This window comes from Roseateles asaccharophilus (genome assembly GCF_004362405.1).
In the GTDB taxonomy this organism is placed as follows: domain Bacteria; phylum Pseudomonadota; class Gammaproteobacteria; order Burkholderiales; family Burkholderiaceae_C; genus Kinneretia; species Kinneretia asaccharophila.
Genome location: NZ_SNXE01000008.1, coordinates 113,502 through 161,021, shown reverse-complemented (window position 1 = coordinate 161,021; position 47,520 = coordinate 113,502). Strand labels below are relative to the sequence as shown.

26 protein-coding genes (1 of these 26 cut by a window edge) are annotated in these 47,520 nt (G+C 67.0%); 12 read left to right on the top strand and 14 right to left on the bottom strand.

Annotation, left to right across the window (positions count from 1 at the left end; genetic code table 11):
* The 6 genes from DFR39_RS16160 to DFR39_RS16135 all read right to left on the bottom strand — a co-directional run.
* Nucleotides 1–7,113: two-partner secretion domain-containing protein (locus tag DFR39_RS16160; RefSeq protein ID WP_133604931.1), on the bottom strand; the 7,113-nt coding region annotated here is incomplete at its 3' end.
* A gap of 100 nt (nucleotides 7,114–7,213) precedes the next feature.
* Nucleotides 7,214–18,037 carry a YDG domain-containing protein gene (locus DFR39_RS16155; protein WP_133604812.1) on the bottom strand — a complete coding sequence of 3,608 codons (10,824 nt, stop codon included), beginning with the start codon at nucleotides 18,035–18,037 and terminating at the stop codon, nucleotides 7,214–7,216.
* 526 nt (nucleotides 18,038–18,563) lie between these two features.
* Nucleotides 18,564–20,084, bottom strand: a complete 1,521-nt coding sequence (gene malQ, locus DFR39_RS16150; RefSeq protein WP_133604810.1) for a 4-alpha-glucanotransferase — start codon at nucleotides 20,082–20,084, stop codon at nucleotides 18,564–18,566.
* A gap of 30 nt (nucleotides 20,085–20,114) precedes the next feature.
* Entirely contained in the window at nucleotides 20,115–22,226 is a 2,112-nt protein-coding gene (gene glgX / locus DFR39_RS16145; protein WP_133604807.1) for a glycogen debranching protein GlgX, read from the bottom strand.
* 1 nt (nucleotide 22,227) lies between these two features.
* Complete coding sequence (gene glgB, locus DFR39_RS16140) at nucleotides 22,228–24,099, bottom strand: 1,4-alpha-glucan branching protein GlgB (RefSeq protein ID WP_133604805.1); 1,872 nt, start codon at nucleotides 24,097–24,099, stop codon at nucleotides 22,228–22,230.
* Nucleotides 24,099–26,591, bottom strand: coding sequence for a glycogen/starch/alpha-glucan phosphorylase (locus tag DFR39_RS16135; protein ID WP_170223036.1), 2,493 nt, complete (start codon nucleotides 26,589–26,591; stop codon nucleotides 24,099–24,101). The genes glgB and DFR39_RS16135 overlap by 1 nt, the downstream gene beginning before the upstream one ends.
* A gap of 348 nt (nucleotides 26,592–26,939) precedes the next feature.
* Between DFR39_RS16135 and DFR39_RS16130 the strand changes: the two genes are divergently transcribed.
* The 6 genes from DFR39_RS16130 (at nucleotide 26,940) to DFR39_RS16105 (ending at nucleotide 33,981) form a co-directional block, all read left to right on the top strand.
* Complete coding sequence (locus DFR39_RS16130) at nucleotides 26,940–28,058, top strand: ABC transporter ATP-binding protein (protein WP_133604803.1); 1,119 nt, start codon at nucleotides 26,940–26,942, stop codon at nucleotides 28,056–28,058.
* The gene (malE, locus tag DFR39_RS16125) at nucleotides 28,055–29,245 is read left to right on the top strand and encodes a maltose/maltodextrin ABC transporter substrate-binding protein MalE (protein WP_133604801.1); all 1,191 of its coding nucleotides are present in this window, start codon (nucleotides 28,055–28,057) and stop codon (nucleotides 29,243–29,245) included. Before DFR39_RS16130 ends, malE begins: the two co-directional genes overlap by 4 nt.
* Nucleotides 29,242–30,855 (top strand): maltose ABC transporter permease MalF, encoded by a 1,614-nt coding sequence (gene malF / locus DFR39_RS16120; protein ID WP_133604799.1) that lies wholly within the window; start codon nucleotides 29,242–29,244, stop codon nucleotides 30,853–30,855. The genes malE and malF overlap by 4 nt, the downstream gene beginning before the upstream one ends.
* Before the next feature lies 1 nt (nucleotide 30,856).
* Entirely contained in the window at nucleotides 30,857–31,747 is an 891-nt protein-coding gene (gene malG / locus DFR39_RS16115; RefSeq protein ID WP_133604797.1) for a maltose ABC transporter permease MalG, read from the top strand.
* Nucleotides 31,747–32,652 carry an aldo/keto reductase gene (locus tag DFR39_RS16110; protein WP_133604795.1) on the top strand — a complete coding sequence of 302 codons (906 nt, stop codon included), beginning with the start codon at nucleotides 31,747–31,749 and terminating at the stop codon, nucleotides 32,650–32,652. Before malG ends, DFR39_RS16110 begins: the two co-directional genes overlap by 1 nt.
* A 78-nt stretch (nucleotides 32,653–32,730) precedes the next feature.
* Nucleotides 32,731–33,981, top strand: a complete 1,251-nt coding sequence (locus tag DFR39_RS16105) for a sterol desaturase family protein (protein ID WP_133604793.1) — start codon at nucleotides 32,731–32,733, stop codon at nucleotides 33,979–33,981.
* Between the two features lie 29 nt (nucleotides 33,982–34,010).
* Here DFR39_RS16105 and DFR39_RS16100 read toward each other — a convergent pair whose 3' ends face one another.
* The 4 genes from DFR39_RS16100 to DFR39_RS16085 form a co-directional block, all read right to left on the bottom strand.
* Nucleotides 34,011–34,319, bottom strand: coding sequence for a hypothetical protein (locus DFR39_RS16100; protein ID WP_133604791.1), 309 nt, complete (start codon nucleotides 34,317–34,319; stop codon nucleotides 34,011–34,013).
* Nucleotides 34,320–34,425: 106 nt separating this feature from the next.
* Nucleotides 34,426–35,280, bottom strand: a complete 855-nt coding sequence (locus DFR39_RS16095; protein WP_133604789.1) for a 2OG-Fe(II) oxygenase — start codon at nucleotides 35,278–35,280, stop codon at nucleotides 34,426–34,428.
* Nucleotides 35,281–35,312: 32 nt separating this feature from the next.
* The gene (gene yaaA / locus DFR39_RS16090; RefSeq protein ID WP_133604787.1) at nucleotides 35,313–36,098 is read right to left on the bottom strand and encodes a peroxide stress protein YaaA; all 786 of its coding nucleotides are present in this window, start codon (nucleotides 36,096–36,098) and stop codon (nucleotides 35,313–35,315) included.
* Nucleotides 36,099–36,366: 268 nt separating this feature from the next.
* Nucleotides 36,367–37,071: a Bax inhibitor-1/YccA family protein gene (locus DFR39_RS16085; RefSeq protein ID WP_133604786.1), complete on the bottom strand. Its 705-nt coding sequence runs from the start codon at nucleotides 37,069–37,071 to the stop codon at nucleotides 36,367–36,369.
* Nucleotides 37,072–37,203: 132 nt separating this feature from the next.
* Between DFR39_RS16085 and nhaR the strand changes: the two genes are divergently transcribed.
* Entirely contained in the window at nucleotides 37,204–38,100 is an 897-nt protein-coding gene (nhaR, locus tag DFR39_RS16080) for a transcriptional activator NhaR (protein ID WP_133604784.1), read from the top strand.
* 54 nt (nucleotides 38,101–38,154) lie between these two features.
* Here the strand turns inward: nhaR and DFR39_RS16075 are convergent, their stop codons facing one another.
* The 4 genes from DFR39_RS16075 to DFR39_RS16060 form a co-directional block, all read right to left on the bottom strand.
* Entirely contained in the window at nucleotides 38,155–39,525 is a 1,371-nt protein-coding gene (locus DFR39_RS16075) for a TolC family outer membrane protein (RefSeq protein WP_133604782.1), read from the bottom strand.
* 73 nt (nucleotides 39,526–39,598) lie between these two features.
* On the bottom strand, nucleotides 39,599–39,928 hold the full coding sequence (locus DFR39_RS16070) for a rhodanese-like domain-containing protein (RefSeq protein ID WP_133604780.1): 330 nt from the start codon (nucleotides 39,926–39,928) through the stop codon (nucleotides 39,599–39,601).
* Complete coding sequence (locus tag DFR39_RS16065; RefSeq protein WP_133604778.1) at nucleotides 39,928–40,578, bottom strand: protein-L-isoaspartate O-methyltransferase family protein; 651 nt, start codon at nucleotides 40,576–40,578, stop codon at nucleotides 39,928–39,930. The genes DFR39_RS16070 and DFR39_RS16065 overlap by 1 nt, the downstream gene beginning before the upstream one ends.
* Before the next feature lie 97 nt (nucleotides 40,579–40,675).
* Complete coding sequence (locus tag DFR39_RS16060; protein WP_211343891.1) at nucleotides 40,676–41,341, bottom strand: TetR/AcrR family transcriptional regulator; 666 nt, start codon at nucleotides 41,339–41,341, stop codon at nucleotides 40,676–40,678.
* 117 nt (nucleotides 41,342–41,458) lie between these two features.
* On the opposite strand from DFR39_RS16060, the gene DFR39_RS16055 reads away from it, so the two are divergent.
* From DFR39_RS16055 to DFR39_RS16035, 5 genes are all read left to right on the top strand, one after another.
* On the top strand, nucleotides 41,459–42,256 hold the full coding sequence (locus tag DFR39_RS16055; protein WP_133604925.1) for an undecaprenyl-diphosphate phosphatase: 798 nt from the start codon (nucleotides 41,459–41,461) through the stop codon (nucleotides 42,254–42,256).
* A gap of 54 nt (nucleotides 42,257–42,310) precedes the next feature.
* A complete protein-coding gene (map, locus tag DFR39_RS16050; RefSeq protein WP_133604776.1) occupies nucleotides 42,311–43,120 on the top strand; it encodes a type I methionyl aminopeptidase in 810 nt (269 codons plus the stop codon).
* 14 nt (nucleotides 43,121–43,134) lie between these two features.
* On the top strand, nucleotides 43,135–45,726 hold the full coding sequence (locus tag DFR39_RS16045) for a [protein-PII] uridylyltransferase (RefSeq protein WP_133604774.1): 2,592 nt from the start codon (nucleotides 43,135–43,137) through the stop codon (nucleotides 45,724–45,726).
* Nucleotides 45,727–45,733: 7 nt separating this feature from the next.
* On the top strand, nucleotides 45,734–46,792 hold the full coding sequence (gene mnmH / locus DFR39_RS16040) for a tRNA 2-selenouridine(34) synthase MnmH (RefSeq protein WP_133604772.1): 1,059 nt from the start codon (nucleotides 45,734–45,736) through the stop codon (nucleotides 46,790–46,792).
* 94 nt (nucleotides 46,793–46,886) lie between these two features.
* On the top strand, nucleotides 46,887–47,520 hold the 5' portion of the coding sequence (locus DFR39_RS16035) for a DUF2189 domain-containing protein (protein ID WP_133604770.1). 149 nt of this gene lie beyond the right edge of the window; the window shows 634 of its 783 coding nt (coding positions 1–634); it begins with the start codon at nucleotides 46,887–46,889; its stop codon lies off the right edge, out of view.

Below are 47,520 nucleotides of genomic sequence, written 5' to 3'. Positions count from 1 at the left end.
TTCCCGAACCATGACCTGGCTGTTGGATCCGCTGTTGTGCTGAGGTCCGGCGGCGAAGTCGGTGTTTGTGCGAGCGTTGGCCAGATTGCTGCCGACCTGGGAGAGGTAGAGCGTGCTGAAGCTGCTGTCGATGAGCTCCAGATCCCCGGAGCTGGCCGCAGCACCGGTGTAGACGTAGGTCTTGCCTCCGCCGAGCTGCGACGTGCTGTTGCCGCTGACGGTCTTGACCTGGCCGCCAGCGGCATTGCCGGCCGCCAGGGCAGAGCCTGCGGACAACACCACATTGCCGCTGCCGTTGTTGATGACCTTGGGCCCCATCACGTCGCCGCTGCCCGTGGTCTGTACCAGCACCCCCACCGTGCCGTTGTTGCCCTGGGCCGTGCCCGCGCCGCTCTGGGTGATCGTCAGGTTGCTGCCGTCCACCGAGCCGGCCGAGCTGGCATCGCTGCCGGCCAACAGCTGGATCACGCCAGCCCCAGTGCCCGCCGTCACGCTGGCAGGACCTTCTGCAGCAATATTGCCCTGTTCTGCTAGGAGCGTGGTGCTCTGGCCCGCAGTGGCACTGTTGCTCAGGCTCACGCCGCTGCGCAGCATGACGGCGGTGCTGCCGTCGGCCGTCTTGCCCTGCACCCGTACGGTACCCGCGGCCCTCAGATCCTTGGCCACATCCACCATGCCCGCCACCGCCTGCAGGCTCACATTGCCCGTGCCGTCCACGCCCACGCTGGAGCTGGTGGGCGCGACATAGCCCTGGGCATTGGCCGCGCCGGGCGTGAGGCTGAAGCGGTCCAGCACCAGATTGCCGCTGGCGCTCTGCACATCGAGGCCGCCACCATTGGGCGCCTTGGCCGAGAGCTGCACGCCGTCGAGATCGCTCACAAAGGCCGTCGTGCTGCTGTCGCCATTGGCGTTGAGGGCCAGGCGCTGCACAGCGGTCAGCACCCTGGAGCCCGCGCTGCCCATGCTGCCGCCCGCGCTGAGCACAGCGGCGGCGGCGCTGATGCGACCGGCCCCGTTGGCCGTGATGTTGCCCACGGCCTCCAGGAAGGCGTTGCTCGTGGTCGCGATGTTGGCGTTCACGGCCAGCGCATTGCCCTTGAGGTTGACCTCACCGCTGCCGCTGCTGATGCCGCTCAGTCCGCTGGCGCTGCCCACCGTCAGCGTGCCGCCCGCGCTCACCACCACCGCGCCGTTGCCCGTGGTGCTGGCCGCCAGCGTCACATCATTGCTCTCGCTCACGAACTGGTTGCCGGCGGAGTTCAGCCCCAGCGTGTCCGCCGCCGTGCTGATCGACTGGCTGCTGCTGCCGATCGTGGTGGCCGCGCTGAGCACCACATCATTGCCGCCCACCGTGCCTGCCGTGCGGCTGATGCTGCCGCTGCTGGCCGTGAGGCTCACATCCCCGGCCCCGGCCCGCACATCGGCCGCCTGCAGCACATGGCGCTGCGCCGTCAGCTGCACATTGCCGCCCGTGGGCTGGGTGTTGATCGCACCGTTGACCACGATGTCGGCCGCCGTGCCGGTGTTGCCGGCTGTGCTCAGGGTCACGGCGCCGTAGTTGCCCGTCACGCTGCCGCTGCCCGAGGCGTTCGGCTTGGTGTTGATGCCCGTGCGGCTCAGCGGCGTGCTGGCCGAGTACAGAATGCCGGCCGTGCCATCAAAGGTCACATCATTGACCAGTGCATTGGTAAAGCTGTCCCCCACCACCAGACCCGCCGTCTGGTTGTTGCTGCCGATGATGTTGAAGCTGCCCGTGGGCGCCATGCCCCCGGCGAGCACGCCCGTCATCAGCGGGTTGTCCTGCAGGCTGCCCACCACCGAGGCCATATTGGTGCGCAGATCCACCCCGCCACCGGCCAGCACCATCAGGTTGGACGCGCCCGCACCCGTGCTGGCACCCAGGGTGTTGTAGACACCGCCCACCTTGTTGGTGATCATGCCGCCGGCCAGCAGGGTCGTCAGCGAACCACTGCCGCCCAGATTGCTGTTGTTGTTGAGCACCATGTCGCGTGCCGCGCCAATGGTCACATTGCCGCTGGAGCTTAGCGTCCCGCTCGGATCCAGCAGCACGTCACGGAAGCCCAGGGCCACCAGATTGCCCGTGCCGGCATTCAAGGCAAAGGCCGAGTCCTTGATGGACTTGGTGTTGACGAAATCATTGGTCACCGGGTTGTTGAAGATGTTCAGGTCGGCCGGATCGCCCACGCCGTAACCCGGCCCCGCCAGCGCATGGCGCGGGCCGCTGAACAGCCGCAGATCGCCGCCGGCCGTCGTGATCGTGGCCGTGCCCCAGCGCGTGTCCCAGCCATTGCCCGTGGTGGAGTTGTTGCCCGTGCCCGTGGCCAGCTGGTTGATCTGGGTGGGTGCGGCCTGCGTGCCGTCCAGATAGCCCGTGGACGACAGCACGCCGCTGGGGTTGAAGGTGTAGAACTGCCCCGACATGTGCAGCCGGCTGTTCGTGCCCGAGACAGGGTTGCCGTAGTAGTTGGCCGCCTGACTCACGTCCACGGGCGTGTCGCCACCGATCGTGGTCGCGGAGGACGCCAGACTCGCACTGAGGCCACCGAAGTTGTAGCTGGCCGTGAAGCTGGTGCCCTTGGACACATAGTCCGGCACGGTGTTCACGCTATTGGTCGTGGTGTAGCCGCCCACCACGTACAGCAGTTGCTGGCCGTTGTTGCCGCCATTGGGGTAGGTGTTGGTGATATTGCCGCTGGGCGCTGCGGTGCTGGTCTTGTAGTACACCTCGGTGCCCACGGGCAGCAGGGTGCCGCTGGCGTAGGCCACGCCGCTGCTGTTGAAGAAGGTGTTGGCCGCCGTCACGCTCCAGCCACCCTGCGTGACGGTGGACTTGATGCGGTAGGGGCTGCCCGAGGCCGTCATCAGGTCCATGGCCGCCGTCGGGCTCACACCCGCGCCCAGCACGATGATGCTGCCCTGGGGCAGCAGGGTGCTGTTCGGGTACAGCGTCCCGTCGGGCCTGAAATAGCTCGTGTTGCTGGCCGGTGTAGTGAAGCCGGCTGCTGCATCGACCACAGCCACTTGACGGAAAGACGGCAGCACCAGGGTGGGCTGGGCCGAGCTCACCCGGATGGCGCCATAGCCGTCGCCGCCTGCCTCGCCGGTGGTGCCGTTGTTGTAGCTGCTGAACACGGTGTTGAGGGTCTGGCTCTGCCAGTTGCCCGTGCTCGTGTCGAGGGTGTTGCCGAACTGCGCATCGGCGCGCAGCGTCAGGCTGGCGGTGTTGCCGGCGCCGCTGCGCGTGAAATTAGCCCCCAGGCTGAGCTCGCCGCGCGCGTTGATCTCGATATTGCCGGTGTCGGTGTTCGCGCCGGAGTTGGCCAGCGTGACGTTGTTGGCCTCGTTCACCACCAGGGTGCTGCCCAGGTTCTTGCTGGTGACGTTGAGGGTGTCGGCGTCGATATTGGCCGCCGAGTTGGCCCCCGTCGTCAGGCTGATGGTGGGCGCCTTGGCCACCTGGCTGCCCATGCGGATGCTGCCGTTGCCGGCGTTCAGCGTGATCGTGTTCTCGGCCGAGAGGTCATTGAAGATACGGATCGCCCCCGTGGCTCCGCTGGCCTGGGTGATGTTGATCGAGCCGGTGCCGTTGTAGTCCTTGACCGTGATCTTGTCGCTGGCATTCTCCAGCTGCAGCCGTGTGTTGCTGAAGTTCTGCAGCGTCAGGTTGGTGAATACACCTGTGCCGCCTGCGCTGTAGTCCGCCTTGGTGTAGCCCAGCCGAGCCGTGAAGTCTGCGGCTGTGGCACCGTTGATGATCTGCAGGTAGGAGTTGAAGCCCAGCGGGCTGGAGGCGGTGCCGTAGAAGCCGGCCGGGGTGTAGCCCTGCACCCGGATCACCGGGTCGTTGTTGAAGCTGACCGAGCCGGCATTGGTGCCGCCCGACACGCCCGTGGTCGGGTTGTAGGTGCCGGCCTGGATGTACAGGTAAAAGGGCAAGGGCCACCAACTGCCCTGCCCCGCGTTGATGTCCGCATTGATCACCACATTGTTGGCGCCGATGTCCACCTGCTCGTAGTTCAGCGGTGTGGCCGGCAGGTTCACCGTGTTGAAGCCATGCAGGTTGAGGTAGCGCGCCCCGCCTTGGCGCTGGGTGTTCACACCGCCGCTGGTGGTGTAGTAGGCGCCCGTGTAGCGGGTTGGGTTGCTCGGGTCCACATAGGGGCCCAGGCTGCTCGGACTGAAGTTCACGCGCTGGCTGCCGCTCACGCCCGTCAGGCCCGAGCTCAGGTCCAGCACGCTGCTCTGGACCATCAGGCTGCTGGGCAGTGTGATGGTGCCGGCGTTGTTATTGTCCCCGCCCATGCCCACGCCGTTGCGCCCGACCTGGTTGAAACTGTAGCGATTCACGCCCAGCTGATCCTGGTACAGCCCCGCCCACAGCCTGAGCGTGAAGGCGTTGAACTTGCCCGCGGGGATGGTGCTGGCGTCGATATTGCGCGCAAACACCTGGTAGCTGCCCGCCCCCGTGATGTCCGTGAAATTGGGGAGCTTCACGTCTCTGAAGCCGGCCAGGTACAGCGAACTCGCCGTGGAGCTGCTGAGCGTTCCTCCCACCCCAATCAAGGTCTGCGCGGCATCAAAGTCCTTGCGCAACAAGGTGTTGCTGCTGTTCACCCCGCTGCGCAAATCAAAACTCGTGCCGGTGATGGTCTTGCCCGCACTGATGTCGATCTCGCCTTTAAGGTTCTGCCAGCCCGTGGGCGTGGTGGTGTTGCCCGCCAGGCTGCCCAGCGGGTTGCCCGCCGCATCGAAGCTGGCTGCCACCAAGCGCACCGATCCCGCGCTGTTGATATTTCCTTGTTGGTTGATCTGGTTGGAAAACACATCCACCGAACCGGCCCTGACATCGCTGCTGGTGGTCACGGTGTCAAAACCGTACAAGCGCAGCGCTCCGGCCGCGCTATTGCTCCAGGCCACATTGCTGCCCGCGATGCTGGTGCGCGCACCGGTGCCCGCGTTGGCGATACCCGAGCGCAGGTCCAGCACGCCGCTGTAGCCCAGCACCGAGCTGCCCAGGGTCAACGCGCCCTGCTTGTTGATCCAGTTGCCGTTGTTGTACTGCCCCAGCGTTGCCCCCGCCGTGCTCTCGAACATGCCGGCGTTGAGCGTCATGTCCGCGGCCGACAGGTTGGTGCCCACCGTGATGTTGCGAGCCTGGACCTCCAGTGTGCCGCTCGGGATGGTCACCGCCGCACTGCCCCCGCGCGCATTGCTCAGGCTCACGTCCTGGAAGCCGCGCAGCCGCACCCAGCCGCCTGGGTTAGCGCCGTTGTTCCAGTTCAGCTGGCTGTCGCTGAAGTTCACCCGCGCTCCGTTGGAGGTGTCCGTGCTGCCCGAGCTGGTGTAGCCCAGCCCAGAGTTCAGCGTCAGGGCGTAGTTGTAAGACAGCACCGCCGCCGGATCCAGGATCACCTGGCCCGTGCCCGTCATCCAACCATTGGCAGGCGTGCCGCCCTTGTAAGCCGCCTCGATGCTGGAGGCGGTGCCGCCACCAAAGTTCTTCATCACATACACATCACGGCCGGCCCGCGCGGTGATGCCGTCCTGGGCCGAGATGTTCTCGTTGATGCGAAGGTCGCGCGTTGCCGTGAGCGTGGTGCGATAGGTGTTGCTGATGCTGGCGTTGAGGATGATGTCCCGGTCGGCCGTCAGGGTCAGATTGCCCACGCTGCCGCTGCCAGAGCCTGCAAAACTGATCGGCGCGTTGAGCGTGATGTCGCCGTTGCCGGCGCCGGCTGTGCCGGTGTTGGTGGTGGTGATCACGACATTGCCGCTGGCTAGCGCGGTGTTGATCACGCCCACATCAATCTGGCTGGCCGCCGCTCCGCTGACCGGGGTGTAGCTGGTCGTCGGCGCGCTGGTGCTGGTGCCAATATTGCTGTTGCTGCCCGAGAAGTTGTCAATCACGATGTCGGCCGGGTCCAGCAGCCACAGCCCTGCCTCCACCTTGACCGCATCGGTCTTGAGCCAGTCGCCCGAGGTCTCAATGAAGCCGCCGCGGCTGCTCAGCTGCGAGCCCGACACGTCTGTGCGCTTGGCCAGCACCCCGGTCTGCAGGTCCCGGCCGATCACGATGTCCCCGCCCTTGTCGTCTTGCGTGCTGTTGGCCAGGATGCTTCCGTCCACCTTGATCAGCCCGCCGTCCGTCAGCAGGCTCACCTCTCCGCCCTGCCCTGCACTCGCATCGATCTTCCCCGACTGCAGCAGGCTCGCCACCGCCTGGTTCACCGCCTGTGCCCTCAGCAGCACCTGCCCGCCTTCGCTGACGATCACCCCTTCCTTGGCATTGCTCACTGCCATGTCCACCGCCGCCGGGCTCAGCGCCAGCCGGATCTTGCCCGTACCGCTCAGCGCGATGCTCACTTGCTCCGCCGCCGCCAGCACCGCCGCGCCGCCCCGCGTCGCAATCTCTCCAGCGTTCTCCACCTTGGCGCCCAGCAGCGCCACGTAGCCTCCGGCTTCGCTTTGCAGCCGTCCCTCGTTGCGCACCCCCGCCTGGCTGCCGTTGCGGCTGAAGTTCAGCCTCCCCGCCATGAAGTCCGCATCGCTGATCCCCAGCGTCGACGCCGTGAAGCTGCTCGCACTCACGCTGCCGTCCTTCCCGAACACCACCCCGTTCGGGTTCACCAGCACCACCTGTCCGTTGGCTTGCACTCGTCCCAGAATCTGCGACGCATCCGCACCCACCACACGGTTGAGCAGCATCGACTGCGCCGTCGGCTGATCAATCTTCACCAGCCCGCCGCTGCCCACGCTGAAGCTCTGCCAGTTCAGCACCGCTCGGTCGCTGCCCTGGACAATCTGCATCTGCCCCGGTGCCACCGTCTGCACCGTCGCCGCACCCTGCGCCAGCTGCGCTCCACTGGGCAGCGCCGGCGCCCCAGCCTGTGCCCAGGCCGCACTCGTCAGCGCCAGCCCCACCGCCACCGCGCCCACATAGCTCCACGCGCCAGACCCAGCGCCAGCCCCGATCCCAACGCCGCTACCACCCGCCCCGCTACCCGCCTTCCCCTGCGTCAGCGCGTGCTCTCCCACCGCCACCAAGGCACCCAGCCGGGTCGAAAAAACAGTCTTGAAGCAATGTGCGTTCATGGAACATCCCCAATTTTTGCTGGGCGCATGGTTCCAGAACGCACTATTTCGGTGTCTTAAGAATTGCTAAATGAAGGCATTGACTGCTCAGTGACTGGCTTCAGCGGGGGCGATCCAACGCGAGCTCGTAGCAAAGCTCAACCTGCTCCAACTGCGTCTTCTCGCAACCACACTGCGCGGCCGACTTGGCAGCTATGTCGTTGTGATAGCCCCATGGAGAACGGTCGCTCTCCATGAACAACCCCAATTTGCAAGGATCCGGCGCTTGCCAACGCAGCTCGCGTGCCTGCCCTCCCCAAGGCGGCCGAGGCAAAGGCTGCGGGGGCTGAGGCTTGGCAGCGTCACCAGCCAGCACATTGCCGGTCAGCACCTCCGGCTCCAAGACATAGTTGATTGCCAAGCCACCGTTGCTGCCATCGCCCAGCCGGTAGCGAACATCCACAGGTTTTCCTGTGCCCACCTCCGGGCTCCTGAAATTGGCTGCCCATCCTTGGAGGCTCAAGGTTTCATTACCAACAAGACCCTCCAGACTGCCCGGCCAGAGCGTCGCGCCAACCGTGCCGTCGTAGACCTTGTCTTGCACCGCCGAGCCCCGCATGCGCAAAGGCCTCGGGCTCACGCTGGCAAGCGCCTGGTAACTGGTTCTGTCCAGCGCATAGTTGCTCCAGCGGCCCGTGCCATCGATGTACTGCAAGTCCGCCGGCAAAATCTCAACCGCTTTGTTCGTGCCTGCGTTTGGATTGCCGAAGCGCCCCTGCCCTGTGAGCTGTAGTGTCTCCGAGCCCACCGTGCCCTCGACACGGCTGGCGCGAACCGCCGTCAACACCGTGCCGTCGTACACCTTGTCCGAGGCTTCGAACTGAGCGCGCAGCACCTTGGGCAGGATGCTGCCCGCCGCTGTTCGCGTGCTGACGGTGTAGTTCGCCCCGCCATTGCCGTCGTTGACCGTGTAGCCGTCTACCTTGAGCGTGCTACCCAAGGCGCCAAGCACATGCGGGCTCAGATAAGACTGGCCCGCCACCACCGTATCATCGGCAAACAAGCCACCGACTTGCACCTTGGCGGCCGAGCGTGTGCTTCCGTCGTAGGTCTTGCTGTCGGTGCTCGCACTCAGCGTGAGCGCAGCGGGGGTGATGCTCAGGCTCGCGCTGGCCGGCACCACGGTGTAGTTGTCTGCCAACTCGGGCTGTGCCAGCACCGCACTGAAGTCGTAGCGGCCCACATTGCGGGCATTCTGACCCGGCCCCCACAGCCGTACACCACCCAGCGATGCCAGCGTGTCTCCGTTGACCAGTCCCGTAGCACTCACATTGCCATTGCCAAGAAGTACCGTGGGCTTGCCGTCATAGACCTTGCTGACATCATTAACCTGCAACACCAGAGGCGCTGCGTTGACCAGATAGCTCATGGCTTGGGTGGTGACTCCCAGAAAGTTGCCCAGCGACAGCGAGGTGCCGCTGTTGATGTTCGTGACCGCATCGGCGTAAACGCCTCTGGCGGAGAGTGCGGAGGCTCCGGTCAGGGTGGGCGTTACCCTCAGCTCGGCGCCCAAACCGTCGGCAAAAAAGTAGGTGCCGCCCAGAGCACGGGCCAGGCTCATACGAATGATGGTTCGTCCATCAGCAGCGAGGTAGCGCACATTGCCAGTATCGAGGGCTGGCGTGGTGTCACCCAACAGGCCATAGCTTGTCGCCACATCCTTCATCGGAACCAGCACGGTCTGTGCTGGCACGATCGTGAACTGACGTCCGGGAATCGTGGAAATGTTGTAGTTGCGTGCCCATCCGGCACTCGCCTCCGAGATCAGATACTGACCTGCAATCTCGCCAGGGGCCCGAACCAAGCCAGGCAGACTGATCTGTGACGGATCGCCCGCAAGTGCCGCCGTATCCCCGTTACGCCAGCCGCTGAGCAAACCCGTGAGTTGCGGGTCCGCTTCCGTAAGAAGCTTCATATGAGCCGTTGGCAAATAGCTCAGCGAGGCCTTGTCAATCGTGAGCGTGCCGGGCGTCGCCGACCATCGGATGTCGTAATTCAGAGAACTGCCGCCCTCGCCCACGATGGCATAAAGACCCGCATCCGCAGTGCGCCCCCCTGTCTGGTAGCCCGCCGTGCTGAGCAGCACGCCGGATACCGCAGCGTCGATCAGACTCTCGCCAGGAATGAAGCCACTCGCCGTGTAATCCAGGGCACGGATTTGGCCGTAGGTGGTTCTCGCGTCCTGCGGCGTGAGCGTCAGCGTACGCTTAAGGATGTTGGCCAGGGTTTGCATGGAGCCGCTGCTCGTGAGGCGATAGTTGCTCCAATCGCCACTGCCATTGCTCAAGGAGAGCGTGGACACATCGGACACAGTCACCGTCTTGCTCGTCCCGGCATTCTTGGTATCGAACAGGCCGCTGCCGAAGATATTCAGCGTTTCACCGGCAACCACGTCGTCGAACAGCCCGCCGGTGATGCTGGCGCTTCGATTGCCGTCATAGGCTTTGTCAGCGGCTGTGAGCCCTAGCAGCTGGATAGGACGTGGGAAGACAGTCAACGGGCCATTGCTGATGGTGATGTCGTAGTTGCCGACATCCGCCCCTGAAACCGTCAGTGCCGACACATAGCTGCCTGCATTGCGAGCACTGGCCAGTCCGGCAATCTGCACATCATCGCCGGCAAAGAAGCCTGACTTCGTGGGCGCGTCCTGCCCCTGCATCTGGCCGTTGTAGATACGTTCTGTCGTAGTGGCCACGATGCTGGCACTTGCCTTGCCGATGGTCAGAGATCCATCCACAAAACTCAACTCATAGTTGGCATCGGCACCAGCAGCGCGATGGGCGTATTGGCCTACGTTTTTGCCGACACCTCCGCTGGTGCTCACGCCGGTCAACACCGACTCCGTCTCGCCACCAACCAGACCGCTTGCAGTGAAGCCGCTGACCGACTGCAGTTGGCCGTTGTAGCTGCGCTGAGCGCTGTTGGCTCGCACCACAGCGGATGCCTTTTGTATGACGCCTGTATCTACACTGCGTCGCTCAACAATGTAGTTGGCACCTGCTGCGCCATCGGAAATCACGTAGCCGGGATTCACCTGCAAGGTCTTTCCTGTCCCAGCGTTCTTGTCCAGATAGGACTGGCTCAGCAGTTGGATGGTGTCACCGGCCAGTAATCCCTGGACAGCGACAGGCGTCGAAGAAGATGCATTACCGTCGTAGACCTTGCTCGTGGCAACCGCCTGCAAGATCAGGGAGGCTGGCGTGATGTTCAGGTCAGTGTTGAGGTAGCTGATGTTGTAGTTGCTGAGCCCAGCCCCCGCAGCGCTGAGGCTGGAGGTGTAGCGCCCCGCGTTGCGCCCACTTGCAAAACCGGTGACCGTGAAGCTTGTACCAGCCAGGAAGCCACTGCTGCTGAAACTGTCCTGAGACTGTGTCTGGGCGTTGTAGACCAGCGTCCTGTCGCTGGCACGTATCTGGGCCGCCTTCGGGTCGACAAACAAACTGGCAGTGGGACTGGACGGTGTGCTGTCAACCAGCTGATAACGATTGCCGCTGAGCGTGTAGCCGTAGGCCAGGACGCCACCGCCGCCATCGCGCAACACTTGCCGCGGCGTCCCATTCGCAGCCGGATCCTGGACGGTCAGGTCATCAATGATGGCGTCGCGGGTGACTTGATAGCTGTTGGCGCCTGCGACCACGGTCTCGACGATGGCGTTGCTGCCACTGCGATTGGCTGCTTTCAAGGCATCCTTGACGGTCGTGGCACTGGGATCGGCGTCGCCATAGGTGATACGCACGCTGGCAGCATTGAGCCGGTCGGTCAGTGTCAGTTGCTCCCGAACCATGACCTGGCTGTTGGATCCGCTGTTGTGCTGAGGTCCGGCGGCGAAGTCGGTGTTTGTGCGAGCGTTGGCCAGATTGCTGCCGACCTGGGAGAGGTAGAGCGTGCTGAAGCTGCTGTCGATGAGCTCCAGATCCCCGGAGCTGGCCGCAGCACCGGTGTAGACGTAGGTCTTGCCTCCGCCGAGCTGCGACGTGCTGTTGCCGCTGACGGTCTTGACCTGGCCGCCAGCGGCATTGCCGGCCGCCAGGGCAGAGCCTGCGGACAACACCACATTGCCGCTGCCGTTGTTGATGACCTTGGGCCCCATCACGTCGCCGCTGCCCGTGGTCTGTACCAGCACCCCCACCGTGCCGTTGTTGCCCTGGGCCGTGCCCGCGCCGCTCTGGGTGATCGTCAGGTTGCTGCCGTCCACCGAGCCGGCCGAGCTGGCATCGCTGCCGGCCAACAGCTGGATCACGCCAGCCCCAGTGCCCGCCGTCACGCTGGCAGGACCTTCTGCAGCAATATTGCCCTGTTCTGCTAGGAGCGTGGTGCTCTGGCCCGCAGTGGCACTGTTGCTCAGGCTCACGCCGCTGCGCAGCATGACGGCGGTGCTGCCGTCGGCCGTCTTGCCCTGCACCCGTACGGTACCCGCGGCCCTCAGATCCTTGGCCACATCCACCATGCCCGCCACCGCCTGCAGGCTCACATTGCCCGTGCCGTCCACGCCCACGCTGGAGCTGGTGGGCGCGACATAGCCCTGGGCATTGGCCGCGCCGGGCGTGAGGCTGAAGCGGTCCAGCACCAGATTGCCGCTGGCGCTCTGCACATCGAGGCCGCCACCATTGGGCGCCTTGGCCGAGAGCTGCACGCCGTCGAGATCGCTCACAAAGGCCGTCGTGCTGCTGTCGCCATTGGCGTTGAGGGCCAGGCGCTGCACAGCGGTCAGCACCCTGGAGCCCGCGCTGCCCATGCTGCCGCCCGCGCTGAGCACAGCGGCGGCGGCGCTGATGCGACCGGCCCCGTTGGCCGTGATGTTGCCCACGGCCTCCAGGAAGGCGTTGCTCGTGGTCGCGATGTTGGCGTTCACGGCCAGCGCATTGCCCTTGAGGTTGACCTCACCGCTGCCGCTGCTGATGCCGCTCAGTCCGCTGGCGCTGCCCACCGTCAGCGTGCCGCCCGCGCTCACCACCACCGCGCCGTTGCCCGTGGTGCTGGCCGCCAGCGTCACATCATTGCTCTCGCTCACGAACTGGTTGCCGGCGGAGTTCAGCCCCAGCGTGTCCGCCGCCGTGCTGATCGACTGGCTGCTGCTGCCGATCGTGGTGGCCGCGCTGAGCACCACATCATTGCCGCCCACCGTGCCTGCCGTGCGGCTGATGCTGCCGCTGCTGGCCGTGAGGCTCACATCCCCGGCCCCGGCCCGCACATCGGCCGCCTGCAGCACATGGCGCTGCGCCGTCAGCTGCACATTGCCGCCCGTGGGCTGGGTGTTGATCGCACCGTTGACCACGATGTCGGCCGCCGTGCCGGTGTTGCCGGCTGTGCTCAGGGTCACGGCGCCGTAGTTGCCCGTCACGCTGCCGCTGCCCGAGGCGTTCGGCTTGGTGTTGATGCCCGTGCGGCTCAGCGGCGTGCTGGCCGAGTACAGAATGCCGGCCGTGCCATCAAAGGTCACATCATTGACCAGTGCATTGGTAAAGCTGTCCCCCACCACCAGACCCGCCGTCTGGTTGTTGCTGCCGATGATGTTGAAGCTGCCCGTGGGCGCCATGCCCCCGGCGAGCACGCCCGTCATCAGCGGGTTGTCCTGCAGGCTGCCCACCACCGAGGCCATATTGGTGCGCAGATCCACCCCGCCACCGGCCAGCACCATCAGGTTGGACGCGCCCGCACCCGTGCTGGCACCCAGGGTGTTGTAGACACCGCCCACCTTGTTGGTGATCATGCCGCCGGCCAGCAGGGTCGTCAGCGAACCACTGCCGCCCAGATTGCTGTTGTTGTTGAGCACCATGTCGCGTGCCGCGCCAATGGTCACATTGCCGCTGGAGCTTAGCGTCCCGCTCGGATCCAGCAGCACGTCACGGAAGCCCAGGGCCACCAGATTGCCCGTGCCGGCATTCAAGGCAAAGGCCGAGTCCTTGATGGACTTGGTGTTGACGAAATCATTGGTCACCGGGTTGTTGAAGATGTTCAGGTCGGCCGGATCGCCCACGCCGTAACCCGGCCCCGCCAGCGCATGGCGCGGGCCGCTGAACAGCCGCAGATCGCCGCCGGCCGTCGTGATCGTGGCCGTGCCCCAGCGCGTGTCCCAGCCATTGCCCGTGGTGGAGTTGTTGCCCGTGCCCGTGGCCAGCTGGTTGATCTGGGTGGGTGCGGCCTGCGTGCCGTCCAGATAGCCCGTGGACGACAGCACGCCGCTGGGGTTGAAGGTGTAGAACTGCCCCGACATGTGCAGCCGGCTGTTCGTGCCCGAGACAGGGTTGCCGTAGTAGTTGGCCGCCTGACTCACGTCCACGGGCGTGTCGCCACCGATCGTGGTCGCGGAGGACGCCAGACTCGCACTGAGGCCACCGAAGTTGTAGCTGGCCGTGAAGCTGGTGCCCTTGGACACATAGTCCGGCACGGTGTTCACGCTATTGGTCGTGGTGTAGCCGCCCACCACGTACAGCAGTTGCTGGCCGTTGTTGCCGCCATTGGGGTAGGTGTTGGTGATATTGCCGCTGGGCGCTGCGGTGCTGGTCTTGTAGTACACCTCGGTGCCCACGGGCAGCAGGGTGCCGCTGGCGTAGGCCACGCCGCTGCTGTTGAAGAAGGTGTTGGCCGCCGTCACGCTCCAGCCACCCTGCGTGACGGTGGACTTGATGCGGTAGGGGCTGCCCGAGGCCGTCATCAGGTCCATGGCCGCCGTCGGGCTCACACCCGCGCCCAGCACGATGATGCTGCCCTGGGGCAGCAGGGTGCTGTTCGGGTACAGCGTCCCGTCGGGCCTGAAATAGCTCGTGTTGCTGGCCGGTGTAGTGAAGCCGGCTGCTGCATCGACCACAGCCACTTGACGGAAAGACGGCAGCACCAGGGTGGGCTGGGCCGAGCTCACCCGGATGGCGCCATAGCCGTCGCCGCCTGCCTCGCCGGTGGTGCCGTTGTTGTAGCTGCTGAACACGGTGTTGAGGGTCTGGCTCTGCCAGTTGCCCGTGCTCGTGTCGAGGGTGTTGCCGAACTGCGCATCGGCGCGCAGCGTCAGGCTGGCGGTGTTGCCGGCGCCGCTGCGCGTGAAATTAGCCCCCAGGCTGAGCTCGCCGCGCGCGTTGATCTCGATATTGCCGGTGTCGGTGTTCGCGCCGGAGTTGGCCAGCGTGACGTTGTTGGCCTCGTTCACCACCAGGGTGCTGCCCAGGTTCTTGCTGGTGACGTTGAGGGTGTCGGCGTCGATATTGGCCGCCGAGTTGGCCCCCGTCGTCAGGCTGATGGTGGGCGCCTTGGCCACCTGGCTGCCCATGCGGATGCTGCCGTTGCCGGCGTTCAGCGTGATCGTGTTCTCGGCCGAGAGGTCATTGAAGATACGGATCGCCCCCGTGGCTCCGCTGGCCTGGGTGATGTTGATCGAGCCGGTGCCGTTGTAGTCCTTGACCGTGATCTTGTCGCTGGCATTCTCCAGCTGCAGCCGTGTGTTGCTGAAGTTCTGCAGCGTCAGGTTGGTGAATACACCTGTGCCGCCTGCGCTGTAGTCCGCCTTGGTGTAGCCCAGCCGAGCCGTGAAGTCTGCGGCTGTGGCACCGTTGATGATCTGCAGGTAGGAGTTGAAGCCCAGCGGGCTGGAGGCGGTGCCGTAGAAGCCGGCCGGGGTGTAGCCCTGCACCCGGATCACCGGGTCGTTGTTGAAGCTGACCGAGCCGGCATTGGTGCCGCCCGACACGCCCGTGGTCGGGTTGTAGGTGCCGGCCTGGATGTACAGGTAAAAGGGCAAGGGCCACCAACTGCCCTGCCCCGCGTTGATGTCCGCATTGATCACCACATTGTTGGCGCCGATGTCCACCTGCTCGTAGTTCAGCGGTGTGGCCGGCAGGTTCACCGTGTTGAAGCCATGCAGGTTGAGGTAGCGCGCCCCGCCTTGGCGCTGGGTGTTCACACCGCCGCTGGTGGTGTAGTAGGCGCCCGTGTAGCGGGTTGGGTTGCTCGGGTCCACATAGGGGCCCAGGCTGCTCGGACTGAAGTTCACGCGCTGGCTGCCGCTCACGCCCGTCAGGCCCGAGCTCAGGTCCAGCACGCTGCTCTGGACCATCAGGCTGCTGGGCAGTGTGATGGTGCCGGCGTTGTTATTGTCCCCGCCCATGCCCACGCCGTTGCGCCCGACCTGGTTGAAACTGTAGCGATTCACGCCCAGCTGATCCTGGTACAGCCCCGCCCACAGCCTGAGCGTGAAGGCGTTGAACTTGCCCGCGGGGATGGTGCTGGCGTCGATATTGCGCGCAAACACCTGGTAGCTGCCCGCCCCCGTGATGTCCGTGAAATTGGGGAGCTTCACGTCTCTGAAGCCGGCCAGGTACAGCGAACTCGCCGTGGAGCTGCTGAGCGTTCCTCCCACCCCAATCAAGGTCTGCGCGGCATCAAAGTCCTTGCGCAACAAGGTGTTGCTGCTGTTCACCCCGCTGCGCAAATCAAAACTCGTGCCGGTGATGGTCTTGCCCGCACTGATGTCGATCTCGCCTTTAAGGTTCTGCCAGCCCGTGGGCGTGGTGGTGTTGCCCGCCAGGCTGCCCAGCGGGTTGCCCGCCGCATCGAAGCTGGCTGCCACCAAGCGCACCGATCCCGCGCTGTTGATATTTCCTTGTTGGTTGATCTGGTTGGAAAACACATCCACCGAACCGGCCCTGACATCGCTGCTGGTGGTCACGGTGTCAAAACCGTACAAGCGCAGCGCTCCGGCCGCGCTATTGCTCCAGGCCACATTGCTGCCCGCGATGCTGGTGCGCGCACCGGTGCCCGCGTTGGCGATACCCGAGCGCAGGTCCAGCACGCCGCTGTAGCCCAGCACCGAGCTGCCCAGGGTCAACGCGCCCTGCTTGTTGATCCAGTTGCCGTTGTTGTACTGCCCCAGCGTTGCCCCCGCCGTGCTCTCGAACATGCCGGCGTTGAGCGTCATGTCCGCGGCCGACAGGTTGGTGCCCACCGTGATGTTGCGAGCCTGGACCTCCAGTGTGCCGCTCGGGATGGTCACCGCCGCACTGCCCCCGCGCGCATTGCTCAGGCTCACGTCCTGGAAGCCGCGCAGCCGCACCCAGCCGCCTGGGTTAGCGCCGTTGTTCCAGTTCAGCTGGCTGTCGCTGAAGTTCACCCGCGCTCCGTTGGAGGTGTCCGTGCTGCCCGAGCTGGTGTAGCCCAGCCCAGAGTTCAGCGTCAGGGCGTAGTTGTAAGACAGCACCGCCGCCGGATCCAGGATCACCTGGCCCGTGCCCGTCATCCAACCATTGGCAGGCGTGCCGCCCTTGTAAGCCGCCTCGATGCTGGAGGCGGTGCCGCCACCAAAGTTCTTCATCACATACACATCACGGCCGGCCCGCGCGGTGATGCCGTCCTGGGCCGAGATGTTCTCGTTGATGCGAAGGTCGCGCGTTGCCGTGAGCGTGGTGCGATAGGTGTTGCTGATGCTGGCGTTGAGGATGATGTCCCGGTCGGCCGTCAGGGTCAGATTGCCCACGCTGCCGCTGCCAGAGCCTGCAAAACTGATCGGCGCGTTGAGCGTGATGTCGCCGTTGCCGGCGCCGGCTGTGCCGGTGTTGGTGGTGGTGATCACGACATTGCCGCTGGCTAGCGCGGTGTTGATCACGCCCACATCAATCTGGCTGGCCGCCGCTCCGCTGACCGGGGTGTAGCTGGTCGTCGGCGCGCTGGTGCTGGTGCCAATATTGCTGTTGCTGCCCGAGAAGTTGTCAATCACGATGTCGGCCGGGTCCAGCAGCCACAGCCCTGCCTCCACCTTGACCGCATCGGTCTTGAGCCAGTCGCCCGAGGTCTCAATGAAGCCGCCGCGGCTGCTCAGCTGCGAGCCCGACACGTCTGTGCGCTTGGCCAGCACCCCGGTCTGCAGGTCCCGGCCGATCACGATGTCCCCGCCCTTGTCGTCTTGCGTGCTGTTGGCCAGGATGCTTCCGTCCACCTTGATCAGCCCGCCGTCCGTCAGCAGGCTCACCTCTCCGCCCTGCCCTGCACTCGCATCGATCTTCCCCGACTGCAGCAGGCTCGCCACCGCCTGGTTCACCGCCTGTGCCCTCAGCAGCACCTGCCCGCCTTCGCTGACGATCACCCCTTCCTTGGCATTGCTCACTGCCATGTCCACCGCCGCCGGGCTCAGCGCCAGCCGGATCTTGCCCGTACCGCTCAGCGCGATGCTCACTTGCTCCGCCGCCGCCAGCACCGCCGCGCCGCCCCGCGTCGCAATCTCTCCAGCGTTCTCCACCTTGGCGCCCAGCAGCGCCACGTAGCCTCCGGCTTCGCTTTGCAGCCGTCCCTCGTTGCGCACCCCCGCCTGGCTGCCGTTGCGGCTGAAGTTCAGCCTCCCCGCCATGAAGTCCGCATCGCTGATCCCCAGCGTCGACGCCGTGAAGCTGCTCGCACTCACGCTGCCGTCCTTCCCGAACACCACCCCGTTCGGGTTCACCAGCACCACCTGTCCGTTGGCTTGCACTCGTCCCAGAATCTGCGACGCATCCGCACCCACCACACGGTTGAGCAGCATCGACTGCGCCGTCGGCTGATCAATCTTCACCAGCCCGCCGCTGCCCACGCTGAAGCTCTGCCAGTTCAGCACCGCTCGGTCGCTGCCCTGGACAATCTGCATCTGCCCCGGTGCCACCGTCTGCACCGTCGCCGCACCCTGCGCCAGCTGCGCTCCACTGGGCAGCGCCGGCGCCCCAGCCTGTGCCCAGGCCGCACTCGTCAGCGCCAGCCCCACCGCCACCGCGCCCACATAGCTCCACGCGCCAGACCCAGCGCCAGCCCCGATCCCAACGCCGCTACCACCCGCCCCGCTACCCGCCTTCCCCTGCGTCAGCGCGTGCTCTCCCACCGCCACCAAGGCACCCAGCCGGGTCGAAAAAACAGTCTTGAAGCAATGTGCGTTCATGAGCTCACACTCACCTTCACAGATGAAACTGGCCGATCTCAGATTTGGATCATTTTTATCATTTAAATCTTTTTCATGGGGATTCACGGTCTATTGCGTCGTGAAAAAAGACGCAAGCAATTGGCCAGCGCTGCACCAGTGGCCCGCTTAGCGTATGCGTGCAAGGCCTTAGGGCCTTGGAAGACGGGGCGGGCATTTCACATCCTGATCGCAGGCAGCCTTCGGACTGCAAGCCCAACGCAAGAAGGAACAGCGCTACCTGAACCGGCCCGGCGCGTGCACGCGTGCTGGGGACAAGACACACGCCCAGCAAGCAGGGACAGCAGTGCCGCAGCCCGGCTGACAGACCGTTGATTGCGGCGAAGGCGCAACAATGAAAAGTCGGCCCTGATGCTGGGCGAGGTCTCCCGACCCGCTCAGCGAAAGTCAATCGCGTACAGGCCGCTCATCGGCAAGCGGCAGCGCTTTAGCAGATGTCCCATCAGCAAGCCACAGACGCTAGAAAACGCCGGCCCGCCAGCACCGCTCAGGGCAGGCGCAGCAGCTCGAAGGGCCCGCGGCCGCTGGCCGCGGTGATCAGGCCCAGCACCCGGGCCGGCTCATTGCCACCGGCCACATCCAGCATCTCCCAGCTGAAGCGCCAGCCCCAGTTGCCGCCCAGCACGCCGGGCACATTCATGCGGTGCTCGCTGCCCAGACCCAGCACATCCTGCAGGGGGAAGACCGCCATGCTGGCCACCGAGTTGCAGCAGGCGCGGATCAGGGCCCAATGCACATCGTGCTCGCCGCAGGCCAAGTAGGAGCCGGCAAAGGCCCGCTCACGGGCGCTGGCGGCATTCCACCAGCCGCGGGCCGTGTCGTTGTCATGCGTGCCGGTGTAGGCCACGCTGGCGCGCGGCCACATATGCGGCAGAAACTCATGCGAGCCATCGCCGCCAAAGCCGAACTGCAGGATCTTCATGCCGGGAAAGCCGCAGGCATCACGCAGGGCATGCACATCCTCGGTGATGAAGCCCAGGTCCTCGGCCACGATGGGCAGGCGGCCCAGGGCCTGCTCGATGGCGTCGAACAAGGCCTTGCCCGGACCCGGCAGCCAGCGGCCGACCTTGGCATCCATGCGCTCGCCGGGGATCTCGTAATATCCCGCAAAGCCGCGGAAATGGTCGATGCGGAACACATCGGCCTGCACCAGGGCGCGGCGCACGCGCGCCGTCCACCAGGCATAGTTCTCGGCCGCCATGCGGTCCCAGCGGTAGAGCGGGTTGCCCCAGCGCTGGCCCTCGGCCGACATGGCATCGGGCGGCACGCCGGCCACCACCGTGGTGCGGAAGTGCTCGTCCAGATGGTAGAGCTCGGGGCGCGACCAGCAGTCCGCGCTGTCATGGGCCACGAAGATGGGCAGGTCGCCCATCAGGCGCACGCCGCGCTCATTGGCATAGGCCTTGAGCGCGCGGATCTGCACATCGAACTGCCACTGCACGAACTGCCAGAAGGCGATTTCGTCCGCATAGCTCTGGCGGGCGGCCTGCAGGGCCGCGGCCTCGCGCCGCGCCAGGGCCGGGCTCCACTCCCACCAGGGCTGGCCCTTGAGCGGCGAGCGGATGGCCATGAAGAGCGCATAGTCGGCCAGCCAGTCGGACTCGGCGTCGCACCAGGCAGCGAAGGCCTGGCGGTCGGCCGCGCTGGCGCGGGCCAAGAAGCCGGCCGCCGCCGCGCGCAGCTGCTGCTCGCGCCAGGGGCAGACGCGACCATAGTCCACCTTCAGGGCCTCGAAGTCCGGCAGCGCCGGCTGGCTCAGCCAGCCCTTCTCGATCAGGGGCTCCAGGGCCACCAGCCAGGGATTGCCGGCAAAGGCCGAGACGCCCTGGTAGGGGCTGTCGCCCGGGCCGATGGGCGTGGTGGGCAGCATCTGCCACAGGCCCTGGCCGGCGCTGGCCAGCCAGTCCACGAAACGGTAGGCCGCGGGGCCGAAGTCGCCGGCGCCATGCGGGCCGGGCAGCGAGGTCGGGTGCAGCAGCACGCCGGCGGTGCGTTGGTTCAGGTCCATGTCTTGACTCGTCTGGGGGTCGGGCGGAAGTTAGAGGGCACGCAGCAGCAAGAGGCTGCGCGCCGGCACACTCAGGGGCTGGCCCGGGCGCAGCGGGCCGGCCGGCAGCTCGCCGCTGCTGTCCAGCAGCAGGGTCCAAGGCCCCTGGGTCAGGGTGAAGATCAGGGTCTGCGGCTCGGGATTGAACATCAGGGCCAGATCTTGCGCCCGCCCGTCGGGGCAGCGCAGCTGGCCGGCAAAGCCCAGGTTCGCGCCATCATGCCAGTCGCGCACCTGCATTTCGGCGCCACCGGGGGTGAACCAGCGGATGCAGGCGTCGCCCGGCCCGCCCGGGGGCTCCACAAACCAGCGGCCGTGGTGCAGCAGGGCATGCTCGCGGCGCAGGCGCAGCAGCTCGCCCACATAGGCGCTCAGACCCGCGTCGGCCTGGGGCCAGTCCAGCCAGCCGGTGGGGTTGTCCTGGCAGTAGGCATTGTTGTTGCCGCCCTGGCTGTTGCCGATCTCGTCGCCCGCATTGAGCATGGGCGTGCCCTGGGCCAGCAGCAGGCTGGCCAGCATGGCGCGGCGCACGCGTTCGCGGGTGGCGCGCAGGGCCGGGTCCTCGCTGGGGCCTTCCACGCCGAAATTGGCGCAGAGCTCGCCGTCGCGGCCGTCGCGGTTGTCCTCGCCATTAGCGTGGTTGTGCTTGGCGGCATAGCTCACCACATCGCTCAGCGTGTAGCCGTCATGCACCGCGATGAAGTTGACCGAGGCGGTGGGGCGGCGCTGGGCATGATGAAACAGATCGCTGGAGCCGGTGAAGCGGCGCGCGAACTCGCCGCGCCCGATGGCGCGGCCGTCCGGCCCGCGGCCCAGCCAGAAGCCGCGCACCGCGTCGCGGAACTTGTCGTTCCACTCCAGGAAGCGCCCCGGAAAACGACCGACCTGGTAGCCATCGAAACCGGCGGCATCCCAGGGCTCGGCAATCAGGTGCACGCCGCTGAGCACCGGGTCCTGGCGCAGGGCGGTGAAGAAGGCGGCCTGCGGCTCATAGGCGCCACCGGCCACGCGGCCCAGCACCGGGGCGAGGTCGAAGCGAAAGCCGTCCACACCCATCTCCTGCACCCAAAAGCGCAGGGAATCGAGCACGAACTGGGTGACGCGGGGATGGGCCACATTCAGCGTGTTGCCGCAGCCGGTGAGGTTTTCGCTGCGGCTCTTGTCATCGGCCACCAGGCGGTACCAGCTGGCATTGTCCAGGCCGCGGAATGAAAGCGTGGGGCCGAACTCATTGCCCTCGGGCGTGTGGTTGTAGACCACGTCCAGCACCACCTCCAGGCCCTCGGCGTGCAGGGCCGCCACCATGGCGCGGAACTCGGCCGCCACCGCCGCGGGGTCCTCGCGGTGCGCGCGCCGGGCCAGGCGCGGGCTGGGCGCAAAGAAGCCCAGGGAGTTGTAGCCCCAGTAGTTGCGCAGGCCCTTGTCGGCCAGATGCGGCTCGTCAATGGCGTAGTGCACCGGCAGCAGGCTGAGCGTCGTCACGCCCAGGGCCTTGAAGTGCGCGATGGCGGCCGGATGGGCCAGGCCGGTATACGTGCCCTGAAATTCGGGTGGGATCTGCGGGTGCTGGCGCGAGAAGCCCTTCACATGCACCTCGTAGAGCACCACGGCCTCGGGCGCGACGCGCGGCGCGCTGGCGCGTGGTGAATCCGCCAGCGGCGCGGGCACGCGAGCCTTGAGCGCGTGCAGGGCGTTGTCGCGGGTGTCGAAGCTGCGCGCGCCCTCGGGATGGCCCAGCTCATAACCATGGTGCTCGGCCCGCCAGCCAAACTGGCCCACGATCTCGCGGGCATAGGGGTCCAGCAGCAGCTTGTGCGGATTGAAGCGGTGGCCCTGCTCCGGCGCGTAGGACCCATGGGCGCGCAGGCCGTAGACCAGGCCCGGCCCCACGCCGGGCAGGAAGCCGTGGAAGACGCCGTCATGCGGGCCGTGCAGGGCGTAGCGGCGCAGCTCGCGCTGGCCGCCGGCCTCGAAGAGGCAGAGCTCGATGCGCTCGGCGTGCTCGGAGAACACGGCGAAGTTCACGCCGCCGTCGCGCGCCAGGGCGCCAAAGGGCTCGTGGCGGCCGGGGGCCAGCAAGTCGGGCAAGGCAGGGGCGCTCATCTCAATCAGGCTTCAAGAACAGGGTCGCCAGGGGCGGCAGGCTCAGCGCGATGCTGCCATCGGCGCGGGTGGGCAGGCTGGCGCCCAGATTGCCCACCTGGCTGCCGCCATAGATCTCGGCATCGGTATTGAGCAGCTCGCGCCAGGCAGCAAAGCCGGCAGGCACCGGCAGGCGGTAGTCATGGCGCGGCACCGGGGTGAAGTTGCTCACCACCAGCACCACCCCGCCCTCGCCGTCAAAGCGGGCCCAGGCCAGCACCGAGTGCTCGCGGTCATCGGCCTGCAGCCAGGCGAAGCCGGCGGCCTCGCAGTCCAGGCGGTGCAGCGCGGGCTCGCGGCGGTAGAGCTGGTTGAGATCGCGCACCAGGCGCTGCATGCCGGCGTGGCGCGGCTGCTGCAGCAGGGCCCAGGGCAGCTCGGTCTCGAAATTCCACTCGCTGGGCTGGGCAAACTCCTGGCCCATGAAGAGCAGCTTCTTGCCCGGGTGGCCCCACATAAAGCCGTAGTAGGCCCGCAGGGTGGCGAACTGCTGCCAGGCGTCGCCCGGCATCTTGCCCAGCAGGGAGCCCTTGCCATGCACCACCTCGTCGTGCGAGAGCGGCAGCACAAAGTTCTCGTTGAAGGCGTAGACCAGGCCGAAGGTCAGCTTGTCGTGGTGCCAGCGGCGGTGGATGGGGTCCTCGCGCAGATAGGCCAGGGTGTCATTCATCCAGCCCATATTCCATTTGTAGTGGAAGCCCAGCCCGCCCGCATGCACCGGTGCGCTCACGCCGGGAAAGCTGCTGGACTCCTCGGCCAGGGTGATGGCCCCGGGCGCCTCGGCGCCCAGGCTGCGGTTGATGCGCTGCAGCAGGCTGATGGCTTCCAGGTTCTCGCGCCCACCCTGCACATTGGGCAGCCATTCGCCCGCGGGGCGCGAGTAGTCGCGGTAGAGCATGGAGGCCACGGCATCCACACGCAGACCGTCCACGCCCCAGCACTCGGCCCAGTAGAGCGCGCTGCCGGCCAGGAACTGGCGCACGCCGGGCTTGCCGAAATCGGGGATCAGGGTGTTCCAGTCGCGATGAAAGCCCTCGCGCGGATCGGCGTACTCATACAACGGGGTGCCGTCGAACTGCGCCAGGCCATGGGCATCGACCGGGAAGTGCGCCGGCACCCAGTCCAGCAGCAGGCCCAGGCCCCGGGCATGGCAGGCGGCCACAAAGCGCGCCAGGCCCTCGGGCGGGCCAAAGCGGGCGCTGGGCGCGTACAGCCCCAGGGTCTGGTAGCCCCAGGAGCCGTCGAAGGGGTATTCGGTGATGGGCAGCAGCTCGATGTGCGTGAAGCCCAGGTCGGCGGCATAGGCCGGCAGCTGCTCGGCCAGCTCGTCCCAGCTGGGGAAGCGTCCATCGGGCCGGCGCCAGGAGGCGGGATGCACCTCGTAGATGGCGATCGGCGCATCGCGCCGGTCGGCCGCGCGGCGGGCCGGGGCCAGGTCTTGCCGCGCCGGCAGCGGGCCGGGCACGATGGAGGCGCTGTCGGGCCGCAGCTGGGCGGCCCGGGCATAGGGGTCGGCCTTGAGCGGCAGCAGGCGGCCGTCGGGCCCCTCCAGCTCGTACTTGTAGAACTGGCCCGGCCGCGCATCGGGTACAAGCGCGGCCCAGAACTCAGCGCCCGCGGCGCCCGACGCGCCCTGGCGCTGCAGCGGGTGGCGCCGGCCGTCCCAGCCATTGAAATCGCCCACCACGCTGACACGGCGCGCGGCCGGCGCCCAGACCGCGAAGCGCACGCCCTGCCCCGGCAGCAGCTGGGCGCCCAGATGCTGCCAGGGGCGCGGGTGCTCGCCCCGCGCCAGCAGGGCGAGGTCGTCCGCGGCGAGCAACGTGGTCGGCATCAGCGCAAGCTTTGCACCGACCAGACCCGGTCCACGTATTCGGCGATGGTGCGGTCCGAGGAGAACCAGCCCATGCCGCCGATATTGCGCAGCGCGCGCTCGGCCCAGGCCTCGGGCTGGCGGAACAGCGCATCCACACGGGCCTGGGCGGCCAGGTAGTCGGCGAAATCGGCCATCAGCAGATAGGGGTCGCTGCCCAGCAGCTTGTCCACCAGGGCGCGGTAGCGGCCGGTGTCGCCGTTGGAGAAGTCGCCCTGGGCGATGGCATCGATCACGCGCTTGAGCTGCAGGTTCTCTTCCACATACAGACGCGGGTCGTAGCCCAGGGCCTTGATCTGGGCCACGGCCTCGGTGCGCAGACCGAAGACGAACATATTCTCCACGCCCATAGCCTCGGCCATCTCGATGTTCGCGCCGTCCCAGGTGCCGATGGTCAGGGCGCCGTTGAGCGCGAACTTCATATTGCCGGTGCCCGAAGCCTCGGTGCCGGCGGTGGAGATCTGCTCGCTGAGATCGGCCGCGGGAATGATGGTCTCGGCCAGGCTCACGCCGTAGTTGGGCAGGTAGGCCAGCTTGAGCTTGTCGCCCACGCGCGGGTCGCTGTTGACCACGCGGGCCACATCATGGGCGAGCTGGATGATGCTCTTGGCCATCTGGTAGGCCGAGGCCGCCTTGCCGGCAATCACCACGGTGCGCGGCGTCCAGTCGGCACCGGGGTTGGCCACGATGGCCTGGTAGCGCGCGATCACATGCAGGATGTTGAGCAGCTGGCGCTTGTACTCATGGATGCGCTTGATCTGCACATCGAAGAGGCTGTCCGGGCTCACCACCAGGCCCAGCTCGCGGCGGATGAGCGCGGCCAGCTTTTCCTTGTTGGCGCGCTTCACGGCCTGCAGCTCACGGCCCAGGCCCACATCGGCGGCCAGGGGCTTGAGCTGGGCCAGCTGGCCCAGGTCCTGGCGCCAGCCGCGGCCGATGCGCGCATCGATCAGGGCCGACAGGGCCGGGTTGGCCTGCTGCAGCCAGCGGCGCGGCGTCACGCCATTGGTGACGTTGTGGAAGCGCTCGGGGAAGAGCCGGGCGTAGTCGGCAAAGATGGTCTGCACCATCAGCTCGGAATGCAGGGCGGCCACGCCGTTGACGCGGTGCGAGGCCACGATAGACAGCGCGGCCATGCGCACGCGGCGCTCGCCCCCGTAGGCGCCACCCTCATCGATCAGGGACACGCGGGCGATCAGGCCCTCATCGCCCGGGAAGCGCTGGCGCACCTCGGCCAGGAAGCGGTGGTTGATCTCATAGATGATGTCCAGATGCCGCGGCAGCAGGGCCTCGAACATCCGCACCGGCCAGGTCTCCAGGGCCTCGGGCATCAGGGTGTGGTTGGTGTAGGAGATGGCCTGGCGGGTGATGGCCCAGGCCTCGTCCCAGCCCAGGCCCTGCTCGTCCATCAGCAGGCGCATCAGCTCGGCCGGCGCCAGGGCGGGATGGGTGTCGTTGAGGTGGATGGCATTGCGCCGGCCCAGGCTGCGCAGCTCGCCGCCCTCGCGCAGATGGCGCTGGATCAGGTCCTGCAGCGAAGCGCTGACCAGGAAGGCCTCCTGCTTGAGGCGCAGCTCGCGGCCGGCCTCGGTGCTGTCGTCCGGGTAGAGCACCCAGTTCAGCGCATCGGCGGCCACGCGGTGCTTGGCAGCGGCGGCATAGTCGCCCTGGCAGAAGGCCTTGAAGTCGATGGGCGCCTCGGCCGCAGCATGCCACTGGCGCAGGGTGGAGACGCGCTCGCTGTGGTGGGCGGGCACGATGAAGTCATAGGCCTCGGCCACCAGGGTCTCGGCCGGCAGCCAGCGGCGGGCACCGCCCTCCTCGACCTGCACGCGGCCACCGAAGCCCACGGGGTAGCGCAGCTCGGGGCGGTGGATCTCCCAGGGGTTGCCGGCGCGCAGCCAGTCGTCCGGAGACTCGACCTGGCGGCCGCCCTGGATGCCCTGGGCAAACATGCCGTACTGGTAGCGCAAGCCGTAGCCGAAGGACGGCAGCCCCAGCTCCGCGAAGGAGTCCAGGAAGCAGGCCGCCAGGCGACCCAGGCCACCATTGCCCAGGGCGGCATCGGGCTCGCGCTCCAGCACATCGGACAGCGATTGACCCTGGGCCAGCAGCGCGGCACGCAGCGGCGCATCCAGCTGCAGGGCCGCCAGGGCATTGGCCAGGGCGCGGCCCATCAGGAATTCCATCGAGAGATAGTGCACCCGGCGCACCGCTGCGGCCTCGCCACGCGCGGCGTCGGCCTGCTGGGTGACGGCCCAGCGCCGGGCCAGCTGCTCACGGCAGGCGCTGGCGGCGGCGCGCATCAGGCTGTCGCGGTCCGGGCCGCCCGGCAGGCCGCGTTGGGCCAGCTCGCGCTCCAGGGCGGTGGCAAAGGCCTGGGCGGCAAGATCGGCGGCGTCGGAGGCAGGCTTCTTGGACATGGCGTTGCGGGTGGCGAGCGTGTTGTTCATCGGGTGTTCAGCAATGCAGGCCCGGCAGCGCGGGGCAAGAATCGGTAGACGGGCGGGAAGGCGGCGGGAGTCCGCCTTGGATTCCAGTATCCCCCAAGCCCGATGATTTGTGTAGTTTGACTACATCGGGTTATCCCCAGAAGCAGTCTAAGCCTTTGATTTTATGTGTAAACACTCGGGTCCATCAGGGTTGATTCCGTTGTAGAACTACATGTCAGCCTGTATATTCTCTACAAACACGGTACAGGCCCCGGCCGCGGCCCGCGGTCGCGCGCAGCCCCCTGCATCGATTCCCCCTACAACGGAGACAGGCCTCGCCCACGCGGTGCGCGGCCCGGAGGTAGCCCTGTGGCAGACGTGAAGCTGCAATCGGTGGTCAAGGCCTATGGCGAGACCAAGATCCTGCACGGCATCGACCTGGAGATTCGCGACGGCGAGTTCATGGTCTTCGTCGGCCCCTCAGGCTGCGGCAAGAGCACCCTGCTGCGCAGCATTGCCGGCCTGGAAGACATCACCGGCGGCGAGCTGCGCATCGGCGGCCGCCTGGTCAATGATGTGCCGCCGGCCGAGCGCGGCATCGCCATGGTGTTCCAGAGCTATGCGCTCTACCCGCACATGAATCTCTACGAGAACATGGCCTTCGGCCTGGAGCTGGCGCGGGTGCCCAAGGCCGAGATCGAGCGCGCCGTGCGCCATGCCGCCAAGATCCTGCACATCGAGCATCTGCTGGACCGCAAGCCCAAGGACCTGAGCGGCGGCCAGCGCCAGCGTGTGGCCATCGGCCGCGCCATCGTGCGCAAGCCCGAGGTTTTTCTCTTCGACGAGCCCCTGTCCAATCTGGACGCGGCCCTGCGCGTGCGCATGCGCTATGAGTTCGCCAAGCTGCACGAAGAGCTCAAGACCACCATGGTCTACGTGACCCACGACCAGGTGGAGGCCATGACCCTGGCCGACCGCATCGTGGTGCTGAGCGCGGGCCGCATCGAGCAGGTGGGCACGCCGCTGGAACTCTACGAGCATCCGGACAATCTCTTCGTGGCCGGCTTCATCGGCAGCCCCAAGATGAACTTCCTGCCCGCCACCCTGGTGAGCGCCGCGCCGGGCGAGGCCCTGCTGCGCCTGGCCGGCGGCCAGACCATGCGCGCCCTGGTGGACGCCACGCGCGCCCAGCCCGGCGACCTGCTGACCCTGGGCGTGCGCCCCGAGCACCTTCGCCTGGGCGGCAGCGAGAACCTCTTGCCCAGCACCGTGGCCTTTGTCGAGTCCCTGGGCGGCACCACCTTTGCCTACTGCCCTTACCCCGGTCTGGACGAGCCCCTGACCTGCCAGTTCGAGGGCCGCAACGGCCATGACCGCCTGCGCAGCGGCGACCAGCTGGAGCTACAGCTGCCGCCCGAGGCGCTCTACCTCTTCGACGCCCAGGGCCGCGCCTTCCGCCGCCAGGCCGCGCCGGAGCTCGCAGCATGAAGCGCCGCGCCGCACGCGGCCTGATCGCCGCGGCTTTGCTGAGCGCCGCCCTGGGGGCGGCGGCCCAGACCGCGCCGCGCCTGCTGGTCTGGATCAATGGCGACAAGGCCTACAACGGCCTGCAGCAGGTGGGCAATGCCTTCGAGCAGCGCTCGGGCGTCAAGGTGGTGGTGGAGCATCCGGTGGACGCCACCGACAAGTTCCAGCAGGCCGCCGGCGCCGGCAAGGGGCCGGACATCTTTTGCTGGCCGCATGACCGCGTGGGCGAATGGGCCAAGGCCGGCCTGCTCAGCCCCATCCGCCCCGGCCCCGCCCTGCGCGCGGAGATCGAGGACGCCGCCTGGCAGGCCTTCCGCTACCGCGGCCGGCTCTGGGGCTATCCCCTGGCCATCGAGACCACGGGCCTGATCTACAACAAGGCCCTGGTGCCCAAGCCGCCCGCCAGCTTCGAGGAGCTGATCGCGCTGGACCGCCAGCTGCAACGCAAGGGCAAGCGCGCCATCCTCTGGGACTACAACAAGAGCTTCTTCAGCTGGCCCCTACTGGCCGGCGCGGGCGGCGAGATCTTCGGCCGCACGCCGGACGGCGAGTACGACCCCGCCCAGGTGGGCGTCAACAATGCCGGCGCCCTGGCAGGCGGCCGCATGATCGAGCGCCTGATCAAGGACGGCCATATGCCACGCGGCGCCCGCTATGCCGAGATGGAATCCGCCTTCGCCCGTGGCGAGGTGGCCATGATGATCTCCGGCGCCTGGGCCTGGGACAACGCGCGCCGCGCCAAGATCGACTTTGGCGTGGCGCCCATCCCCGCCGTCGTGCCCGGCAAGCCCAGCAAACCTTTTGTGGGCGTGCTGGGCTGCATGATCGCCGCGCCCTCCAAGCTCAAGGACGTGGCGCGTGAGTTCCTGGAGCAGCATCTGCTGCGGCCCGAGGCGCTCAAGCTGCTGGATGCCGACGTGCCCCTGGGCGTGCCGGCCAACAAGGCCTTCTACGCCGAGCTGGCCGCCAACCCGCTGATCAAGGCCAGCATGGAGAACGCCCGCGCCGGCCAGCCCATTCCGAATGTGCCCGAGGTGGGCCGTTTCTGGACCGCCATGGACGCGGCCCTGGAGGCCATCACCAACGGTCTGCAAAGCCCCCAGGACGCGCTGAACGGCGCGGCCGCCCGCATGCAGCTCAAGCCATGAACGCCACCACCGCCTTCTCTGCCCAGCCGGCCGGCTCGCCCCTGGCCCGGGCCTACACGGTGCAGCCCCCGGGTCGGGCCCAGCGCCTGCTCCAGGCCCTGTACTGGCCGCTGGTGGGCCTGCTGATGCTGGCCGCGCTCTATCTGGTGATGCGCCTGTACCTGGCCGGCCAGACGGCCTGGGGCCTGGGCGCCCTGACCCTGTTTGCCGCCGGCTTCTACATCTACCTCTCAAAGGCCGCCCTGGCCTGGCGCTACCTCTTCCCCGGGGTGGCGGGCATGCTGATCTTCATCGCCTTCCCCCTGCTCTACACCACGCAGATCGGCTTCACCAACTACTCCTCGGCCCATCTGCTGAGCCAGGAGCGCGTGCGCGCCTATCTGCTGGAACAGCATGATGTGGTGGAGGAGCGCGTGCTGGGCTACAGCCTGCACGCCGTGGGCGGGGGCGAGTACCGCCTGGCCCTGGGTCCGCGCGAGGGCGGTGCGCCGCAGTGGGTGAGCCCGCCCCTGGCCCTGCGCGGCCAGACCACGCCGCAGGCGCTGCTGCCGGCCGGTGGCATCAGCCTCGGCGAGGCCCTGCCGCTGCGCGAGTTGATCCGCCACCGCGAGGCCCTGCAGCGCCTGGAATTGCGCCTGCCCGGCGAGAGCTCGCCGGAGCTGGCCAGCCTGCGCTATCTGGGCCTGCGCGAGTTCGGCCCGCTGCGAGCGCATTACGAGGCCCTGGCCGATGGCGGCCTCAAGCGCCTGAGCGACGGCCAGGTCTTCCAGCCCGATGCGCAGAGCGGCTTCTTCAGCGCCGCCGCCAGTGGCGAAACCCTGCAGCCGGGCTACAAGGTCTCGGTGGGCTGGCGCAACTACGCCCGCATGGTGTTGGACGCCGAGTTCCGCGGCCCCTTCCTGTCCATCTTCAGCTGGACCGTGATCTTCTCGGCCCTGACCGTGGCCTTCGCCACCGCCATCGGCATGCTGCTGGCCGTGCTGCTCAACTGGGAAGACCTGCGCTGGCGCAACACCTACCGCACCCTGCTCTTCCTGCCCTATGCAGTGCCGGGCTTCATTTCCATCCTGGTGTTCAAGGGCCTGTTCAACCAGAACTTCGGCGAGATCAACGCCATCCTGGATGCGCTCTTCGGCGTGAAGCCGGCCTGGTTTGCCGACCCGCTGCTGGCCAAGACCATGCTGCTGATCGTCAACGTCTGGCTGGGCTACCCCTACATCATGATTCTGTGCGCCGGCCTGCTGAAGTCCATTCCGGCGGATCTCTACGAGGCCTCGGCGATTGCCGGCGCCGGGCCGCTGACAAATTTCCGCCGGATCACAGCGCCCCTGATCATCAAGCCGCTGGCGCCGCTGCTGGTCTCGGCCTTCGCCTTCAACTTCAACAACTTCGTGCTGATCGCCCTGCTCACCGACGGGCGGCCGGACTATCTGTCCACCAAGATCCCGGCCGGCCAGACCGACATCCTGGTGAGCTACACCTACCGCATCGCCTTCCGCGACTCGGGCTCGGACTTCGGCCTGGCGGCCGCGATCTCGACCCTGATCTTCATCCTGGTGGCCGCGATGTCCCTGATCAATCTGCGCCTGATGAAAAAGGGAGGGCATTGAAATGGCCATCGTCCGAGGCAAGCAGGCCCGCTGGCGCGTGTTCGCCGCCCATGCCCTGCTCTGGGTGTTTCTCGCCATCACCCTCTTCCCCCTGCTGGCCGTGCTGTCCATCTCGCTGCGCCCGGGCAATTTCGCCACCGGCAGCCTGATCCCCACCGAGATCAGCCTGGAGCACTGGAAGCTGGCCCTGGGCATCCCCTACCAGGGGCCGGACGGCGCCCTGGTGCAGCCGCCCTTCCCGGTGCTGACCTGGCTGTGGAACTCCATCAAGGTGGCCACGCTCTCGGCCCTGGCCATCGTGGGCATCTCCACCACCGCGGCCTATGCCTTCGCGCGCCTGCGTTTCCCGTTCAAGGGCGGCATCCTCAACAGCATGCTGCTGCTGCAGATGTTCCCGCCGGTGCTGGCCCTGGTGGCCATCTACGCCATCTTCGAAACCCTGGGCAGCTTTGTGCCCGCCCTGGGCCTGGAGACGCATGCGGGCCTGGTGGTGGCCTATCTGGGCGGCGTGGCCACCCATGTGTGGACCATCAAGGGCTATTTCGAGACCATTCCGGTGGAGATCGAGGAAAACGCCAAGGTGGACGGCGCCTCGCACTGGCAGGCCTTCCGCCGCGTGCTGCTGCCCATGGCCGTGCCCATCCTGATGGTGGTCTTTGTGCTGGCCTTCATCGGCACCATCATCGAGTACCCGGTGGCCTCGGTGCTGCTGCGCGAGGAGTCCAACCTGACCCTGGCCGTGGGTTCCAAGTACTTTTTGCATGACCAGCGCTTCCTCTGGGGCGACTTTGCCGCGGCCGCCGTGCTCTCGGGCCTGCCCATCACCCTGGTCTTTCTGCTGGCCCAGCGCTGGATCGTCTCCGGCCTGACCGCGGGCGGGGTCAAGGGCTGATGACACAGCTCGCACTGCCCCAGCGCCCGCTGGGGCGCAGCGGACTCCAGGTGTCGGCCCTGGGCTTTGGTGCCATGCATCTGCAGGACGCCCGGCTGAGCGAAGCCGAGGCCGGCCGCCTGCTCAACCAGGTGCTGGACCTGGGCATCAGCCTGATCGACACCGCCCGCAGCTACGGACTCTCGGAGGAGCGCATTGGCCGCCATCTGGCCCATAGACGCGACGAATTCCTGCTCTCCACCAAGCTGGGCTATGGCGTGGAAGGCGTGGCCGACTGGAGCTACGCGTGCATCGTGCAGGGCGTGGAGCGCGCTCTGCGCCTGATGCGCTGCGAGTGGCTGGACATCGCCCATCTGCACTCCTGCCCCCTGCCCCTGCTGCAGCGCGCCGAGCTCACGCGCGCCCTGCTGGACTGCCAGCGCGCCGGCAAGCTGCGTGTGGCGGCCTACTCCGGAGACAACGCCGAGCTGGCCCACGCCCTGGCCTGCGGCGACTTCGGCAGCGTGCAGACCTCGCTGAGCCTGTGCGACCAGATCAATCTGAGCGGGGCGCTGCAACGGGCCGAGCAAGCCGGCATCGGCCTCATCGTCAAGCGGCCCGTGGCGGGCGCGATCTGGCACCGGCCGCAGCGCCCGGGTGATCATGCCGAGGGCCAGTACTGGGACCGCTGGCAAGCCCTGGCCCTGCCCGACACCCTGCTGGAAGAGGCCGGGGAGCGCGACTGGACCGCGCTGGCCCTGCGCTTTGCGGCCCATGCGCCGGGTGTGTCCAGCGCGCTGACCGGCACGGCAAAACTGGCGCATCTGCAGGCCAATCTGGCCGCCGTGCAACGCGGCCCCTTGCCCGAGGCGGTACTGAGGCGTCTGCGCCGCGACTTCCGCCCGGACTGGACCGGACTGATCTGAACGCCTAGGCCCGCGCCTCCAAACCCGGGTTTGCCCGGCACAAACCGGGCTGAGCCGCGGCCTAGACTGCGCGGCACCATGCTGAACCCCATCATCTACGCGGTCCCGGTCTTCCTGCTCCTGATGGCGTTGGAGTTCTGGTGGAGCCGCCGCCGCGGCCTGCAGGTCTATCGTGCGGCCGATACCGTGTCCAGCCTGTCCCTGGGCATCGTCAGCCAGCTGGTGGCGGTGTTCACCTCACTGCTGATGCTGGGCATCTACAGCGCGGTGTGGCAACACGCCGCCCTGCTGCCCGAGTGGTCGCTCAGCTCGCCCTGGGCCTGGGCCGGCGCTCTGCTGCTCTACGACTTTCTCTACTACTGGAAGCACCGCCTCGGCCACGAGGTGGCCGTGCTCTGGGCCGCGCATGTGGTGCACCACAGCAGCGAGGAATACAACCTCAGCACCGCGCTGCGCCAGACCGGCAGCGACTTTCTGCTGGGCTGGATCTTCTACCTGCCCCTGGCCCTGCTGGGCGTGCCGCCCCTGATGTTCGTGGTGGTGGGCCTGATCGATCTGCTCTACCAGTTCTGGGTCCACACCCGTCTGGTGGGCAAGCTGGGCTGGTTTGACCGCGTCTTCGTCTCGCCCTCCAACCACCGCGTGCACCATGGCCAGAACGACTACTGCCTGGATCGCAACTACGGCGGCATCCTGATCCTCTGGGACCGGCTGTTCGGCACCTTTGTGGAGGAGCGCGAGGACGAGCCCATCGTCTATGGCGTGCTGGGCCAGCTCAAGGCCTGGAATGCCTGGACCGCCAACACCCGAACCTATGCTGATCTCTGGCGCGACGCCCGCCTGGCCGACAACTGGGGCGACCGCCTGCGCATCTGGTTCAAGCCACCGGCCTGGCGTCCCGCCGCGGCCCTGCGGGCTTGCCCCAAGCCCCTGCCAGACCTGAGTCGTTTCGAACGCTACGCTCCCGCGCTGCCCGCCGGCCTGGCCGGCTACGGCCTGCTGCAACTGGCCCTGCTGCTGGTGCTGGGCGTGTATTTCCTGGCCGTGGAACCCGGGATGGGACGCGTTCAGGCCCTGGCGGCCGCGCTGGGCCTGGGCCTGAATCTGGTGATGCTGGGCCGGCTGCTGGAGCAGCCTGCGGGGCGGCTGGGGCAGGAGGCCATGCGCCAGGTCGGCCTGGGCGGGCTGGCGCTGATCCAGTTACTGGGCAGCACGCCGCCAGCGCAGGCACTGGTCCTGCTGCTGTGGCTGTGCGTGCTCGTGAATGCACTGGCCGGCCTGGCCTGGATGGCACGCCTGCGGCGTGCCCCCCGCGCGGCGCCCGGCTGAGGCGGGGGAGCGCTGCGGCTCCCTTAGGCTCAGTGCAGCGAACGCGCGGTCTTGCGCGACTTGCCGGAGGCGGTCAGGGCCTTGGCCCCGGTCTTCTTCTTGCCTTTCTGGGCGGCGCTCGCCTTCGTGGCCTTCTTCTTGCCAGCCTTGCCCTTGGCCGCGGCGACGGACTTCTTCTTGGTCGACTTCGCCTTGGCCTGCGGGGTCCCGGTCGGGATCACACGCCCTTGGGCGGTCTCGGTCCAGGCCGAGCCAGCGCCGGGAGCCTGGGCTTGGGCCAGCGGGGCCCCGAGGGTGAACAGGCCCACCAGGGCCAGCAAGGGCAGCGTCTTCTTCATCTTGATGTGTGTGAGTCGGTGAGGACGGGCCGATTCTAGGCGTACGCCTGGGTCGGACATGGGCTGGCAGCAAGGCGGGCGCGTCGCCCGTATTCGAGCCCGCTCCTCAGTCGAAACGGCCCTCGCGCAGCCATTTGGTCGCCACCCATTTCTCACCGGCCAGCACGGGCGAGCCACCGTGCAGGCTGCGCGTCATGGGATGCGGGCGGTCATAGGCGAAGAAGACCGCATTGCCCTTCACCGGCGCCACCTCCAGACCCACATCCGGGAAGATGGTGCCGCCGCCACCCTCGGGGGTATTCAGGTACATGACCAGGGTGCCGACGCGCTGGCCGCCGCGCTGCAGGATGGCGGGCGTGCTGGCGTGGCGCGGGTCGAAATAGTCGTAATGCGGCAGGTACTCGGCCCCGGGGCGGTAGCGCAGCACCTGCAAGCCCTCGCCGTTCTCCACCGGCCAGTTCACCAGGGCCGCAATGCGGGCCTCGATGCGCTTGCAGATCTCGTTCTCACCACGCTCGAAGAACATGCCCTCGCTGGTGCGAGCCGCATTGACCTCGCTGCCGTCGCTGGCGGCGGCCACGGTTTCCGAACGTGCCAGCCGGCCGGCAGCCGCCGTGCGCAGCAGATCACATTCCTGATCGCTGAGCAGATGGCCGAACAGCACCAGCTGCGGATTCTTCAGGGTGAGCAGCACCTTGATCTCATGCCCGTCCACCACCAGGCTGGACGGGGCGCCGGCCAGATCCGGCAACGGCACGCGCGAGGGCGGTGGCAGGCTGTTGGCGCTGGCGTGCTGGTGCAGATAGCCTTCCAGGGTCTGCTCCAGGGCCTGGATGGCGACGGCCTCTTCCCAGCCGCTGCTCATCATGGCCTTGAGCACCTGCTCCGGACCGACACCCGCTCGGGCCTGTTCAACAATCCACTGACGCAGCTCGGGCGTGATGGTCTGTGCAGCATTCATGAGCCGCGATTCTGCAACAAGCCGGGGTGATCTCAGTCGACCAGACGGCGCCGGAACAGCAGGCGCTCAGGCGTGGAGAGCTCGGCCTGATAGGCATAGCCCTCGACATTGAAGCCGCACAGGCCCTCGGGGGTGTCGATGCGCTTCTCGATGCAGTAGCGCGCCATCAAGCCGCGGGCGCGCTTGGCGAAGAAGCTGATGATCTTGTACTGGCCGTTCTTCCAGTCCTCGAACTGGCACTCGATCACGCGCGGCTGCAGCAGCTTGCGGTCGGCAGCGCGGAAATACTCCTGCGAGGCCAGGTTCACGATGACGGGTACCTGGCTGGCCGCAACGCGACGGTTCAGGTGCTCGGCCAGGCTGTCGCCCCAGAACTCGTAGAGGTTCTTGCCCCGTGCGGTGGCCAGTCGCGTGCCCATCTCCAGGCGATAGGGCTGCATGCGATCCAGCGGCCGCAAGACCCCGTACAGACCCGAGAGAATGGCCACATGCTCCTGGGCCCACTGCAGCTGCGCCAGGCTCAGGCTGTGGGCCTGCAAGCCCTCGTACACATCGCCATTGAAGGCCAGCACCGCCGGCCGGCTGTTGGCCTCGGTGAAGCGCGGCTCCCAGGCCCGGTAACGCTCCACATTGAGGGTGGACAGGGCTTCGGAGAGTTCCATCAGGGCCGAGATATCGGCCACGCTCTTGTGGCGCAGCACCTCGATCAAGGTGCTGGATTGGGACAGGAACTGAGGTTCGGTGGCCAGCGCCGCCAGCGCGGGCGGCACGGGGGTTTCATAGTCCAGCGACTTGGCGGGCGAGAGCAGATAAAGCATGGCCGGCATTGTGCCGCGCCCTCACCCAGCCCGCGCTGATCAGGTCTTGCTGCGCCAGCATCATGGCGATCCCGGGGGTGACGAAGCTGTCGCTGGCGGCCAGGCCGGCCGCAGCCCCGGACAGCCCTCGCAGTCGCACCGCAGCAAAAAAAAGAGCCGGCCACCGCGGTAAAGCGGCGCCGGCGTGGCTCATTGACTTGAATCGCTTCAGGCCGTCAGCCCAAGACTCAGGGAGTCCTCACACAATCGTTTCAGCTCTGGCGGCTGATCACTCGTTGCTGCTGCCGAAGCCAAACAGGCTCAGCAGTGCAGAGAACAGGTTGAAGATCGAGACGAACAGGCCCACCGTCGCCAGGATGTAGTTGGTTTCACCGCCGTGCACGATGCGGCTGGTCTCCATCAGGATCAGGCCGCTGGACAGCAGCACCACCAGGCCGGACACCGCCAGTGCCAGGGCGGGTAGCTGGAAGAACATGGCGGCCAGACCCATCAGCAGCGCCACCACCATGCCGGCAAACAGAAAGCCGCCCATGAAGCTGAAGTCACGCTTGCTCGTCAGCACCCAAGCCGACAGGGCAAAGAAGGTGGCTGCCGTGGTACCCAGAGCCAGGGTGACGATCTGGCCACCACCGCTCATGCCCAGGTAATGGTTGACGATGGGGCCCAGGGTGTAGCCCATGAAGCCGGTCAGGCCAAAGACCGCGAGCAAACCCCAGCCGCTGTTGGCCAGCTTGTAGGTCAGGAACAGCAGGCCGAAATAGCCGCCCAGGGTCAGCAGGATGCCGGGGCGCGGCAGTCCCAGGGCGGCGCTGCCGCCCGCCACCGCGGCGGCCCACAGCAGGGTCATGCCCAGCAGTGCATAGGTGTTGCGCAGCACGCGGTGGCTGGCCAGAAGTCCTTCGCGACGCCCGGCAGCCTGCTGCTGCGGCAGCACCGCGACACCGAGCTCGGAGGGTTGACGCGAGGTATTCATGCTGAAGTCCTTTCTAGACAACGCGTCGATGAGGCATCGACAGGCTGAAATTTAGACTCGGCGATACTTCGCGTAAATTCGATTTTTCAAGCCGTATATTTCGATTTATACGAATCTTCAAGACACCCGATCATGAACTTCAAGCATCTGCAGTACTTCTGGGTCACGGCCAAGGCGGGCGGCATCGTGCGCGCGGGTGAGCAACTCAACACCACCCCGCAAACACTCTCCAGCCAGATCAAGCTGCTCGAGGAGCGGCTGGGGCGCAAGCTCTTTCGCAAGGCCGGCCGCCGGTTGGAGCTCACCGACGAGGGCCGGCTTGCCCTCAGCTACGCCGACCAGATCTTTGCCCTGGGCCAGGATCTGGAGTCGCGGCTGCGCCAGGCGCGTCAGGGACGGCGCCAGCTGGAGCTGAAGGTGGGCGTGGCGGACTCGGTCTCCAAACAGGTGGCCTACCGCCTGCTGGAACCGGCCCTCAATGTGGAGGAGGACCTCCACCTGTCCTGCCACGAAGGCAAGTTCCAGGATTTGCTGGGCCAGCTGGCGGTGCACAAGCTGGATCTGGTGCTGGCCGACGAGCCCCTGCCCCACAAGGTCAGCGTCAAGGCCTTCAATCACGCCCTGGGCTCAAGCCCGCTGAGCTTCTTTGCCGCGCCCTCGCTGCGCAAAAAGCTCAAGGGCCGATTCCCCGATTGCCTGAACGACGCGCCCATGCTGATCCAGGGCCAGGCCGCAGCGGTGCGCCCCCTGCTCGAGGCCTGGCTGACCCGACACGAGCTGCACCCCCATGTGCTGGCGGAGTTCGACGACGGGGCGCTTATGAATGCCTTTGGCCGTCAGGGCCGGGGCGTGTTCACGGCCCCCACGGTGCTGGAGCAGGAGACCTGCGCGCAGTACGGGGTCGAGCTGCTGGGGCGCAGCGATGAGCTGGTGCAGGAGTTCTATGCCATCTCGGTGGAGCGCCGGCTCACCCATCCGGGCGTGGTCGCCATCACCGAGGCCGCCCGCGGCAGGCTCTTCGGAAAGTAAAACACCCCGTCGCAGGGCTGCTGCGGCGGGGTGTGCAAGAGGAGACGGTGCGGCTTACTTGGCCAGCAGCTGGTTCACCGCCGCCACGTCTTCGGCCCGCAGCTGGCCCGAAGCCTGGCGCAGGCGCAAGCCGGTCAGCACCGTGTCATAGCGAGCCTTGGCCAGATCGCGCTGGGTGCTGTAGAGCTGGTTCTGGGCATTGAGCACATCCAGATTCACGCGCACGCCGACCTTGTAGCCCAGCTGCGTGGCCTCCAGGGCCAGCTTGCTGGAAGCCTCGGCCGCCTCATAGGCCTTGACCTGGGCCTGCAGGGACTGCACCCCCAGGAAGGCGCGGCGCGTGCCCTCCGCCACCGAGCGGCGGGCGAAGTCCAAATCGTTGCGCGCCTTCTCCTCCAGGGAGAGCGTCTCCTTGATGCGGTTCTGGTTGTAGCCGCCGGTGTAGAGCGGCAGATTCATCTGCACACCCACGGTTGCAGCCGTGGTGGTGCCCGGGAGCTGGGCCCCGGAGCCACGGGCATCCGATACGCCCAGGCTGCCGGTCATGTCCACGGTCACGCCATTGGCGGCGCGGGCCTTGCCGGTTTCCAGCTGCGCCACCTCCAGACCCAGACGTGCCTTGCGCACCAGCGGGTGCAACTCGTCGGCCTGGTTCACCCAGGGCTCCACATTCAGGGGCGCTACCGCCGGCAGGGCGACGGGCAGCGCCAGGGGCTTGGGCTCGACGCCGTTGCGGCCCACGATCTGGTCCAGGGTGACGCGCTTGACGCGCAGATCGTTCTCGGCCGCCAACTCCTGGGCGGTGCTCAGGTCGAAACGTGCCTGGGCCTCGCGGGTGTCGGTGATGGTGGCGGTGCCCACCTCGAAATTGCGCTTGGCCGAAGCCAGCTGCTCGGCATTGGCCGCCTTGTTAGCCCGCGTGGCGGCCAGCACGTCGCGCGCCGCCAGCACATCGAAATAGGCCTGGGACACGCGCACGATCAGGTCCTGCTCGGCGGCCTCCAGATCGGCCTGGCTGACCCCCAGGGCGCGACGTGCCTGTTCGATGCTCAGGGCGTTGGCACGGTTGTAGAGCGCGTACTTGGCGTTCAACCCGGTCTGCCAGGTGGTGGTGCCCACACGGTCACCGCTGACCTGCACCGTCTGACCGTTGACCGTGGCGAAACGGCTCGGCGGATCGGCCTGCTGGTGCGTGCCGCTCAAACCCAGACCCAGGGTCGGGCGCGCCAGGGCATTGGCCTGCTCCGCACGGTGCTGGGCCGACTCGGCTTGCGCACGCGCCGCCAAATAGGAGGCGTCGAAAGCGCGAGCCGCCTCGTACAACTCCTGCAGACTCTGCGCCTGCGCCGCCGCGCCCGCGAGCAGCAAGCCCAGGGCCAAGGGAAGACGGGCCAGGCGCCCACAGGCGCTTGCGGCTCGAATCATGGGGGTCTTCGTCTTCTTGTGATCGGCGAGCATGTGTCTTCCTTGCTAGGGCGAATTCGTGAACGGGGCGCTGTCAGTAACGCGGCACTGCGGGGTCGACCTCCACCGACCAAGCCTCAATGCCGCCGGCGAGGTTATAGACGTTTTCGAAGCCCTGGCGCTCCAAAAATGCGACGACCTGCAGACTTCGCATCCCGTGGTGGCAATAAACCACGATGGACTGCGAGGGGTCCAGCTCTGCCAGACGCTCCGGAACCTGCCCCATGGGCATGAGGCACTGCGGCCCCGCCGTGGCAATACGAGCGAGCCCGGCCTCCCAGGGCTCACGCACATCCAGCAGCAAGGGGGGCTGCGCCGAGTTGAGCAGCCCGACAGCCTCCCCGACCGGCAGTTGGCGCGGCATCAGAAGCTGAAAGCGGAGGCCTCGGCGAAACCTGCCAGGCGGGGAACCACGGTGTCGAACAGCACCTGCGTCTTGAACTCATTGCCCACACGGGTGTAGAGCATGGCGCGCATCACGGGCTCGGAGCCCACGACAGCGGCCAGGCGGCCACCTGGCTTGAGCTGCTCCAGCAGGGCGCGAGGCACCTCGGCCACCGAGCCGGACAGCAGGATCACGTCAAAGGGCGCCTCGGCCGGCAAGCCCTGGCTGCCGTCCTGGGCCAGCACCTTCACATTGAGCACGCCGGCGCGCTTGAGATTCTCGGCCGCCTGCTTGGCCAGCTCAGGCTGGGACTCCAGGCTGATCACGCTCTGGGCCTTGTGGCCCAGCAGGGCGGCCATATAGCCGGAGCCCGTGCCGATCTCCAGCACCTTCTCGTGGCGGGTGACCTTGAGCTCCTGCAGCAGACGGGCTTCCACGCGCGGGGCCAGCATGAACTGGCCATGGCCCAGCGGGATCTCGGTGTCCATGAAGGCCAGGGCCTTGTGGGCGGCCGGCACGAAGTCCTCGCGCTTGAGCAGGGTCAGCAGGGACAGCACGCCCTGATCCAGCACGTCCCAGGGACGGATCTGCTGTTCGATCATATTGAAGCGGGCTTGTTCGACGTTCATGGTGGAGCGATCCTTCAAATACATGCTGCGCGGATTCTATTTCGCCGCTCGGCGAGTCTGATGTCAGGGCACCACGCCGGAGCCCGGCGGCACCCGCTCAACCGGAAGGCGGGCGTTGCAGAAGGCCTTCCAGCATCAGGTCCATCTGCACTTCAAGCACTGCCATGGGCTCGGGCCAGGGCGTCGGCATGTGGCAGGCGCCGAAGGCACTGAGGAACAGGGTTTGCTGCAGCACCGGCGCAATCAGCACCTGGACCGTCTCCGCCAGGGGCAAGGGCCTGAACTCGCCGCTGTCCATGCCGCGCTGAAGCACGCTGCCGAGCAGTCTGTGGCTGGGTGCAATCACCTCGTCCACATAGAACTGGGCCAGCTCGGGAAAGTTGCGAGCCTCCGCGATCATGATCTTGCAGATGCCGCCCGCGGCCCCCTGCCCCACACGACGCCACCACTCGGTCATCACGAAGCGCAGCAAGTCCGCCACGCTGCCGCGATGCTGGGCCACCACCTCATGCCCCTCGGCAATATGCACCGCCAAGCTCTCGCGCACCACGGCCTTGAAGAGCTCTTCCTTGCTGGGGTAGTAGAGATAAAGCGTGCCCTTGGACACGCCGGCACGGGCCGCCACCTCCTCGGCGCGGGTGGCTGCAAAGCCCTTCTCCACGAAGAACTCCAGCGCAGCCGCCAGCAACTCCTGAGGCCTCGCCTCCTTCCGACGCTGACGCGCGGGCTGGGCGGTGGGTCGCGATGGGCTGGACTTGGGCATCGAAATACTGACTGATTGGTCAGCAATGTAGTCAAGCACCCCCAGGGGGTCAAGTCATCGGGGGCGGCTATCATCGCCGCCCGCATCAAGTTTTAGGGAGTGAACGCGTTGGATCTCATGCCATTGATCAAGGCCGCCTTCATGGGCGTGCTGGAGGGGCTGACCGAATTCCTGCCGATCTCCTCCACCGGTCATCTGCTGATTGCCCAGCAGTGGCTCGGGCCCAAGTCCGACCTCTTCAATATCGTGATCCAAAGTGGTGCGATCCTCGCCATCACCCTAGTGTTCCGTGAGCGACTGCTGAGCCTCGCTGCGGGCTGGCGCCAGGCGGAGCAACGCGACTACCTGCTCAAGCTCGCACTGGCCTTCGTGGTCACCGCTGGCGTCGGTCTGCCGGTGCGTTTGATGGGCTGGAAGCTGCCCGAGACCGTGGTTCCGGTGGCACTGGCCTTGATTCTTGGCGGCGTGGCGATGCTCGCCATCGAGCGCGCGCTCGCCCATCGCCCCGGGCAGACGCATATCGGCTGGAATGTGGCCGTGTGGGTGGGCTTGGCCCAGGTGGTCGCGGGCGTGTTCCCCGGCACCTCACGCTCCGCGGCGGCGATCTTCGCGGCCATGCTGGCCGGCGCACTCGCACGCCCGGCGGCGGCCGAGTTCGCCTTCCTCGTCGGCATTCCGACCATGTTCGCCGCCAGCGCGTTCGCCGTGCTGGAATACGCCTCCAACACGCAGGCGCCACCTGAGAACTGGGCCGCGCTGGCCGTGGCCTTCGGCACGGCGGCCTTGACCGGCTTTGCCGTGGTTCGCTGGCTGATGGCCTGGATCAAGGGCCACAGCTTCGCGCCCTTTGCTTGGTATCGCATCGCCTTCGGCATCGCGGTGCTTCTGGCCGCCTGGGCCGGCCTCGTCGCTTGAACGGATTGGGGGCAGACTCCAACGCGGGCTTGGCCCCTCTGAGATAATCCGCCCATGACGATCACCATCAAGACCGGCGCGGACATCGAGGGCATGCGCATCGCCGGGCGCCTGGCTTCCGAAGTGCTGGACATGCTGACCCCCCATGTCAAGCCCGGGGTCAGCACCGAGCAGCTGGACAAGCTGGCCCATGACTACATCGTCAATGTGCAAAAGGCCATTCCCGCACCGCTGAACTACCAGCCGCCGGGTTACACGCCCTACCCCAAGTCCATCTGCACCTCGATCAATCACCAGGTCTGCCACGGCATCCCGAATGACCGCCCCCTGAAGAACGGCGACATCGTCAACATCGATGTCACCGTCATCAAAGACGGCTGGCACGGGGACAACAGCCGCATGTATGTGGTGGGCGAAGGTTCCATCGCCGCCAAGCGCCTGTGCGCCTTCACCTACGACGCCATGTGGAAGGGCATCCAGAAGGTCAAGCCCGGCGCGCGCCTGGGCGATATCGGACATGCCATCCAGACCTTCTCGGAAAACGCCGGCTTTTCGGTGGTGCGCGAGTTCTGCGGCCACGGCATCGGCAAGAAGTTCCATGAAGAGCCCCAGGTGCTGCACTATGGCCGCCCCGGCACGCTGGAGGAGCTGGTGCCGGGCATGATCTTCACCATCGAGCCCATGATCAATGCGGGCCGGCGCGAGATCCGCGAGATGGGCGACGGCTGGACCATTGTGACCAAGGACCGTTCGCTCTCCGCACAATGGGAGCACACGGTGCTGGTCACCGACAGCGGCTACGAGGTGCTGACCCTGTCGGCCGGCAGCCCGCCGCCGCCTGACTTCATCACGGCCGCCGCCTGAACGCCCTCACCCCCATGAGCCAGGGCCCGGATATCGCCGAGCTGCGGCGCCAGTTCAAGCAGGACAAGCAGGCCCTGCTGGCCAGCTTCCTGCAACAGAAAGCCTCGGTCACGGCGGCTCAGCGGCTGATGCGGCAGTTGGCGCGCCAGGTTGATGCCACGCTGCAAGCCCTGTGGGCTCAGGCTGGCCTGCCCGCCGGCACCGGCCTGGTGGCCGTGGGCGGCTATGGCCGCGGCGCCCTCTTCCCGCATTCCGATGTCGATGTGCTGCTGCTGCTGCCCGACGGCATGGAGGCCCATCAGCCGGGCGCGCTCAAGAGCGCCCTGGAGAGTTTCATCACCGCCTGCTGGGATGTGGGGCTGGAGATCGGCTCCTCGGTCCGCACCCTGGGCGAGTGCATCAGCGAGGCCGCTGGCGATGTGACGGTGCAGACGGCCATGCTCGAAGCCCGGCTGCTGGCCGGCGACAAGGCCCTGTTCAAGCAGTTTGAGCGCCGCCTGATGCAGGCCATGGATGCCCGGGCCTTTTTGCGCGCCAAGCGCCTGGAGGCCCAGCAGCGTCACGTCAAGTACGACGACACCCCCTACGCTCTGGAGCCCAACTGCAAGGAAAGCCCGGGGGGATTGCGCGATCTGCAGATGCTGATCTGGATCGCGCGCGCCGCCGGACTGGGCAAGACCTGGCACGCGCTCAGCACCCGCGGCCTGATCACGCCCTTCGAGAGCCGGCAGCTGCAGCGCAACGAGGGGCTGCTCTCCCTGATCCGCTGCCGCCTGCACGCGGTAGCCGGTCGGCGCGAGGACCGCCTGGTCTTCGACCTGCAGACGGCCGTGGCCCAGAGCTTTGGCTACGCTTCCACCGACAGCCAGCGCGCCTCCGAGGTGCTGATGCGCCGCTACTACTGGGCGGCCAAGGCGGTGAGCCAGCTCAACCAGATCCTGCTGCTCAATCTGGAAGAGCAGATCATGGGCTCGCAGCAAGCCCTGATGCGCCCGATCAACGAGCGCTTCCTGGACCGTGCCGGCATGCTGGAAGTCGTCAGCGACGACCTGTACGAGCGCGAACCCCACGCCATCCTGGAAACCTTTCTGGTCTACCAGCAGACCCCTGGCATCAAGGGTCTCTCGGCCCGCACCCTGCGCGCGCTCTACAACGCCCGCGAGCTGATGAACAGCGCCTTCCGGCGCGATCCGGCCAACCGGGCCCTGTTCATGCGCATCCTGCAGCAGCCCGAGGGCCAGACCCATGCCTTCAGGCTGATGAACCAGACCTCGGTGCTGGGGCGCTACCTCTGGGTGTTCCGCCGCATCGTGGGCCAGATGCAGCACGACCTGTTCCATGTCTACACCGTGGACCAGCACATCCTGATGGTGCTGCGCAATGTGCGCCGCTTCTTCATCCCGGAGCATGCCCACGAGTACCCGGCCTGCTCCCAGCTGGCGGCCCAGTTCGACAAGCCCCATCTGCTCTACATCGCGGCCCTCTTCCATGATGTGGCCAAGGGCCGCGGCGGCGATCACTCCGAGCTGGGCGGCACCGAGGCGCGGCGCTTCTGCCGCGAGCACGGCCTGTCGCGCGAGGACACGGCCCTGGTGGTCTTCCTGGTGCAGGAACACCTGACGCTCTCGCGCGTGGCGCAGAAGGAGGACCTCTCCGACCCGGATGTGGTGGCGGCTTTTGCCAAGCGCATGGGCGATGCGCGCCGCCTCACCGCGCTCTACCTGCTCACCGTGGCCGATATCCGTGGCACCAGCCCCAAGGTCTGGAACGCCTGGAAGGGCAAGCTGCTGGAAGACCTCTACCGCCTGACCCTGCGTGCCCTGGGTGGGGCCAAGCCCAATCTGGACGCCGATATCGAGGCGCGCAAGCAGGAGGCACGCCAGCTGCTGGCCCTGCATGCCATGCTGCCCGACACGGAGGCGGGACTCTGGGCCACGCTGGAGCTCAGCTACTTTGCCCGGCACGAGGCGGGCGAGCTGGCCTGGCATGCCCGCTCGCTGTGGCGACATGTGGACGGCGGTGCCCCGGTGGTACGGGCCCGTCCCTCGCCGGTGGGCGAAGGCCTGCAGGTGCTGGTCTATGCGCCGGACCGACAGGATCTCTTTGCGCGCATCTGTGGCTACTTTGATGGTGCGGGCTTCAACATTCTGGACGCCAAGGTCCACACCACGCGCAGCGGCTATGCGCTGGACACCTTCCAAGTCATCAGCCCCGATCTGGACCTCAATCACCGTGACCTGGTCTCCCTGGTGGAAGCCAAGCTGGCGCAGGCCCTGAACAGCGAGGGCCCCCTGCCCGAACCGCGGCGCGGGCGGCTGTCGCGCCGGGTCAAGAGCTTCCCCTTCACGCCCCGCATCGCGCTGCGCCCCGATGAGAAAGCCCAGCGCTGGCTGCTGTCCATCAGTACCAGCGACCGTGCCGGCCTGCTCTATGCCATCGCCCGCGTGCTGGCGCGCCATGGCATCAATCTGCAGCTGGCCAAGATTTCCACCCTGGGCGAGCGCGTGGAAGACACCTTCTTGGTCGACGGCCCGGCCCTGCAACAGAACAAGAGCCAGCTGCAGGTCGAGACCGAGCTGCTGGACGCGGTCTCACTGCCGGCCTGACACCACCATGAGCCTGGGGCATCTGATCAAGTGTGCCGACGCACTGGCCGATCTGGCGCAGTTCGACGCCATCATCGATGTGCGCTCGCCGGCCGAATACGCCGAGGACCATCTGCCCGGCGCGATCAGCCTGCCGGTGCTGGACAACGAGGAGCGCCGCATCGTCGGCACGCTCTACAAGGAGTCGCCCTTCGAGGCCCGCAAGCTGGGTGCCGCCCTGGTGGCGCGCAATATCGCCCGTCATCTGGACGAGACCCTGCGCGACAAGCCCAAGCACTGGCGCCCCCTGGTCTACTGCTGGCGCGGCGGCCAGCGATCGGGCGCCATGAACTGGTTTCTGGGCCAGATCGGCTTTCGCTCCCGCCAGCTGCAAGGCGGCTACAAGGCCTATCGCCAGCAGGTGCGCGAGGATCTGGAGCGTCTGCCCCTGGGCCTGAATCTGCATGTGCTGTGCGGCCGCACCGGCAGTGGCAAGACACGCCTGCTGCAGGCCCTGGCCGTCGAGGGTGCCCAGGTGCTGGACCTGGAGGCCGCGGCCTGCCACCGCGGCTCGGTACTCGGCGCCCTGCCCGGCGCACCCCAGCCCAGCCAAAAGGCCTTTGATTCCCTGCTCTGGCAGCAGCTGCGTGGCCTGGATTGCCGCAAGCCCGTGTACGTGGAGAGCGAAAGCCGCAAGATCGGCCAGCTGCGGGTGCCCGAAACCCTGCACCGCCAGATGCGGGAACAGGGCCGCTGCCTGTGGGTGGAAATGCCCGAGCCGGCCCGGCTGGAACTGCTGATGCAGGACTACGCCCATTTCCACGCGGCGCCCGAGGCCTTCTGCACGCTGCTGGACGGGCTGGTGGAATTGCGCGGGCGCGAAACCGTGCGGCGCTGGCAGGCCCAGGCCCGCGCCGGCGACTGGGCCGAGGTGTTTGGCGCCCTAATGCGCGAGCATTACGACCCCGGCTACGAACGCTCCCTGCAGGGACATTACCGGCTCTTGCCGCAGGCGCTCACGGTCCGGCTTGAGGGTAGTGGTGAGACCCAGCTGCGGGCCGCTGCGCGATCGCTGATACTGGGCTGAAGCACCGGCCTGGGCCTCAGCCAGCTCGGGCAGGCCCGAGCCTTGACCCGCATCAAGGCCCTTACCGGATCTCACTGGCAGCATGCCCCCCAAGATGCGAAGCACCGAAAAAGCCTTGCAGGAGTCCCGCGCCTTTGGCGTACGCCCCATCCCCATGCTGCGCCCCCTGGGCTGGCTGGCGCGCGGCTGGCAGGATCTGAAGGCCTGCCCCGGTCCTTCCCTGTTGCAAGGCCTGCTGCTGGCTCTGGCGGGCGGCCTGATCCTGTTTTGGGCACGCCATCATTTCTGGCTGCTGGCCGTGGCGTTCTCGGCCTTTTTGCTCGTCGGCCCCATTCTGGCCACGGGTTTTTATGCCATCAGCCGCGCCTTGGAGCGGGGCGAGCGCCCGGGCTGGCACACGGTGCGCAGCGCCTGGCGTCCGCAACGCGAGCGCGGCGGCCGCTTGGTGATCTTTGGCCTGCTGCTGGCCTTTGCAGGGGCCGGCTGGGTCATCACCTCTGCCTCCCTGATCACGGCCCTGGCCAGTGCGCCGGTGGACACGCCGCTGGACTTTGCACGCCATGTGGTGCTGGATGAGCGCAGCATGCTCTTCGAGATCTGGCTGGGTCTGGGTGCGCTGCTGGCCGCGCCGGTGTTCGCCTCCACGGTGGTGGCCATCCCCATGCTGCTGGATCGCGACATCTCGGTGCTGGGCGCCGTCTACACCAGCTGGCGCGTGGTGATGGAGC

Excerpts from the sequence above, each read along its gene's own strand:
- DFR39_RS16155 (WP_133604812.1), bottom strand. The coding sequence starts at position 18,037 with ATGAACGCACATTGCTTCAAGACTGTTTTTTCGACCCGGCTGGGTGCC.
- malQ (WP_133604810.1), bottom strand. The coding sequence starts at position 20,084 with ATGGACCTGAACCAACGCACCGCCGGCGTGCTGCTGCACCCGACCTCG.
- glgX (WP_133604807.1), bottom strand. The coding sequence starts at position 22,226 with ATGAGCGCCCCTGCCTTGCCCGACTTGCTGGCCCCCGGCCGCCACGAG.
- glgB (WP_133604805.1), bottom strand. The coding sequence starts at position 24,099 with ATGCCGACCACGTTGCTCGCCGCGGACGACCTCGCCCTGCTGGCGCGG.
- DFR39_RS16135 (WP_170223036.1), bottom strand. The coding sequence starts at position 26,591 with ATGAACAACACGCTCGCCACCCGCAACGCCATGTCCAAGAAGCCTGCC.
- malE (WP_133604801.1), top strand. The coding sequence starts at position 28,055 with ATGAAGCGCCGCGCCGCACGCGGCCTGATCGCCGCGGCTTTGCTGAGC.
- malF (WP_133604799.1), top strand. The coding sequence starts at position 29,242 with ATGAACGCCACCACCGCCTTCTCTGCCCAGCCGGCCGGCTCGCCCCTG.
- malG (WP_133604797.1), top strand. The coding sequence starts at position 30,857 with ATGGCCATCGTCCGAGGCAAGCAGGCCCGCTGGCGCGTGTTCGCCGCC.
- DFR39_RS16110 (WP_133604795.1), top strand. The coding sequence starts at position 31,747 with ATGACACAGCTCGCACTGCCCCAGCGCCCGCTGGGGCGCAGCGGACTC.
- DFR39_RS16105 (WP_133604793.1), top strand. The coding sequence starts at position 32,731 with ATGCTGAACCCCATCATCTACGCGGTCCCGGTCTTCCTGCTCCTGATG.
- DFR39_RS16100 (WP_133604791.1), bottom strand. The coding sequence starts at position 34,319 with ATGAAGAAGACGCTGCCCTTGCTGGCCCTGGTGGGCCTGTTCACCCTC.
- DFR39_RS16095 (WP_133604789.1), bottom strand. The coding sequence starts at position 35,280 with ATGAATGCTGCACAGACCATCACGCCCGAGCTGCGTCAGTGGATTGTT.
- yaaA (WP_133604787.1), bottom strand. The coding sequence starts at position 36,098 with ATGCTTTATCTGCTCTCGCCCGCCAAGTCGCTGGACTATGAAACCCCC.
- DFR39_RS16085 (WP_133604786.1), bottom strand. The coding sequence starts at position 37,071 with ATGAATACCTCGCGTCAACCCTCCGAGCTCGGTGTCGCGGTGCTGCCG.
- nhaR (WP_133604784.1), top strand. The coding sequence starts at position 37,204 with ATGAACTTCAAGCATCTGCAGTACTTCTGGGTCACGGCCAAGGCGGGC.
- DFR39_RS16075 (WP_133604782.1), bottom strand. The coding sequence starts at position 39,525 with ATGATTCGAGCCGCAAGCGCCTGTGGGCGCCTGGCCCGTCTTCCCTTG.
- DFR39_RS16070 (WP_133604780.1), bottom strand. The coding sequence starts at position 39,928 with ATGCCGCGCCAACTGCCGGTCGGGGAGGCTGTCGGGCTGCTCAACTCG.
- DFR39_RS16065 (WP_133604778.1), bottom strand. The coding sequence starts at position 40,578 with ATGAACGTCGAACAAGCCCGCTTCAATATGATCGAACAGCAGATCCGT.
- DFR39_RS16060 (WP_211343891.1), bottom strand. The coding sequence starts at position 41,341 with ATGCCCAAGTCCAGCCCATCGCGACCCACCGCCCAGCCCGCGCGTCAG.
- DFR39_RS16055 (WP_133604925.1), top strand. The coding sequence starts at position 41,459 with ATGCCATTGATCAAGGCCGCCTTCATGGGCGTGCTGGAGGGGCTGACC.
- map (WP_133604776.1), top strand. The coding sequence starts at position 42,311 with ATGACGATCACCATCAAGACCGGCGCGGACATCGAGGGCATGCGCATC.
- DFR39_RS16045 (WP_133604774.1), top strand. The coding sequence starts at position 43,135 with ATGAGCCAGGGCCCGGATATCGCCGAGCTGCGGCGCCAGTTCAAGCAG.
- mnmH (WP_133604772.1), top strand. The coding sequence starts at position 45,734 with ATGAGCCTGGGGCATCTGATCAAGTGTGCCGACGCACTGGCCGATCTG.